Annotated in this window: 49 protein-coding genes, 3 pseudogenes and 1 riboswitch; of the genes and pseudogenes, 21 read left to right on the plus strand and 31 right to left on the minus strand. The window is 68.3% G+C overall.

Translation table 11 applies throughout. From position 1 onward, the window contains the following. Positions 1 to 996 (plus strand): uracil-xanthine permease family protein (locus VOI27_RS17815; RefSeq protein ID WP_323767001.1); only part of this gene is annotated, 996 nt, incomplete at its 5' end. Positions 997 to 1,051: 55 nt separating this feature from the next. Here VOI27_RS17815 and VOI27_RS17820 read toward each other — a convergent pair. The 6 genes from VOI27_RS17820 to bhcA all read right to left on the minus strand — a co-directional run bounded on the left by VOI27_RS17820 (position 1,052) and on the right by bhcA (position 7,967). Continuing rightward, entirely contained in the window at positions 1,052 to 2,662 is a 1,611-nt protein-coding gene (locus tag VOI27_RS17820) for a BCCT family transporter (protein WP_323767003.1), read from the minus strand. A 112-nt stretch (positions 2,663 to 2,774) separates the two neighbouring features. Then, positions 2,775 to 3,308 (minus strand): hypothetical protein, encoded by a 534-nt coding sequence (locus tag VOI27_RS17825; protein ID WP_323767006.1) that lies wholly within the window; start codon positions 3,306 to 3,308, stop codon positions 2,775 to 2,777. A gap of 105 nt (positions 3,309 to 3,413) precedes the next feature. Beyond that, positions 3,414 to 4,379 carry an iminosuccinate reductase BhcD gene (gene bhcD, locus VOI27_RS17830; protein WP_323767008.1) on the minus strand — a complete coding sequence of 322 codons (966 nt, stop codon included), beginning with the start codon at positions 4,377 to 4,379 and terminating at the stop codon, positions 3,414 to 3,416. A gap of 102 nt (positions 4,380 to 4,481) precedes the next feature. Continuing rightward, on the minus strand, positions 4,482 to 5,645 hold the full coding sequence (gene bhcC / locus VOI27_RS17835) for a 3-hydroxy-D-aspartate aldolase BhcC (RefSeq protein WP_323767010.1): 1,164 nt from the start codon (positions 5,643 to 5,645) through the stop codon (positions 4,482 to 4,484). A gap of 142 nt (positions 5,646 to 5,787) precedes the next feature. Next, a complete protein-coding gene (gene bhcB, locus VOI27_RS17840) occupies positions 5,788 to 6,756 on the minus strand; it encodes a beta-hydroxyaspartate dehydratase BhcB (protein ID WP_323767012.1) in 969 nt (322 codons plus the stop codon). A gap of 20 nt (positions 6,757 to 6,776) precedes the next feature. Continuing rightward, positions 6,777 to 7,967, minus strand: coding sequence for an L-aspartate--glyoxylate aminotransferase BhcA (bhcA, locus tag VOI27_RS17845; RefSeq protein WP_323767014.1), 1,191 nt, complete (start codon positions 7,965 to 7,967; stop codon positions 6,777 to 6,779). 169 nt (positions 7,968 to 8,136) lie between these two features. Here bhcA and bhcR point away from each other — a divergent pair, with 169 nt between their 5' ends. Further along, on the plus strand, positions 8,137 to 8,967 hold the full coding sequence (gene bhcR / locus VOI27_RS17850) for an HTH-type transcriptional regulator BhcR (RefSeq protein WP_323767016.1): 831 nt from the start codon (positions 8,137 to 8,139) through the stop codon (positions 8,965 to 8,967). Positions 8,968 to 9,306: 339 nt separating this feature from the next. Here bhcR and VOI27_RS17855 read toward each other — a convergent pair whose 3' ends face one another. Then, positions 9,307 to 10,176 (minus strand): bifunctional allantoicase/(S)-ureidoglycine aminohydrolase, encoded by an 870-nt coding sequence (locus VOI27_RS17855; protein WP_323767018.1) that lies wholly within the window; start codon positions 10,174 to 10,176, stop codon positions 9,307 to 9,309. Positions 10,177 to 10,322: 146 nt separating this feature from the next. Between VOI27_RS17855 and VOI27_RS17860 the strand changes: the two genes are divergently transcribed. From VOI27_RS17860 to VOI27_RS17870, 3 genes are all read left to right on the plus strand, one after another. Then, positions 10,323 to 11,111, plus strand: a complete 789-nt coding sequence (locus VOI27_RS17860) for a 5-formyltetrahydrofolate cyclo-ligase (protein ID WP_323767020.1) — start codon at positions 10,323 to 10,325, stop codon at positions 11,109 to 11,111. A gap of 108 nt (positions 11,112 to 11,219) precedes the next feature. Continuing rightward, a complete protein-coding gene (gene hpaR, locus VOI27_RS17865) occupies positions 11,220 to 11,657 on the plus strand; it encodes a homoprotocatechuate degradation operon regulator HpaR (protein WP_323767023.1) in 438 nt (145 codons plus the stop codon). An 80-nt stretch (positions 11,658 to 11,737) separates the two neighbouring features. Next, positions 11,738 to 13,702, plus strand: a complete 1,965-nt coding sequence (locus VOI27_RS17870) for a cache domain-containing protein (RefSeq protein ID WP_323767025.1) — start codon at positions 11,738 to 11,740, stop codon at positions 13,700 to 13,702. A gap of 4 nt (positions 13,703 to 13,706) precedes the next feature. Here the strand turns inward: VOI27_RS17870 and VOI27_RS17875 are convergent, their stop codons facing one another. The 9 genes and pseudogenes from VOI27_RS17875 to VOI27_RS17920 all read right to left on the minus strand — a co-directional run bounded on the left by VOI27_RS17875 (position 13,707) and on the right by VOI27_RS17920 (position 24,562). Beyond that, positions 13,707 to 14,672 (minus strand): HesA/MoeB/ThiF family protein, encoded by a 966-nt coding sequence (locus VOI27_RS17875; protein WP_323767027.1) that lies wholly within the window; start codon positions 14,670 to 14,672, stop codon positions 13,707 to 13,709. Further along, the gene (locus VOI27_RS17880; protein WP_323767029.1) at positions 14,669 to 15,259 is read right to left on the minus strand and encodes a thiamine phosphate synthase; all 591 of its coding nucleotides are present in this window, start codon (positions 15,257 to 15,259) and stop codon (positions 14,669 to 14,671) included. The genes VOI27_RS17875 and VOI27_RS17880 overlap by 4 nt, the downstream gene beginning before the upstream one ends. After that, positions 15,259 to 16,026 carry a thiazole synthase gene (locus VOI27_RS17885; protein ID WP_323767031.1) on the minus strand — a complete coding sequence of 256 codons (768 nt, stop codon included), beginning with the start codon at positions 16,024 to 16,026 and terminating at the stop codon, positions 15,259 to 15,261. Before VOI27_RS17885 ends, VOI27_RS17880 begins: the two co-directional genes overlap by 1 nt. A gap of 1 nt (position 16,027) precedes the next feature. Then, positions 16,028 to 16,225, minus strand: a complete 198-nt coding sequence (thiS, locus tag VOI27_RS17890; protein WP_323767032.1) for a sulfur carrier protein ThiS — start codon at positions 16,223 to 16,225, stop codon at positions 16,028 to 16,030. Beyond that, complete coding sequence (locus VOI27_RS17895; protein ID WP_323767033.1) at positions 16,194 to 17,168, minus strand: FAD-dependent oxidoreductase; 975 nt, start codon at positions 17,166 to 17,168, stop codon at positions 16,194 to 16,196. Before VOI27_RS17895 ends, thiS begins: the two co-directional genes overlap by 32 nt. Next, positions 17,165 to 18,961 (minus strand): phosphomethylpyrimidine synthase ThiC, encoded by a 1,797-nt coding sequence (gene thiC, locus VOI27_RS17900; RefSeq protein WP_323767034.1) that lies wholly within the window; start codon positions 18,959 to 18,961, stop codon positions 17,165 to 17,167. The genes VOI27_RS17895 and thiC overlap by 4 nt, the downstream gene beginning before the upstream one ends. Before the next feature lie 103 nt (positions 18,962 to 19,064). Continuing rightward, positions 19,065 to 19,186, minus strand: a riboswitch (TPP riboswitch). A gap of 157 nt (positions 19,187 to 19,343) precedes the next feature. Continuing rightward, positions 19,344 to 21,905 (minus strand): hybrid sensor histidine kinase/response regulator, encoded by a 2,562-nt coding sequence (locus VOI27_RS17905; RefSeq protein ID WP_323767035.1) that lies wholly within the window; start codon positions 21,903 to 21,905, stop codon positions 19,344 to 19,346. 27 nt (positions 21,906 to 21,932) lie between these two features. Continuing rightward, the gene (locus tag VOI27_RS17910) at positions 21,933 to 22,457 is read right to left on the minus strand and encodes a molybdopterin-dependent oxidoreductase (RefSeq protein WP_323767036.1); all 525 of its coding nucleotides are present in this window, start codon (positions 22,455 to 22,457) and stop codon (positions 21,933 to 21,935) included. A 528-nt stretch (positions 22,458 to 22,985) separates the two neighbouring features. Next, positions 22,986 to 24,562, minus strand: a pseudogene (locus VOI27_RS17920) (trimethylamine methyltransferase family protein). A gap of 157 nt (positions 24,563 to 24,719) precedes the next feature. On the opposite strand from VOI27_RS17920, the gene VOI27_RS17925 reads away from it, so the two are divergent. The 3 genes from VOI27_RS17925 to VOI27_RS17935 all read left to right on the plus strand — a co-directional run bounded on the left by VOI27_RS17925 (position 24,720) and on the right by VOI27_RS17935 (position 28,495). Further along, entirely contained in the window at positions 24,720 to 25,628 is a 909-nt protein-coding gene (locus VOI27_RS17925) for a LysR family transcriptional regulator (protein ID WP_323767038.1), read from the plus strand. Positions 25,629 to 26,066: 438 nt separating this feature from the next. Then, positions 26,067 to 27,617 (plus strand): hypothetical protein, encoded by a 1,551-nt coding sequence (locus tag VOI27_RS17930; RefSeq protein ID WP_323767039.1) that lies wholly within the window; start codon positions 26,067 to 26,069, stop codon positions 27,615 to 27,617. A gap of 134 nt (positions 27,618 to 27,751) precedes the next feature. Beyond that, positions 27,752 to 28,495, plus strand: a complete 744-nt coding sequence (locus VOI27_RS17935; RefSeq protein WP_323767040.1) for a hypothetical protein — start codon at positions 27,752 to 27,754, stop codon at positions 28,493 to 28,495. Here the strand turns inward: VOI27_RS17935 and VOI27_RS17940 are convergent. The 3 genes from VOI27_RS17940 to VOI27_RS17950 form a co-directional block, all read right to left on the minus strand. Beyond that, positions 28,479 to 29,093 carry a TetR/AcrR family transcriptional regulator gene (locus VOI27_RS17940; protein ID WP_323767041.1) on the minus strand — a complete coding sequence of 205 codons (615 nt, stop codon included), beginning with the start codon at positions 29,091 to 29,093 and terminating at the stop codon, positions 28,479 to 28,481. The two genes, VOI27_RS17935 and VOI27_RS17940, sit on opposite strands and share 17 nt — an antisense overlap. Positions 29,094 to 29,096: 3 nt before the next feature. Beyond that, a complete protein-coding gene (locus tag VOI27_RS17945) occupies positions 29,097 to 29,744 on the minus strand; it encodes a DsbA family oxidoreductase (RefSeq protein ID WP_323767042.1) in 648 nt (215 codons plus the stop codon). A gap of 107 nt (positions 29,745 to 29,851) precedes the next feature. Then, positions 29,852 to 30,415, minus strand: coding sequence for a carboxymuconolactone decarboxylase family protein (locus VOI27_RS17950; protein ID WP_323767043.1), 564 nt, complete (start codon positions 30,413 to 30,415; stop codon positions 29,852 to 29,854). Between the two features lie 225 nt (positions 30,416 to 30,640). Here VOI27_RS17950 and VOI27_RS17955 point away from each other — a divergent pair, with 225 nt between their 5' ends. The 3 genes from VOI27_RS17955 (at position 30,641) to manD (ending at position 33,668) form a co-directional block, all read left to right on the plus strand. Further along, a complete protein-coding gene (locus VOI27_RS17955; protein ID WP_323767044.1) occupies positions 30,641 to 31,780 on the plus strand; it encodes a Gfo/Idh/MocA family oxidoreductase in 1,140 nt (379 codons plus the stop codon). Between the two features lie 2 nt (positions 31,781 to 31,782). Beyond that, on the plus strand, positions 31,783 to 32,274 hold the full coding sequence (locus VOI27_RS17960; RefSeq protein ID WP_323767045.1) for a GNAT family N-acetyltransferase: 492 nt from the start codon (positions 31,783 to 31,785) through the stop codon (positions 32,272 to 32,274). 170 nt (positions 32,275 to 32,444) lie between these two features. Further along, positions 32,445 to 33,668: a D-mannonate dehydratase ManD gene (gene manD, locus VOI27_RS17965; protein ID WP_323767046.1), complete on the plus strand. Its 1,224-nt coding sequence runs from the start codon at positions 32,445 to 32,447 to the stop codon at positions 33,666 to 33,668. Between the two features lie 437 nt (positions 33,669 to 34,105). Here the strand turns inward: manD and VOI27_RS17970 are convergent, their stop codons facing one another. After that, on the minus strand, positions 34,106 to 36,169 hold the full coding sequence (locus VOI27_RS17970; protein WP_323767047.1) for a hypothetical protein: 2,064 nt from the start codon (positions 36,167 to 36,169) through the stop codon (positions 34,106 to 34,108). Positions 36,170 to 36,542: 373 nt separating this feature from the next. Here VOI27_RS17970 and VOI27_RS17975 point away from each other — a divergent pair, with 373 nt between their 5' ends. Both VOI27_RS17975 and VOI27_RS17980 read left to right on the plus strand, forming a co-directional pair. Beyond that, positions 36,543 to 37,583, plus strand: coding sequence for a hypothetical protein (locus tag VOI27_RS17975; protein ID WP_323767048.1), 1,041 nt, complete (start codon positions 36,543 to 36,545; stop codon positions 37,581 to 37,583). A 182-nt stretch (positions 37,584 to 37,765) separates the two neighbouring features. Next, complete coding sequence (locus VOI27_RS17980; RefSeq protein WP_323767049.1) at positions 37,766 to 39,016, plus strand: GNAT family N-acetyltransferase; 1,251 nt, start codon at positions 37,766 to 37,768, stop codon at positions 39,014 to 39,016. Between the two features lie 2 nt (positions 39,017 to 39,018). Here VOI27_RS17980 and VOI27_RS17985 read toward each other — a convergent pair whose 3' ends face one another. Beyond that, on the minus strand, positions 39,019 to 39,372 hold the full coding sequence (locus VOI27_RS17985) for a type II toxin-antitoxin system RelE/ParE family toxin (protein WP_323767050.1): 354 nt from the start codon (positions 39,370 to 39,372) through the stop codon (positions 39,019 to 39,021). Further along, positions 39,362 to 39,619 carry a type II toxin-antitoxin system ParD family antitoxin gene (locus tag VOI27_RS17990; protein WP_323767051.1) on the minus strand — a complete coding sequence of 86 codons (258 nt, stop codon included), beginning with the start codon at positions 39,617 to 39,619 and terminating at the stop codon, positions 39,362 to 39,364. The genes VOI27_RS17985 and VOI27_RS17990 overlap by 11 nt, the downstream gene beginning before the upstream one ends. A 164-nt stretch (positions 39,620 to 39,783) precedes the next feature. On the opposite strand from VOI27_RS17990, the gene VOI27_RS17995 reads away from it, so the two are divergent. Then, on the plus strand, positions 39,784 to 40,785 hold the full coding sequence (locus tag VOI27_RS17995) for a class 1 fructose-bisphosphatase (protein WP_323767052.1): 1,002 nt from the start codon (positions 39,784 to 39,786) through the stop codon (positions 40,783 to 40,785). A 164-nt stretch (positions 40,786 to 40,949) separates the two neighbouring features. Here VOI27_RS17995 and VOI27_RS18000 read toward each other — a convergent pair whose 3' ends face one another. From VOI27_RS18000 to VOI27_RS18015, 4 genes are read right to left on the minus strand one after another with little or no spacing between them, the layout of a single operon-like run. Beyond that, on the minus strand, positions 40,950 to 41,780 hold the full coding sequence (locus tag VOI27_RS18000) for an FAS1-like dehydratase domain-containing protein (RefSeq protein WP_323767053.1): 831 nt from the start codon (positions 41,778 to 41,780) through the stop codon (positions 40,950 to 40,952). Between the two features lie 2 nt (positions 41,781 to 41,782). Continuing rightward, positions 41,783 to 41,968, minus strand: coding sequence for a hypothetical protein (locus tag VOI27_RS18005; RefSeq protein ID WP_323767054.1), 186 nt, complete (start codon positions 41,966 to 41,968; stop codon positions 41,783 to 41,785). A 2-nt stretch (positions 41,969 to 41,970) separates the two neighbouring features. Next, on the minus strand, positions 41,971 to 43,065 hold the full coding sequence (locus VOI27_RS18010) for a CaiB/BaiF CoA-transferase family protein (protein ID WP_323767055.1): 1,095 nt from the start codon (positions 43,063 to 43,065) through the stop codon (positions 41,971 to 41,973). Continuing rightward, complete coding sequence (locus VOI27_RS18015) at positions 43,065 to 44,225, minus strand: acyl-CoA dehydrogenase family protein (protein WP_323767056.1); 1,161 nt, start codon at positions 44,223 to 44,225, stop codon at positions 43,065 to 43,067. The genes VOI27_RS18010 and VOI27_RS18015 overlap by 1 nt, the downstream gene beginning before the upstream one ends. 112 nt (positions 44,226 to 44,337) lie before the next feature. On the opposite strand from VOI27_RS18015, the gene VOI27_RS18020 reads away from it, so the two are divergent. From VOI27_RS18020 to VOI27_RS18030, 3 genes and pseudogenes are all read left to right on the plus strand, one after another. Then, positions 44,338 to 45,333 (plus strand): LysR family transcriptional regulator, encoded by a 996-nt coding sequence (locus VOI27_RS18020; protein WP_323767057.1) that lies wholly within the window; start codon positions 44,338 to 44,340, stop codon positions 45,331 to 45,333. Between the two features lie 78 nt (positions 45,334 to 45,411). Then, positions 45,412 to 45,807 (plus strand): annotated as a pseudogene (locus VOI27_RS18025) (YeeE/YedE family protein). Further along, positions 45,804 to 46,720: pseudogene (locus VOI27_RS18030) on the plus strand (MBL fold metallo-hydrolase). Before VOI27_RS18025 ends, VOI27_RS18030 begins: the two co-directional pseudogenes overlap by 4 nt. 147 nt (positions 46,721 to 46,867) lie before the next feature. Here VOI27_RS18030 and repC read toward each other — a convergent pair. From repC to VOI27_RS18050, 4 genes are all read right to left on the minus strand, one after another. After that, the gene (repC, locus tag VOI27_RS18035) at positions 46,868 to 47,917 is read right to left on the minus strand and encodes a plasmid replication protein RepC (RefSeq protein WP_323767058.1); all 1,050 of its coding nucleotides are present in this window, start codon (positions 47,915 to 47,917) and stop codon (positions 46,868 to 46,870) included. Positions 47,918 to 48,090: 173 nt separating this feature from the next. Then, entirely contained in the window at positions 48,091 to 49,068 is a 978-nt protein-coding gene (repB, locus tag VOI27_RS18040; protein ID WP_323767059.1) for a plasmid partitioning protein RepB, read from the minus strand. Further along, entirely contained in the window at positions 49,068 to 50,252 is a 1,185-nt protein-coding gene (repA, locus tag VOI27_RS18045; protein ID WP_323767060.1) for a plasmid partitioning protein RepA, read from the minus strand. The genes repB and repA overlap by 1 nt, the downstream gene beginning before the upstream one ends. Before the next feature lie 369 nt (positions 50,253 to 50,621). After that, positions 50,622 to 51,848: a urate hydroxylase PuuD gene (locus tag VOI27_RS18050; RefSeq protein ID WP_323767061.1), complete on the minus strand. Its 1,227-nt coding sequence runs from the start codon at positions 51,846 to 51,848 to the stop codon at positions 50,622 to 50,624. A 100-nt stretch (positions 51,849 to 51,948) separates the two neighbouring features. Between VOI27_RS18050 and VOI27_RS18055 the strand changes: the two genes are divergently transcribed. Next, on the plus strand, positions 51,949 to 52,866 hold the full coding sequence (locus tag VOI27_RS18055; protein ID WP_323767062.1) for a LysR family transcriptional regulator: 918 nt from the start codon (positions 51,949 to 51,951) through the stop codon (positions 52,864 to 52,866). 68 nt (positions 52,867 to 52,934) lie between these two features. Here VOI27_RS18055 and uraH read toward each other — a convergent pair whose 3' ends face one another. Next, positions 52,935 to 53,288: a hydroxyisourate hydrolase gene (uraH, locus tag VOI27_RS18060; protein WP_323767064.1), complete on the minus strand. Its 354-nt coding sequence runs from the start codon at positions 53,286 to 53,288 to the stop codon at positions 52,935 to 52,937. A 152-nt stretch (positions 53,289 to 53,440) separates the two neighbouring features. Here uraH and puuE point away from each other — a divergent pair, with 152 nt between their 5' ends. From puuE to VOI27_RS18075, 3 genes are all read left to right on the plus strand, one after another. Next, on the plus strand, positions 53,441 to 54,856 hold the full coding sequence (puuE, locus tag VOI27_RS18065; protein WP_323767066.1) for an allantoinase PuuE: 1,416 nt from the start codon (positions 53,441 to 53,443) through the stop codon (positions 54,854 to 54,856). Further along, positions 54,853 to 55,347 carry an ureidoglycolate lyase gene (locus tag VOI27_RS18070; protein ID WP_323767068.1) on the plus strand — a complete coding sequence of 165 codons (495 nt, stop codon included), beginning with the start codon at positions 54,853 to 54,855 and terminating at the stop codon, positions 55,345 to 55,347. The genes puuE and VOI27_RS18070 overlap by 4 nt, the downstream gene beginning before the upstream one ends. Positions 55,348 to 55,404: 57 nt before the next feature. Beyond that, positions 55,405 to 55,972, plus strand: a 568-nt coding sequence (locus VOI27_RS18075) for a solute carrier family 23 protein (protein ID WP_323767070.1), incomplete at its 3' end; no start/stop codon positions are given.

Genomic DNA, 55,972 nt, shown 5'->3' on the forward strand with positions numbered 1-55,972 from the left:
CCGCCGCTGGTGACCGGCCTCGTGGTGACGATGATCGGGCTGGCGCTGGTCAAGGTGGGCATCCAGTACGCCGCCGGCGGCGTCCCGGCGATCGGCACGCCGGAATACGGCAGCCTGCTGAACTGGTCGGCGGCGCTGATCGTGATCGTGGTGACCCTGGGGCTGAAGTTCTTTGCCCGTGGCATGCTGTCGATCTCGGCGGTGCTGATCGGGCTGATCGTGGGCTATGTCTATGCGCTAGCGGTCGGCATGCTGAGCGTCGAGACCATCACCTCGTCGTGGGCGAACTCGGCTGCCTTTGCCCTGCCGCAGCCGTTCAAATACGGCTTCGAATTCTCGGTGGCGGCGGTGATCGGCTTTTGCCTGATGGCCTTCATCTCGGCGATCGAGACGGTGGGCGACGTTTCGGGGATCACCAAGGGTGGCGCCGGGCGTGAGGCCACCGCCGAGGAGGTCACCGGCGCGACCTATGCCGATGGTGTCGGCACCGCGGTGGCCGGCATCTTTGGCGGCTTTCCCAACACCTCGTTCAGCCAGAACGTCGGTCTGATCGCCATGACCGGGGTGATGAGCCGCCATGTGGTGACCTGCGGCGCGGTCTTCCTGATCATCTGCGGGCTGATCCCCAAGGTCGGCGGCGTCATTCGCACGGTGCCCATCGAAGTGCTGGGCGGCGGCGTGATCGTGATGTTCGGCATGGTGGTCGCGGCCGGCATCTCGATGCTGTCCGACGTGCACTGGAACCGGCGCAACATGGTGATCTTTGCGATTGCCCTGAGCCTCGGGCTGGGGCTGCAGCTGGAACCGGGGGCGCTTCAGCATCTGCCGGAAACGGCGCGGGTGCTGTTGACCTCGGGCCTGTTGCCGGCGGCGTTTCTGGCCATCGTGCTCAACCTGATCCTGCCGGAAGAGCTGTCTGACGAGGCCACCGAAGAGGTGTCCGGCGGCATGGCCGGGCATGGCGAAGGCTCTTACGTGCGCGACAGCCGGGCCTGACACCGGCTGAGGTGACACAGGACGGCGCCGCATCCCTTGCGGCGCCGTCTGCCGTTCAAAGTTCCTTCAATGGCGGGCGTTTGCCGATCGAGACATGGTCGATGTCCTCGGTGCGGAAGCCGCGGATCAGCGACGGGATCATCGCGAAGACCAGGCAGAAGATCGGCAGGCCGACCACGGTGATCACCTCCTGCAGTGCCGAGAGGCCGAGATCGCCGGCCAGCACGATCAGCATCGCCGCCACCAGCCCCTCGGAGACCCCCCAGAACACCCTCTGGCGGACCGGACCGGGCTTGGCCGAGCCGGTGCAGAGCATGTCGACCACCAGCGAGGCCGAGTCCGACGAGGTGGCAAAGAAGATCGCCACCACCAGCACTGCCAGCCCCTGGATGAAGGGGGCGTAGGGGAAGCTTTCGAAGAAGGCGAACATCGCCAGCGGCACCGACTCGGCCACTGCGGCGCTGAGTTGGCCGGCCCGCTCGCCAAGCGCCTCGCGGGCGGCGAGGCCGATGCCGTCGATCTCCATCGCCTGCCAGCCGAAGATCGCGAACCAGACAAGGGTGAAAAGCGAGGGCGCCATCAGCACGCCGAAGACGAACTCGCGGATCGTGCGGCCGCGCGAGATGCGCGCCACGAAGAGGCCGATGAAAGGCGACCAGGTGACCGTCCAGGCCCAGTAGAACACCGTCCAGCCGCCCTGCCAGCCCCAGTCGCCATTGTCGGGGTTGGTGTCGGCCAGCATGTCGTTCCAGAACGCCAGCCGCGGCAGGTTGCCGAGGTAGAGGCCGAAGGTCTCGACGATGCCGCGCAGCAGGAACAGGGTCGAGCCGGTGACGAGAACGAAGACCATCAGACCGACCGCCAGACCGATGTTGAGGTTCGAGAGCAGCTTCACCCCCTTGTCGAGCCCGGCGACGATCGAGATCACCGCGACGGCGGTGAGCACGGCGAGGATGCCGACGGTCAGCGGCACGCTGGCCTCCCAGCCGAACAGCGCCGAGAGCCCGGCGGCGATCTGCGACGAGCCGAGCCCGAGCGAGACCGCGACGCCAAAGAGCGTGCCGAGGATGGCGGTGATGTCGATGGCCTTGCCCCAGGGGCCGTGGATGCCCTCGCGCAGGAGCGGGTAGAACACCGAGCTCACCCGCACCGGCAGGTCGTAGCGGTTGATGAAATAGGCAAAGGCCAGGCCGGGCAGGGCGAAGATCGTCCAGGTGTGCAGCGCCAGGTGATAGGTGGCAATCGAGATCGCGTCACGCGCCGCCTGTTCGGTGAAAGGCGCGACCCCGGGCAGCGGCGCGCTGGCGAAATGGCTGATCGGCTCGGCCACGCCCCAGAACATCAGCACCGTGCCGATGCCGCCGGCAAACAGCATGGTGAACCACGACAGGTTGGAATAGTCCGGCGCGCTGTCGCGCGGCCCGAGGCGGATGTGGCCGTGGCGGCTCATCGCCGCCCAGATCAGGAAGCCGAGCCAGACGTTGACGCCGAGGATGAAGAACCAGCCGAGGTGTGCCACGATCCAGGCGCGGCCGGCGGCGAAGAAATCACCGATCGGCCCCGGCGCGATCACCAGCGCCAGCACGAAGAGCGCGGTGAACCCGGCGGCGGCGAGAAAGATGACAGGGTCGGTCCTGAGCCCCAAACGTTCGACCAATCCCTGCATCCGCGCGCCCTCCGCCTGAAAATCCCTTAGGTTGTGCCCGAAGGCCTCGGGGCGCCAACGCCGTGGGGCCGGATGAGGTTCCGGAATTTCCGCCGCGAACCGGCGCGAAGGCTCAGGAAAACAATCGCTTGCGCAGCGCCGCCAGCGCCCGGACCGACCACGGCAGGAACAGGTAGCTGATCAGGCAGACGTTGACCGTGACCGTCAGCACCGTGCGCCAGGGCTGCGGAAAGGCGGGCAGCAGCAGGTCGGCCAGCCAGCCCAGCGCCAGGATCAGCACGATCAGCACCGCGACGGTGGCGGGCTTGGAGATCTTGGCGCTGTCTGGCAGCAGCGGTGAGAGCCCGTCAAAGGCGGCGCGGTCCGAGACCTCGAGGCAATGGCGGTCGACCTCGGCGATCAGCTGGCGGCGGATCGGCGCGATCTCCCAGCGCTTGAGGTTGCGGCGGCTGTCGAAGCTGAAGATGGTGACCATGTCGACATGGCGCTCGGTGGTGGGCAGGTAGCTGTCCTCGGCGCCGAGATAGCCGGGGTATTGCCGGGCGGCGGTGCGCAGCCGGGCGATGCCCGCCTGCACCGCCGGTTTCGCCTCTGGCTGCAGGCGGCGGATCACCACGGTGACCACCTGTCGTGTCGTTGCGGCCATGGTGTCCCTCGTCTGCGCCCGCGCGGAAAGGCCCCGACCGGTGCCGGGCGGGGCTGTCCTGCTTTAGCAAGCCGGAGGGGGCATGGCCAGCGCGCGCCGGCAGGCTCAGAAATCGACCTCGATGGCGAGGCCCTTCGCGACCGCCAGTTCGACCACGGCCGCCGCGACCGCGAGATCCTGCAGCCCGACGCCGGTGCCGTCGAACAGGGTGATCTCGTCGTCCGAGGTGCGGCCGGGATGGCTGGCGTTGATCACCGCGCCGATCTGGGTGATCTGGTCCTCGCGCAGGCGGCCCGCGGCAATGGCGTGCTGCGCCTCGCCGAGGGTCACCGACTGGGCGATCTCGTCGGTAAAGACGGTGGCGCCGGCGAGCAGTGCCGGGGCGACCTCCTGCTTGCCCGTGGTGTCGGTGCCCATGCAGGCGATGTGGGTGCCGGGGGCGACGTGATCCGGTGTCAGGATGGCCTCGAAGGAGGAGGTGATGGTGATGATCACGTCGGCCTCGGTCAGCCCGTCGAGGTCGACCGCCTCGAACGGCAGGCCGGCCTCGCGGGCGACCTCTTCGAGGTTGGGCAGCATCTCGGGGTGCAGGTTCCAGCCGATCACCTTGTCGAAATCGCGCTGTTCCAGCGCCGCGCGCAGCTGGAACTTGGCCTGATGGCCGGCGCCGACCATGCCGATGACCTTGGCATCCTTGCGCGCCAGATGCTTGATCGAGACCGAGGAGGCGGCGGCGGTGCGCAGCGCGGTCAGCAGGTTGCCACCGACCATGGCCCGGGCCTTGCCGGTGTCGGGGTCGAACAGGAAGACCGTCGACTGGTGGTTGATGATCTGGCGTTTCTCGAGGTTGTGGGGCCAGTAGCCGCCGGCCTTGAGCCCCAGCGTCAGCCCGGCGCGGTCGAAGCCGCCCTTGAAGCCGTAGAGCGCGTCTTCATGGCCGATCGCCTCGCGCACGACGGGAAAGTTGTAGGCCTCGCCGGAGGCCATGGCGGCAAACACCTTCTCGACCGCGTCGAAGGCGGCCTCGCGGGTCATCAGGTCGGCGATTTCGCGTTCGGGGACGATGAACATGGACGGGCTCCGTTCGGTAGTCGCGTGCCCCAGGTGTGACCCGGGGCCTCATGGGGGATGGGTGGGGCAGGAGGCCCCGGGTCACGCCCGGGGCGCGGGGTGTCAGTAGGCCTTGCCGCGCGCCGACACCGGCCAGACGGTCTCGACCTTGCCGTTCCGCACGCCGACGTACCAATCGTGCACGTTGGCGGTGGGGTCGCAGTGGCCGGGGACCAGCTTGAGCTTGTCGTTGACCTTCAGCTTGCCCTCGGGGTCCGAGATCACGCCATGCTCGTCCGAGCATTTGATGTATTCCACGTCGTCGCGGCCGTAGATGAAGGGCAACCCGCTGTCGATCGACTGCGCCTTGAGGCCGGCGTCGCAGATCGCCTTGTCGGCCTTGGCGTGGCTCATCACGCTGGTCAGGATGAAGAAGGCGTTCTCCCACTCGCCGGCGTCGATGCGCTTGCCGTCCTGGTCGAGGATGCGGCCGTAATCGGCGTCCATGAAGGCATAGGAGCCGCATTGCAGCTCGTTGTAGATGCCCGAGTTGGCCTCGAAGTAATACGAGCCGGTGCCGCCGCCCGAGACCAGCTCGGTCTCGATGCCCTCGGCTTTCAGCGCCTCGACCGCGTCTTTCACCTGCGCCACGGCGGCGTCGATCTTGGCCTTGCGGTCGGCGTAGCTGTCCATGTGCTGCATCGCGCCCTGATAGGCCTGGATGCCCTTGTAGGTGAGGTTCCGGGCATCGCGCACGGCCTTGGCGATCTCGACCACCGCCTCGGTGCTGGTGACGCCGCAGCGGCCGGCGCCACAGTCGATCTCGACAAAGACGCCGAGCTCGGTGCCGTGCTTCCGTGCCGCCGCCGACAGGTCGGCCACATTGGCCAGGTCATCGACGCAGACGATGATTTCGGAGCCGTGCTTGGGCAGCTGCGCCAGCCGGTCGATCTTGGCGGCGTCGCGGACCTGGTTGGAGACCAGCACCTCCTTGATGCCGGCGCGCACGAAGACCTCGGCCTCGGACACCTTCTGGCAGCAGACGCCCACTGCGCCGCCGAGCGCCATCTGCAGCTTCAGCACGTCGACGGATTTGTGCATCTTGCCATGCGCGCGGTGGCGCATGCCGTGGGCCTTGGCGTAGTCGCCCATCTTCTTGATGTTGCGTTCCAGCGCGTCGAGGTCGAGCACCAGCGCCGGAGTCTGGATGTCGGCGGCGTCCATGCCGGGCTTGGCGGGAATGTCGTAGCCGACGTCGAAGTGATCGAGGTTGCTCATGTCTTTCATGTCCTTGCTCCCTTGGGGCGTGTGGCTTCGGGGGGTGGGTTGCAAACCCACCCTAGAGGTGAGGGGGCGGTGGGTTGTAAACCCACCCTACGGCGGGGGGTGGGCCGGGCCCCCGCCGCTCAGGTGAGGTGTCGCAGGGGGGTCACCCTGCCATCCACGGCAGCCTGTCGAGATCGACGTTGCCGCCAGTGAGGATCACGCCGACGCGCTTGCCGGCGAACCGCTCCTTGTTCTTGAGGATGGTGGCCAGCGGCACCGCCGAGGAAGGCTCCATCACCACGCGCAGGTGTTTCCAGATCAGCTTCATCGCCGCGACGATCTCGGGGTCCGAGGCGGTGAGGATATCGCTCACGTGGTTCGAGACGAAATGCCAGGTCAGCTCCTTGAGCGGCACCAGCAGCCCGTCGGCGATGGTCTTTGGCGCGTCATCGGCGATGATGCGGCCGGCGTGAAAGCTGCGGTAGGCGTCGTCGGCCTGCTCCGGCTCGGCGGCGATGATCTGCACCTCTGGCGCCAGCGTCGAGAGCGTCAGGCAGGTGCCGGAAATCATCCCGCCGCCGCCGATCGGCGCCAGGACGATCTCGAGACCGTCGGTCTGCTCGATGAATTCCTTGGCACAGGTGCCCTGACCCGCGATCACCCGCGGGTCGTTGTAGGGGTGGACGAAATCGCCGCCGGTTTCGGCCTGCACGCGGGCAAAGGTCTCTTCGCGCGACGAGGTCGAGGGGTCGCATTCGGTGATCCGGCCGCCATAGCGGCGCACGGTGTCCTTCTTGGCCTGCGGCGCGGTGCGCGGCATGACCACGTTGCAGGGGATGCCGCGGCGCATGGCGGCATAGCTGAGGCAGGAGGCATGGTTGCCCGAGGAATGGGTCGCTACGCCGAGCCTCGCCTGCGCGTCGTCGAGACCGAAGACCGCGTTGGCGGCGCCGCGGACCTTGAAGGCCCCCGGCTCCTGGAAGTTCTCGCATTTGAAGAACAGCTCTGCCCCGGTCAGCTCGTTGAGGTGGTCCGACGTCCGCACCGGGGTCTGGCGGATATGCGGCCGGATGCGCGCATGCGCGGCGAGCATGTCGTCGTAGGTCGGGATGATCATCGCGGTATCCTTCATCTGACGGTCTCCTTCCGGCCTCAGGCGGCGGATCTCTGTTCGGCCAACCCGTGGCCGCGGTAGTAGTCCTGCGCCGCCGCCACGCCCGAGCCGAGCCGGATGTCGAGGCCGAGGTCGGCCATGCACATCTCGGCGGTGGCGAGGCCCGAGAGCGTCATCACGTCGGTGAGCGAGCCCAGGTGACCGATGCGGAACACCTTGCCCGCCACCTCGCCGAGGCCCACGCCAAAGGCGACGCCGTATTTGCTGGCGGCATGGCTGACGATCTTCGTGGCGTCGAAACCCTCCGGCGTGCGGATGGCGCTGACCGTGTCGGAATAGAGATCCGGCGTGGCGGCGCAGAGCTCCAGCCCCCAGGCATCGACCGCGGCGCGCACCCCCTCGGCAATACGGTGGTGGCGGGCGAAGACGGTCTCGAGCCCTTCGTCCAGCAGCAGGGTGCAGGCCTGGTTGAGGCCATTCAGCATGCCGACGGCAGGGGTGTAGGGGTAGGCGCTGTTGGCATAGCCCTTAACCATGTCGTGCACGTCGAAGAAGGTGCGCGGCAGGGTCGCGGTGGCAGTGGCGGCCATCGCCTTGTCGCTGAACCCGAGGATGGCGAGGCCGGCCATCAGCATGAAGCCTTTCTGGCTGCCCGCCACCGCAACATCGACGCCCCAGTCGTCGAAGCGGAAGTCCATCGAGCCGATCGAGGAGACGCCATCGACGAAGAGCAGCGCCGGGTGGCCGGCAGCGTCGAGCGCGCGGCGCACGGCGGCGATGTCGGATTTCACCCCGGTGGCGGTCTCGTTGTGGGTGGCGAGCACCGCCTTGATCGCGTGGCCCTTGTCGGCGGTGAGGATCTCTTCGTAGCGGTCGGCGGGCAGGCCCTGGCCCCAGGGGGTCTCGACGATCTCGACCTCCAGCCCGTGGCGCTGGCACATGTCGATCCAGCGGTGAGAGAACATGCCGTTGCGCGCGGCAAGCACCCGGTCGCCGGACGAGAGGCAGTTAGTCAGTGCACATTCCCAGCCACCGGTGCCGGTCGAGGGGAAGATGAAGACCTCGGCGCTGTCGCTTTTCAGCACCCGGCGGACGCCCTCGCGGGCGGGGTGCAGGATCTGGCCGAACAGCGGCGACCGGTGGTCGATCGTCGGCATGTCGCAGGCCTTGCGCAGCTGTTCCGGGATGTTCGTCGGACCCGGGATGAAGACAGGGTTTTGAAAGCTCATGGTGGGTCTCCTCGCGTTGTTGAGGCCACCCTAGATCACCGCGCCGCGCGGCGACATTATTTTGAAAACGGCTTTCGTTTTGGCCATGGAGCGGAAAATCATAGCATTGCCAAGGCGTTGCGTTTTTCATATTGTGAATTCGGCTTTCATGGCGGGCGAGAGGGTTCTTATGGATAAGCAAGACAATGCCGCCAGACGGCGCGGCCGGCCGCGCGGCTGGGACGACAAGACGGCGCAGAACACCATCAAGTCTCTGGACCGGGCGATGGAGGTCTTCGAGTATCTCAGCGAGGGTCCGGGCAAGGCGCTGACCGCGCTGGCCGGCGAGACCGGCCAGTCGCCGGCGACGGTCTATCGCATTCTGGTGACGCTCGAGGGGCGCGGGCTGGTGGAGTTCGACGCCGAAGCGCAGACCTGGCACATCGGGCCGCGGGCCTTCGTGATCGGCGCGCGCTTTCTGCGCCGCACCAGCCTGGTCGACCGGGCGCGGCCGATCCTGCGGCGGCTGATGGAGGCCACCGGCGAGACCGCCAACCTCGGGATCGAGCAGGAAGGGGCGGTGTTGTTTCTCAGCCAGGTCGAGACCCATGCCAGCATCCGGGCGTTCTTTCCGCCGGGCACGCTGTCGCCGATGCACAGCTCCGGGATCGGCAAGGCGCTGCTGGCGCAGATGGACGCGGCGCGGCTGGCGCGCTGGATGGGCTCGGTGACGCCGGAGGCCTTTACCGCGCATACGATCACCGGGCAGGCGGCGCTTGCGGCCGAGCTGGCGGAGATCCGGGCGCGTGGCTATGCGATCGACAACGAGGAACGCAACCTCGGGATGCGCTGCATCGCGGCGCCGGTGTGCGACATGAACGGCGAGGCGATTGCGGGGATCTCGGTCTCGGGGCCGACCAGCCGGGTGAGCAGCGCCGAGGTCGCGCGTCTGAGCCGCGCGGTGATCGCCGCAGCGCGGGAGCTGACACAGGCGATCGGCGGGGTGTTGCGGGAGGGGTGAGGTGCGGGGCTGTCCACTCTTAGAGGCCGGCCCGCAGTATTTTTTAGGACCACGTCACAGCTGCCATCACCCACCCGCCCGGACGCAGGCCGGGCTGCGCCGTCCCGCCCCCCTGGGGCGGCGCAGCCCTTTTCGCTTTTATCGAGAGGTTTCAGAATAAAGAGGGAATGACCGCGCCCGCCCCGGACCTGCTCCGGGGTCTCTGGGTGGCGGCGCGCAGGCCGGGACGGCGGAGGTATTTGACCTCGCGCCCCGGACTTGATCCGGGGCCTCTTGGTTGCGGCGGCGAGGTCCCGGCGCGGGGGCCGGGACGGTGGCGCTTGCTGGACCGGCTCGCGGCTATTCGGCGGCCTGGCGCAGCCGCGCGCCGCGCGACAGGGTGGCGTGGGCGGGACGCAGGGACATGTGGCGGTTGACGTCCTTGTAGAGCAGGTAGCGGAACTTGCCGGGACCGCCGGCATAGCAGGCCTGCGGGCAGAAGGCGCGCAGCCACATATAGTCGCCCGCCTCGACTTCGACCCAGTCGTTGTTCAGACGATACACCGCCTTGCCCTCGAGCACGTAGAGCCCGTGCTCCATCACGTGGGTCTCGAGAAACGGGATCACCGCCCCCGGCTCGAAGGTGACCACGGTGACATGCATGTCGTGGCGCAGGTCCGAGGGATCGACAAAACGGGTGGTGGCCCATTTGCCCTCGGTGTCGGGCATCACCGTGGGCGCGATGTCGTTCTCGTTGAGGATCAGCACGTCGGGCCGGTCCAGCCCCTCGACCGCCTCATAGGCCTTGCGGATCCAGTGAAAGCGCAGCGGGGCGTCGCCCCGGTTGTAAAGCTGCCAATCGCTCGACGGCGGCAGATAGGCATAGCCGCCGGGGGTCAGGTCGTGGGTCTCGCCCGCGACGGTCAGGCTGGCCGCGCCCTCGACCACGAAGAGCACGCCCTGCGCCTCCGGGTCGGTCTCTGGCCGGCCGGAACCGCCGCCGGGCTGCACCTCCATGATATATTGCGAGAAGGTCTCGGCAAAGCCGCTGAGCGGGCGCGAGATCACCCAGAGCCGGGTGCCCTCCCAGAACGGCAGGAAGCTGGTGGTGATGTCGCGCAGGGTGCCCTTTGGGATCACCGCATAGGCCTCGGTAAAGATCGCACGGTCGGTCAGCAGCTGGTCCTGGCCGGGGTGGCCGCCGTGGGGGGCGTAGTAGTTTGCGGTCATGAGAGCTCCTGCAACCGGCGTTGGGGTCGGCGAAACTATGCGGCCGATCGCGCCGGCCCGGAACCCGCAAAGCGGCAACAGCTCTTTCAGGGGATTTTTGAAAGTGCCGGGGGACCTTTCCGATGAACGCCAGGAGTGTCGCCGCCATGACCGATATGCCGGATCCGGAGGTGACGGCGGCCGCCGGCGGGGGCAGGGTGTCAGGGACACTTGGTGAGGAGGCCGGGATGCAGGGTGAGGACGGGACAGGCGGCGGGCGCTATGCCTCGCCGCCCTGCGCGGCGGCAGAGATCGCGCCGGGGTATTTCGATCCGCTGGCGGTCGATCCGCAGCAGGCCCGCGACGTGGCGCGCTGGCGGCGGGCCGAGCGCTGCCGGTTGCGGGCGGACCGCGCAGCGCTGTCGGTCGCGGCGCGCGCCGACGTGGGCCGGGCGCTGGCCGGGCATCTGCGGCGGTTGCTGGCGGCACGGTTCGGCGGCGCGACGGGCCGCGTGCTCTCGGGCTACTGGCCGATCAACGGCGAGCCGGACCTGCGGCCGCTGATGACCGAGTTGCACCGCGCCGGGGTGATCCTGGCGCTGCCGCTGGTCGAGACCCGCGCGGCGCCGCTGGTGTTTCGTCGCTGGACGCCCCGGACGCGGATGGTGCGGGGCTGCTGGGATATCCCGGTGCCGCCGCCGGAGGCTGAGGAGCTCCTGCCGGAAATCACCCTGGCGCCGGTTCTGGGCTGGACCGATGCGGGTTTTCGGCTGGGCTATGGCGGCGGCTATTTCGACCGCACGCTGGCGGCTTTGGCGCCGCGGCCGTTCGCCATCGGCATCGGCCTTGCCGCGGCGCAACTGGCGACGATCTATCCGCAGCCGCATGACATCCCGCTCGACGTGATCGTGACCGAGGCCGGAGAGGTGGCGCGCGCCCCGAGCCCTGAGCCCTGAGCCCTGAGCCCCACCGGGGCCGTAGCGTCAGGCGAGCACAAGCGACTGGATTCGCGTCTCAGGACCGGGCATAGCAAAGGGTACCTTTGCCCTGTTGCCGAGTTTTCCATGCCCAATTCCCTGCCCGAGACCGCTCGCTCCTTGCCGATTGCCATCGTCCGCGCCCGCGAAGGCGTGATGGCACCGGTGCGCGACATGCTGAGCGCGACGGGGCTGACCGAGCAGCAGTGGCGGGTGCTGCGGGTACTCTCGGAATGCGGGCCGATGGATTCGACCAGCCTGGCCGACCGTGCCAGCCTGCTGTTTCCCAGCCTGACCCGTATCGGCACCACCCTGAACAAGAGCGGGCTGGTGACCCAGACCCGCGACAGCACCGACCGCCGCAAACAGATCGTGGCGATCACCCCCGCCGGCCAGCAGATCATCGACCGGCATGCCGATCAGGCGGCTCTGATCATCGAGAGCTACAAGGCGCGGCTGGGCGACCGGAACTACGAGACGCTGCTCGACCTGCTGGCCCTGCTCGACCCCGGCCGGCCGGGCTGAGGCTGTTCAGGAGGCGGAAGACGCTGCGCGGTGACAGGGCCGCGCGGGCCGGCTAGTCTGGCCGGCGGGAGGTCCGTCCGATGCAATCCGTTCGCCTGCGCCTGCTGATCCTGGCGCTTGCCCCGCTGATCGTGCTGATGCCGCTCTTGCTGCTGCTCGGCCTGACCCGCTGGACCGCGGACTATGACAAGGTGCTGATCGCCAATGTCGAAAGCGACCTCAGGATCGCCGAGCAATATCTCAACCGGCTGATGGCCGGCACCGGCGACGAGCTGCAGGGGCTGGCCGGCTCGGTCGAATTTGCCGAGGCGCTGCGGCAGGGGGACCGCGAAGGCTTTTTCCGCAGCAAGCGCCGCGACATGGAGCTCGATTTCCTCTACTACCTGCCCGCCAGCGCCGCCGGCGACGCCGCCCGCCGCTGGCCGGTGATCGCCGCCGGGCTGGGCCGGACCGAGACGCGGATCGACATCTTCCCGCCCGAGGCGCTGACCGAAGACCTTGCCGCCCGCGCCAGCATTGCCCTGATCGAGACCGAGGCGGCGGTGCCCACCACGCGCGAGGTCGAGGATCGCGGCATGGTGGTGCATGCCGCCAGCCCGGTGCGGCTGCCCGGCCACCGCGGCGTGCTGGTGGGCGGCATCCTGCTCAACCGCAACCTCGATTTCATCGATGAGATCAACGCGCTGGTCTATCTCAACGCCGTCACCGGCGGCGAGCGGCAGGGCACGGCGACGCTGTTTCTCGAGGATGTGCGGATCTCGACCAACGTGCGGCTGTTCGAGGATGTGCGCGCGCTGGGCACCCGGGTCTCGGCGGCGGTGCGCGGCGCGGTGCTGGGCGAGGGCCAAACCTGGCTCGACCGCGCCTTCGTGGTCAACGACTGGTATATCTCGGCCTACATGCCGCTGACCGACAGTTTCGGCGACCGGGTGGGGATGCTCTATGTCGGCTTCCTCGAGGCGCCCTTCACCGCCGCCAAGCGGCAGGCCTTCCTGTGGATGCTGGCGGCGTTCTTTGCGGTGCTGCTGCTCTCGGCGCCGGTGTTCTTGTGGATGGCCGGCGGCATCTTTGCGCCGCTGGAGCGGATGACCCAGACCATGGCGCGGGTCGGGCGCGGCGACCTCTCGGCGCGGCTGGGGGCGATGAAGCGGCGCGACGAGATCGCCGCCGTCGCCGGTCATCTCGACGACCTGCTTGACCAGGTGCAGGACCGCGACGCGCGGCTGCGGGCCTGGGCCGACGAGCTGAACACCCGCGTCGAGGACCGCACGGCAGAGCTGCGCGCGGCCAATGCCAAGCTGGAAGAGACCTACCGGCAGCTGGTGATGAGCGAGAAGCTGGCCTCGATCGGTGAGATCACCGCCGGGGTGGCGCATGAGATCAACAACCCGGTGGCGGTGATCCAGGGCAATCTCGACGTGATGCGCGAGGTGCTGGGGCCGCGCGCTGCGCCGGTCGCGACCGAGCTCGACCTGATCGACGCGCAGGTCGGGCGGATTCAGGTGATCGTCGGCAAGCTCTTGAAATTCGCCGCCCCCGGCGAGATCGAGGAGATGGGCGGGCAGGTCGATCTGGCGCCGGTGCTGGGCGATTGTCTGGTGCTGGTGGAACATGTGATCGACCGTGCCGGGGTGACCGTCGAGACCCGGCTGGACGAGGTGCCGCCGGTGCGCATCGCGCCGGGCGAGATGCAGCAGGTGGTGGTCAACCTGATCATCAACGCGGTGCAGGCAATGGGGCAGGGCGAGGGTCAGGCAGGCGGGCGGCTGGAGCTGCTCCTGAGCGCCGAGGCCCGCGAGGGCCGCGCCGGCACCGCGCTGCGGGTGCGCGACAGCGGGCCGGGGGTGCCGGAGGCGGTGCTGGGGGCGGTCTTCGACCCGTTCTTCACCACCAAGCGCGGCGAAGGCACCGGGCTGGGGCTGTCGATTTCCCAGACCCTGATCCAGCGCGCCGGCGGGCTGATCTCGCTGCGCAACCGGCCTGAGGGCGGGGCGGAGTTCACCGTCTGGCTGCCGGCGGCAGAGGCGGAGCGGGCGGCAGGGTAGCGGCTCAGGCGCAGGCCTTGGCCGCCATCAGCGCGATGGTATCGACACCGCCGGCCTGCAGCTGCGTCGCGGCGCGCCACGCCCTGAGACCGGTGGCGCAGCAAAGCACCACCCGCTGGCCGGGGCCGGGGGCGAGGCTGCCGATCTCCTCGGGCGGCAGGCGGCGGGCTGGCGGGGCGATGGGCCGGGGGGCTTCCTCGGGGTCGCGCAGCTCGATCACCAGATCCTCTGGCCGCAGCATCTCGGGGCAGAGGAAGGGCCAGATCGCCTGCGGCTCCGGCGTGCCGAGGAAGGAGAAGCCGCCAAAGCGCAGGCTGGACAGGTCGAGGGTGACCAGCGAGCCCAGCGGGGTGCCGATGCCGAGCAGAACCTGCAGCGCCAGTTGTGCCTGCAGGCTGCCGAGAAGCCCGACCGCCGGGCCGAAGACGCCGGCGCTGGCGCAGGTGGCAGCGGTGGCGGGCAACTCGGGGAAGACCGCGCGCAGCGAGGGGGCCGGGCCGCAAAAGCCGCCGGCATAGCCCGACTGGCCCAACACGCTGGCCGAGATCAGTGGCGTGCCGGCATCGCGGCAGGCGTCCGACAGGGTGTAGCTGACCGCGAAACTGTCGGCGGCATCGATCACCACGTCGGCCGCCTGCGCCAGCGCCGGGGCGTTGCCGGGGTGCAGTGCGGCGACATGGGCGCTGACCTGCACCTCGGGGTTGAAGCGGCGCAACGCTTCGGCGGCGGCCTCCGCCTTGGGGCGGGTGATGTCGGCCATGCGGTAGAGCGGCTGGCGGTGCAGGTTGCTCTCCTCCACATGGTCGGGATCGTAGAGGGTGATCCGCCCGACGCCGGCGCCGACGAGATACTGCAGCACCGGGCAGCCGAGCCCGCCGGCGCCGATCACCGCCACATGGGCGCGGCGCAGGCGCGACTGGCCGGCCGTGCCGACCTCCGGCAGGATCTCCTGACGGGCATAGCGGCTCATCCGCAGACCCTCAGCCAGTCGCGCACCCGCGCTTCCGGATCGGCGGCCTGCTGCACGTCGGTTACCACCGCGAGGCTGTCGGCCCCGGCGGCCAGCACGCCGGGTGCGCGCGCAGGCGTCAGGCCGCCGATTGCCACCAGCGGCACGGGGCCGGCGCGGCGCTTCCACTCGGTGACGCGGTCGAGGCCCTGCGGCCCCCATTTCATCTGCTTCAGCAGCGTCGGATAGACCGGGCCGAGCGCCACATAGGCCGGATCCTGCGACAGGGCGCGCTCCAGCTCGGCCGCGTCATGGGTCGAGAGGCCGAACCGCACCCCGGCACGGCGCAGGGCGGCGAAGTCGGCGGTCTCCATGTCCTCTTGCCCGAGGTGCACGAAGGAACAGTTGAGATCGAGCGCCGCCTGCCAGTAGTCATTGACCACCAGTTGCACACCATGCACGGCGCAGACATCGCGGGCGCGGGCGATCTGTCGGCGGACCTCCGGCTCGGGCTGGTCCTTGAGGCGCAGCTGCACCAGTTTCACACCCTGCGGCACCAGCAGTTCCAGCCGGGCGACATGGCCGGTGATGAGGTAGAAGCGCTCCATCACGACAGCTCCGCCAGGCCGAGCACCGGGGTCGAGGGGACCGCGAGGTCGCGGCGCTCCATCGGGTCGGCCTCATATCCCGCGCGCCCGGCCTCGACCGCCAGCGCCATGGCGCGCGCCATGCCCGCCGGGTCGCCGGCCTGCGCCACGGCGGTGTTGAGCAGCACCGCGTCCATGCCGAGCTCCATCGCCTGCGCCGCGTCTGACGGCCGGCCGATGCCGGCGTCGACCACCAGCGGCACGCCGGGGAAATGCGCCCGCATGGCGCGCAGCGCGTCTGGATTGCGCAAGCCCTGCCCGGAGCCGATCGGCGCGCCCCAGGGCATCAACAGCTCGCAACCGGCGTCGAGCAGCCGCTCGCCGACGACCAGATCATCGGTGGTATAGGGGAAGATCCTGAACCCCTCGGACGTCAGGATGCGCGCCGCCTCGACCAGACCGAAGACATCCGGCTGCAGGGTGTCGGCATGGCCGATCACCTCGAGCTTGAGCCAGTCGGTGCCGAAGACCTCGCGCGCCATATGGGCGGTGGTGACCGCCTCCTTGACCGTGTGGCAGCCGGCGGTGTTGGGCAGGATGCGGGTGCCGGTCTCGCGCAGGGTCTGCCAGAAGCCGGCACCGCTGCCTTCGGCGGTCTCGCGGCGCAGGGACACGGTGACGATGCCGGTGCCGCTGGCGCGGATCGCGTCTTGCAGCACGGCGGGCGAGGGGTATTGCGCGGTGCCGAGCAGCAGCCGCGAGGCGAGGGTCTCTCCGTAAAGCTGCATCTCAGCCACCCTGCATCGGCGCGAGGACTTCGAGCCGATCGCCGTCGGCCAGCCGGGTCGTGGCGCGGGCGTCGCGGGGGATGAAGGTGCCGTTGACCGCGGTGGCGATGGCGGGGCTGTCAAAGCCCAGCTCGGCCAGCGCCTCGGCCAGCGACGGGGCGGCGATGTCACGCGGTTCGGCGTTGAGGGTGATCTTCATGTCGGGTCTCCGGGAGCAAGGTGTCGGCCAGCCGCCGCGCCATGGCAGGGGCGAGCAGGAAGCCGTGGCGATAGAGGCCGTTGAGGTGCCAGGTGCCGGCTTGGCGGATGAGCCGGGGCAGGTTGTCGGGAAAGGCCGGGCGCAGGCCGGCGCCGCTGCGTTCGACGGCGGCCTCGGCGAATCCGGGGTGCAGGGTGAAGGCGGCGGAAAACAGCTCGGTCAGCGCCCGCAGGGTGGCGGGGCGGTCCGACGAGCTTTCGACCATGGTGGCGCCGATCATGTAGCGTCCCTGCCCACGCGGCACGAGGTAGAGCGGAATGCGCGGATGCAGCAGGCGGATCGTGCGGCTGATCGCCACCTCGGGGCAATGCAGCACCGCCATCTCGCCGCGCACCGGGCGCAGATCGGGCAGGGCGGCGGCGGGGCCGGTACAGTCGATCTCGACCTGCGCGGGCGCCGGCTGGCCGAGGCGGATCTCGCCGCCCATGGCCTCGATGCCGCGCGCCAGATCGGTGAGCGCGCGGGCGGGGTCGAGATGCGCCTCCTGCGCGAAATGCAGGCCGCTGGTGAAGCGGCCGGCGAGGTCGGGTTCCAGCGCGGCGATGGCAGCGGCGTCCAAGGTGTCATGCGCCTCGGTGCGGCGGGCAAAGCGGGTCAGCTCGGCCCGGTCGCGCGGCGGCGCCAGCACCAGCGTGCCACGGCGGGTGACCTCCGTCACCCGCGCCCACCAGTCGGCGGCACCGCGGCCCAGCGTCACCACCTCCGGCTCGGCGGTGGCGGCCTCGCACCAAGGCGCGAGCATGCCGCCGGCGAACCGCGCCACGCTGGCGGCGCCGAGGGTCTCTGACCGCTCGTAAAGCACCACCCGCGCACCGCGCCGCGCCAGCTCATAGCCGCAGACGAGGCCCGCGAGCCCCGCCCCGGCGATGCGGACCGTGGTCATTCCGCCGGTTCCGCCTTCTTGGCCGGCACATACAACTCGCCGCCTTGGCGGAACTTTTCGGCCATCGCCTCCATGCCCTCTTTCTGCGCCTCGGCGCGGATGTCATGGCTGATTTTCATCGAGCAGAACTTCGGCCCGCACATCGAGCAGAAATGCGCCACCTTGTGCGCCTCTTTCGGCAGGGTCTGGTCGTGGAAATCCCGCGCGGTTTCCGGGTCGAGCGCGAGGTTGAACTGGTCCTCCCAGCGGAACTCGAACCGCGCCCGGCTGAGCGCGTCATCACGCCGCTGCGCCCCCGGCATCCCCTTGGCCAGATCGGCGGCATGGGCCGCGATCTTGTAGGTGATGACGCCGGTCTTGACGTCGTCGCGGTCGGGCAGGCCGAGGTGTTCCTTCGGCGTCACGTAGCAGAGCATCGCGCAGCCGAACCAACCGATCATCGCGGCGCCGATACCGGAGGTGATGTGGTCATACCCCGGCGCGATATCCGTGGTGAGCGGCCCGAGGGTGTAGAACGGCGCCTCGTGGCAGCACTCGAGCTGCTTGTCCATGTTCTCCTTGATCTTGTGCATGGCGACGTGGCCCGGCCCTTCGATCATCACCTGACAATCCTTGGCCCATGCAATCTTGGTCAGCTCACCCAGCGTCTCCAGCTCGGCAAACTGCGCCGCGTCATTGGCATCGGCGATCGAGCCGGGGCGCAGCCCGTCACCCAGCGAAAAGCTGACGTCGTACTGCCGGCAGATGTCGCAGATCTCGTCGAAATGCTCGTAAAGGAAGCTCTCCTTGTGGTGATGCAGGCACCACTTGGCCATGATCGAGCCGCCGCGCGAGACGATGCCGGTGACGCGTTCGGCGGTCATCGGCACCATGTGCAGACGCACCCCGGCGTGGATGGTGAAATAGTCCACCCCCTGCTCGGCCTGTTCGATCAGCGTGTCGCGGAACACCTCCCATGTCAGGTCCTCGGCGATGCCGTTCACCTTCTCCAGCGCCTGATAGATCGGCACGGTGCCGATCGGGACCGGGCTGTTGCGGATGATCCATTCGCGGGTGTTGTGGATGTTGCGCCCGGTCGAGAGGTCCATCACCGTGTCGGCGCCCCAGCGGATCGACCAGACCAGCTTGTCGACTTCCTCTTCCATCGACGAGGTCACCGCCGAGGTGCCCATGTTGGCGTTGATCTTGACCAGGAAATTGCGGCCGATGATCATCGGCTCGCTTTCCGGGTGGTTGATGTTGGCCGGGATGATGGCGCGGCCGGCGGCGATCTCGTCGCGCACGAACTCCGGCGTCACGTGGTCGGGCAGATTGGCGCCCCAATCCTCGCCGTCGCGTTCGCCCACGGCCGTGCGCAGCTGGTTTTCGCGGATGGCGACGAACTCCATTTCCGGCGTGACGATGCCGGCGCGGGCATAGGCCAGCTGGGTCACCGCCCCCTTGCCGCGCAGCGGGCGGGGGCGGACCGGGAACTCCGGCGTCAGCCGGTCGCCCTGAACGAAACCGTTGTCTTCGGGTTTCACGTCGCGGCCGGTGTATTCCTCGACATCGCCGCGCGCCTCGATCCAGGCGCGGCGGAGGGGGGCGAGGCCCTTGCGGATGTCGATCTCGGCCGCGGGGTCGGTGTAGGGGCCGGAGCTGTCGTACACGGGAAGCGGCGGCTCACCGGCAGTCGGGTGCACCGAGATCTCGCGCATCGGCACGCGGATCTCGGGGTGCAGCACGCCCGGCACGTGGATTTTCCGCGAGGCGGGCAGCGGGCCGGTGGTGATCTGCGGGTTGGGTATGTTCATGTTGGCGCTCCTCAAGCTCAAGTCTCAAAAAGACACCAGATGATCCGGGAGAGGAGGCGACGGACCGGGTCCGTCTTGTCAGGGTGCGCGCGGGGTCTGCCCGCAGGGATGCGCCCTCAGCTTCCTACGCCAGTGTCAACTGGGTCAGGTTCAAAGGGTCGCGTCACCGGGCCTTCGCCCTGTCTGCCTCTCAGTCCCCTCGGCGGGACTCCCCTGCGTGCCCCGAGGTATAGGCAAGGAGGTTTCGGCCCGCAAGCCATTCCTGTCGGGCGGTTGCCGGTGGCCGGCAGGCGGGCTGCGCAGCGGATCGCCCCGCGCCGGCCGGGACAGCGCCCCCGCTGGCGGCGATCAGACGGCCAAAGGCCTGCCGCCCCTCTGGCGCTCAGACCCGCGCCGGGGTGAGGGCCTGCCGGGTGGCCTGCCAGGTCCTGTCGAGCGCTGCGGCCTGCGCGAGGGCCGCCGTGCGGTCGCCGGCCTTGCTGAGCGCCTCGAGCGTCTGGAGCTCGCCGTGCAGCGCCACCGCGCCAAAGACCCCGCAAGACCCGGCAAGACGATGGGCCTGGGCCTGCAGCGCCGGCAGATCCCCCGCCGCGGCGGCGGCGTCAATCGCCGACAGGCTGGCCGTGGCGTCGCTGACGAAGGCTGCGAGCTTGTCGTGGAAGCGGGCCTCGCCCAGCAGTTCGGTGATCTCGCCGAGCGTGGCGGCATCGACCACGTCGGGCGGCTCAGGGGCGGCGGCCACCGGCCGGGGATCGCGGGCCTCGGGCGGGCGCGCGCCGGCCACCTCGGTCAGCACCTTGCGCAGCACCTCCGGGCGGATCGGCTTGAGGATGCAGCCGGCCATGCCGGCGGCGAGAAACGCCTCGACCTCCTTTGGCATGGCATGGGCGGTCACCGCATAGATCGGCGCGGTCCTCGACGGACCGTCAGAGGCGCGGATCTGCCGGGTGGCCTTGAGGCCGTTCATGTTCGGCATGCTGACATCCATCAGGATCAGGTCATAGCGCGCGCGGCGGGCCATGTTCACCCCTTCGAACCCGTCTTTGGCATGGCTGACCTTCTGACCCTCGCGCAGCAGCATGGCGCCCAGCACCTCGGCGTTGATCGGGTTGTCCTCGACCACCAGAATATCGAGCGGCGCCAGCCCGGCCGGCCGGGCCGCGGCGCCTGGCGTCTCGGGGCGGCGGACGTCGTCGGCGGCGCGGGGCAGGGTGGCGGTGACGCGAAAGGTGCTGCCCTGGCCCGGCGTGCTGTCGCAGGTGACGCGGCCGCCCATCTGATCGACCAGCCGGCGCACGATGCCAAGGCCGAGGCCGGTGCCGGCGGCGGTGCGCTCGTACGGGGAATCGATGGTGACGAAATCGTCGAAGATGCGGGCCTGATCGTGTTCGGAGATGCCGATGCCGGTGTCGGCCACCACCAGCTCGAAGGCGATCTCGTCGTCGCCGGTGTCGTGCATCCGGGTGGTGACCGTCACCTTGCCGCCGGGGGTGAACTTGACCGCGTTGTTGAGCAGGTTCATCGCCACCTGCTGCAGCGCCCGCGACGGGCCCAGCACACAGGCATCGGGGCCGCTGTGGCCGGTGGTCAGCACGGTGTTCTGTTGACCAGCGACGGGGCGCAGGCTGTCGGCCACCGCCTCGACCAGCGCGACCGGGCGAACGGCGGTCACAGTGGCGCTGTTTTCGCCGGAATCGAGCCGCTCGATCAGCAGCACGTCGTTGATGTGGCCAAGCAACACCTGGCTCGAGGATTCCGCGATGTCCACGTAGCGCTTCTGTTTCGCGGTCATCGGATCGTCGCGCATCAGGTCGAGCGCCGACATGATGCCATTGAGCGGGGTGCGCATCTCGTGGCTCATCACCGCGAAGAAATGCGATTTCTCGCGAAAGGCGGCGAGCGCCTCGTCGCGGGCCTCCTGCAACTCGGCCTTGGCGCGCTTTTCCTCGGTGATGTCGCGGATGTAGGCGACGAAATTCGGGCCGCTCTCGCCGGGGGTCTCCGAGATCGACAGCTCGATCGGGAAGTCATGGCCGGCGCTGTGACGCGCGGTGCGCTCGCGCCGGCCCTGATCGACGAGGCGCGCGGTCTCGGCGGAGCGGGCCGCGCCGGGGCCGGCGGGCAGGATGGTGTCGGTGAGCCTCCGGCCGAGGATCTGTTCGCGGGGGTAGCCGAAGATCTTTTCCGCCGAGCCGTTGAAATCGGTGATCACCCCTGCCGCGTCGCTGACCACGATGGCATCGAGCGAGGCCCTCAGGGTCGAGTCGCGCATCCGCCCGGCATGGGCGATGGCGGCGGCGCGGCGCGACAGTTCGAGCCGCTGAAAGGTCATGGTGGCAAGCGTCAGGATCAGCGCGCCAAAGACCGACAGGATGACGAAGGCCAGCCGCCGCAGCAGGTCGATGATCTCGATCCGCTGCGCATCCGAGACATTGGCCATCACCTGCACCGCCCCGAGCGCAAAGCTGCGCGGCGTGCCGTTGACCGCGTCGGCCCAGGTCTCGAGCTGCGGCAGCGCGGCCCGCAGCTCGGGGTCGGGGGCGTCGATCAGCGGCACCGCCCGCATCAGGAACCGGTCGAGATCGTCGCGATAGGCCCGCAGCGCGGGGTCTTCTTCCAGCACCAGGGTCTGGGTCGAACCGGCGAAGGTCTTGACCCGGCTGTAGAAGATGTCGAATTGCCGGCGCAGGTCGTCGAGCCCGCCCGGACCGGCGCGCGCGGCGTCGAGCGCCGTGTCGAGCTTGAGGAAATCGACCTCGAGCTGGGCGGTGTTCCACTGGATGTTGTCACTCGGCGCGGCGCGCAGCTCGCCGATCTTGTCGCCGAGCTTGACCGCGATCATCCCCGCGGCCAGCAGACCGCCCAGAACGATGACCAGCACCACCAGCGGCAGCTGGCGGAACCGCGGCGGCCGGTCCTGCGGTTTCGATGCGGCCAAGGCCATGCGGATCGCCCCTCGCGGTGGTGTCGGCTACTCGACGTGCAGCCGGTCGAGCTGCCAGATGCTGCGGGTGTAGATCGTCTCGGAGCGATAGTCGACACTCTGGTCATAGGGGTAGATCAGCCAGATCGGCCCCTTCTCGCGGCGCGACATCGGCGCGCCGTCGACCTTGTAGGCCAGGATCGGGCCCCCCTCGATGGCATCGCTGATCGGGATCTCGACCGAGTAGTCGTTGATCGCCATCGCCTCGAGCCGGGTGCCCTCGGCCGCGACTGCATCGAGAAAGGTCTCCAGCGCGACGCCGGTATAGGTATGGGTGCCCTCGGTCCAGATCGTCGAGGTGGTGAACTCGGTCACCGGCAGCGCCTCGAGCATGGCGAGGTCGAACTCGGCCTTGCCGGTCGCGTTGGTGGCCTGGACATTGCCCGAGACGGTCAGGATGACCTCGCCCTCCGGCGCCTCCAGCATTCGCGCCACGGCGCCGGTGGCAGACACCGCCAGCACCGCGAGCGTCGCCAGGGCCCGTCTGGCGCGGGACTTGTGGGCCTGTGTCATGACGCGCTCCTCTTGCGTGACCGGACGGGTTGGGCTCGAGGCTACATTAGCCTGTCGCGAAGGCATACCGCATCGGCGATTAGGGATGTCGCGTATACCCATTGGGATAGGGTTGTGGTTGCAACGTCATCGGCGCGACACATGATGGTTGATCGCCGGCGGTCACTCGCGGGTGTCCGGAGGGCTTCGGGTGTGACGCGCCGGGGTGGAGATTGGTGGGCTTGGGGGCAAACGGGCCGAGCGAGAGGTCCCGGCTCAAGGCCGGGACGGCGGAGCGAGAGGGGCGGGGCGTGCCGGCCGCCTGACACCCCGTCCCCGGACCTGCTCCGGGGTCTCTGGCGAAGCGGTGAGGCCGGCGGGCGGGGCTGCTGTCGCGACGGCTTCTGCTATCCGGGCTTCGGGGACAGCGCGGGCCGGCGGAGCGCGAGGGGCGGGGCGGATGTGCCTGCCGCCTGCTCACCCCGCCCCGGACTTGCTCCGGGGCCTCCCGCGAGACCGGGACAGCCGCCGCCGCCCAAGGCCCCGCGATCAATACCACATGTCCTCTTTCGAGGCCTTCTCGCGGGCGATGAAATCCTGCAGCGCCATGTCGGTCCCGAGATCGAGCGGCGGCGCCTCGTAGTCGCGCAGCAGCTGTTTCCAGCGGGCGTTGGCGCGGGTGGCGTAATCCTGTGCGCCCTGCTCGTCCCAGGTTTCCCAGGGCTGGTCGTCGTTCAGGCTGCTGTCCCAAAAGGCGGTCTGGTAATGGCGCAGGGTATGCGCGTGCCGAACAGGTGCTCGCCCGGCCCGCCCTCTGCCAGCGCCGCGACGCCGAGCGTGTCCTCGCTGACCTCGAGCCCGCCGAGATAGCCATGCAGCGCGCCGCACATGTCGCAATCCATGACGAACTTCTCGTAGGACATGCTGAGCAGCCCGTCGAGGAAGCCGGCGGAATGCAGGACGTAATGCGCCCCGCACTGCACCGCCGAGAGCATCGACATCATCGCCTGCTGCATCGCCTGACCGTCGGGGCGTTTCGAGGTGCTGAAATTGCCGGCGCAGCGCAGCGGCAGGTTCAGCCGGCGCGCCAGCTGCCCCAGCACCAGCGAGCCCAGCGCCGGCTCTGGCGTGCCGAAGGTCGGGCTGCCAGAGCGCAGCGACATCGACGACAGGAACCCCGCCAGCACCGTCGGCGCGCCGGGGCGCACTAGCTGGGTCAGGGCACAGCCGACCATCGACTCCGCCAGACTCTGCGCCACCGCGCCCGCCATGGTCAGCGGCGAGACCGCGCCGCCCAGCAGGAACGGCAGCACGATCGACCCCTGGCCTGCGGCGGCATAGGTGCGGATGCCGCGCGTCGTCGCCCCGTCAAGCACCAGCGGCGAGGTGGTGTTGAAATTGCCCATGATGACGCAGTGCCGCTCGACGAAATCGGCGCCGAAGAGAATGCGGCACATCTCGATCGAATCCGCCGCCCGCTCGGGCGCGGTGATCGAGCCGAGGAACGGCCGGTCGGAATAGCGGATGTGGCTGTAGACCATGTCCAGATGGCGCTTGTTCACCGCCACGTCGGTGGGCTCGCAGATGGTGCCGCCGGAATGGTGCAGCCAGGGCGATCTCTGGCCGAGCTTGATGAAGTTGCGGAAATCCTCGAGCGTGCCGTAGCGCCGGCCGCGATCAAGGTCCATCACGAAGGGCGAGCCGTAGGAAGGCGCAAAGACCACCGCATCGCCGCCGATCTCGACACTGTTGGCCGGGGTGCGGGCATGCTGGGTGAACCGCGCCGGCGCGGTCGCCAGCAGCGCGCGGATCAGCCCGGGCTCGAAACGGATGCGCCAGCGCGCCTCGCCGCGTACCTCGGCCTGGTCGCTGACCTGCCCGCCGGCCTTGCGAAACAGCGCGACGGTCTCGGGATCGCCGCGGAACTCCATGCCGATCTCGGCCAGGATCCGGTCGGCGGCCGCCTCGATGCGCGACAGGCTGTCGTCGTCCAGAATGTCATAGGTCGGCAGGCGGCGGCGGATAAAAGGCACCTGCAGATGCGCGTTCTCGCCCGGGGCGGCGCGGCGCTCTGGCCGGGCGCGGCGGCGGGCCTTGCGGGCGGGTGTCTCGCGGCGGTCGAGCATGGCGGCGTCCCTCCTGGGTCAGGCCGCCAGTCTCCGCCCGCCGCCCGGCCGCTGGCAATCGCAAAATTATTGCGCTATGGCTCAGGTGATCTGAGCCAGCGCTAGGCCATATCCCAGAAATAGCGCTTCTGTCACCCACCTTGCACAAGTCAGTCTCATGTCCAGACGCCCCTATGACCTGCCGCCCCTGACCGCGCTTGCCAGTTTCGAGGCCGCCGCGCGGCACGAGAGCTTCAAGGCCGCCGCGCAGGAGCTCAACGTCACTCCGGCGGCGATCAGCTTTCAGGTCAAGACGCTGGAGACCGAGCTGCGCCAGACCCTGTTCCGCCGGCATCATCGCGGCGTCAGCCTGACCGAGACCGGCGCCTATCTGCTGGTCGCGCTGCAACGCGGCTTCGAGGAGATGGCCGGCGCGGTCGACCAGCTGCGGGCGCGGGCCGGGCGGCCTTCGGTGACGATCCGCGCCACCACCGCGGTCAGCGCGCTCTGGCTGACGCCGCGGCTCGGCGCCTTCTGGCGGGCGCATGGCCATATCACCGTGGCGCAGAACGTCAGCGATCTCGACATTGGCAGCGCGGATGCGGACCTTGCCATTCACTACGGTGACATGGCGCGCGAGCGCGGCGATTGCCGGCTGCTGATCCATGATTGCATCAAGCCGCTGGCCAGCCCGCGCTTTGCCGCCCGCCACCGGCTGCAGCGGATCGCGGATTTCGAGCATCTGCCGCTGATCCATGTCGACGGGGCCGTGACCGGCTGGACCTCATGGCGCGACTGGTGCCGGGCGCTGGGCCATGACGGGCCGGTGGGCGGCGGTCTCAGGGTCAACAACTATGTCATTGCCCTGCAGGCGGCCGAGGATGACATGGGCGCGGTGCTGGGCTGGGAGGGCCTGACCGCCGAGCTGGAACGCGCCGGCCGGCTGGTGCCGCTGCTGGACGCCAGCCTGCCCTCGCCGCTGGATTTCTACATCAAGGTCAGCCCGCATGCCTCGCGACAGGCGCATCTGCTGTGCGACTGGCTGGTCTCGACGGCGGCAGAGCGCCGGCCGGTCAGCCCCGGCTGAAGCGCTCCGGGTGCGGCAACGGGGCCCCGGCCCACCGGAACCCGCGCGCGCGGTCCCGTCAGGCGGCAGTGCAGCGCGTCAGGACCCCGCGGCCGGCCCGGCCCGCGGCCAGATGGTGCAGGTGTTGCCGGTGTCGTTCAGTGTCATGGCGCGTCCCCTTGATTGAAACCCGGCCGCCCATGTGAGACCCTGCGGCCCTTGTCAGAAAAGGTCTCTCCTCAGCCGACCTTTTCAAGAAATGGTTGATAAACGGTGAAACCCTCACCGATGCCGGCCCGGCGAGATGCGGATTTGCGGCCTTGCTGACGGTTTTGTTAAGTAAAAGGGCGTGTTTTGTGATATCTGTTAACCAGTCCGAGGCGAGGAACCAGTGATTTGACCGAACTCGCACAAAGACCCGCGGGGCCGCGTTCTGCCACACCCGAGGCAAGGCTTCGGGTGACCCTGTTCGGCGCATTCCGGGTGACCGATGGCACCGGTCGCGACCGGACGCCCAAGGGGGCCAAGGCCAAGGCGCTGATTGCCATGGTGCTGATGGCGCCCGACGCCAGCCGGTCGCGCGCCTACCTCGCGCAGCATCTCTGGTCAGACCGCGCACAGGCGCAGGCGCTGGCCAGTCTCAGACAGGCCATCAGCGAGATCCGCGCGGTGCTGGGACCGGCCTCGTCGGTCTTCGAGACCGACCGCAAGACCGTGGGGTTCGCCCCGGGCACGGTCGAGACCGATTTCGACCAGGCCCGCGACAAGACCGCCAGCGGCCTGCTGTTTCTCGAGGATGTGCAGAGCACCGATGCCGCACTGAGCGACTGGCTCGAAGAGCTGCGCGGCCAGTTTTGCGGGCGCGAGCGGCTGTCGCGGCGGCTGCCGGTCGAGATCCTCTGGTCCGGCTCTGCCGACGAGATGCACCACCGGATGCTGTCACACGGGATCGCCAATTCCCTGGGCGACTGGTGCGCCCTGCCGATCGCCACCCTCGCGGACGCGCCCGACAGGCCGGCGCCAGTCGACCCCGAGGCGCTGGCGCAGTACCTGCTGTCGACCCGGATGGAGGCCAGCGGCGGCCGCGCGGCAGCGCATGTCTCGCTCTCCGACGGCCGGCCGGCGGCGCCGAAATGGTCGATGACCGCGACGGTGAGCGGCGACCCGGTCGCGATCGTCGAGGACACCGAGCTGCTGCGGCTGATCAACCGCACGGTCGAGCGCACCCTGCTCGATCTCGCGCCGGGGCATGCTGACGCGGCCACCAACGACTATCTCGCCACCGGCACGCTGGGGTCGGTAAGGCTGATCTTTCGCAACCGGCCCGGCGACCTCAAGCTCGCCAAGACCCAGCTGTCGCGCAATTACGAGGTCCATCGCAAGGGGCTCTACCTGGCCTGGCTGGCCTATATCACCACCATGGAACGGGCTGAGAAGGATCACCGTGACCAGCGCGCGCTGCAGGAAAACGCCGAGGCGCTCTGCCGCAAGGCGCTGGAGCTCGATCCCTGCGGCTCGATGACCCTGGCGCTGGTGTCCTATGCCGCCTCCTTCATCCTGGGCGACCGGGCGCGCGGCATCGAACTGGCGACCCGGGCGCTCGAGATCAACCGCGCCAACCCGCTGGCCTGGCTGCATCGCGGCGCCGCCTATGCGCTTGGCGGCGATGGTCTGCGCGGGGTGCGCGACAGCGAGATGTGCCAGCGCATCCAGGGCGGCAGCTTCTATTCCTATGTGGTCGATACCTTCAGCTGCGCCGCCGCCACCAGCGCCGGGATGCTCGACGACGCGGTGCGCTATGCCGAGCGGGCGACGCAGACGGCGCCGCTCTACCGCGCGCCGCTGCGCTATCTCACCGCGATCCATGCCGCGCGCGGCGACATGGACGAGCTGCGGCTGGCGATCCGCCGGCTGCGGCGGCTGGAGCCCGATTTCACCATCGATTCCCTGTCCGACAAGGATTACCCGGTGCCCGGCCTGCGCGCCGTCGGGCTGGTGCGCTCCGCCTGAGCGCGGCTTTGACGGCTTTTTGACGCTCCCCCCGATGGCCCCTGCCGCGCAGGGCTTCATACTCCGAGGCTGCGGCAGAACCAGGAGGCACAGGTGCGGTCGAGACAGGCCAGAAACGGGCGGGGCGCGGCGCGATGACGGTCACGCTCGAAGCGCCGGCGGTGACCCTCTGCCCGGTGGCGGGCTGCGCCGATCTGGCCCGCGCGCGGCAGGCGGCCACCCGCTGCTATGCGATGATCGCCACGGCGCCGCTGCATGAAATCGACGGCAGTGCCCGGCGCGCCATGGCGGCGCTTGCCGGCGGGCCGAGCCTGCGTTCGGGCACCGAAACCCGGCTGCGCACCGCCGCGGCCGCCTCTGGCGACGGCATGCGACAGCGCGCAAGAGAGACCTTTCTGGCCGGTGCCACGCTGTTTCGGGCGCTGGCCACGCAGGCGCGCGGGCCGCAGCTTCTGGCAGCGGCACGCGGGGCACAGCTGCGCGCGCCCAAGGGCCGGCTGGTGATCCAGATGCTCGGTGCCGATGACTATACCGACCGGCATGACATGGCGCTGGTCTGCCTGGCCGAGCGCTGGTCCTGCATGCTGCCGCGGGTCACCGGCCCCGGCGGGCTTTACACGCACCGCCGGCTGCTGGCGGCGCGCACGCTGGGCGAGGCGATGCTGGCGCTCGAGGGCGAGGAGTCGGTCCTGCGCGCCCGGCTCGAGGCCGCCGCCGATGCGCTGCGCGAGCTGGAGGCCGGCGAGACCGGGCTGCCAGAGAGCCTGGCGGAGTGGCGCCAGCTGATGCTCAACGAACTCGATGCCGAGATCTTTCTGATCGACCTGCTGCGGGACGAATACGCCGACACCGACTGCAAGATCAGCCGTCCCGGCTGAGCTCGCCGGCGCGCAGGGCTTCGATCTCTCCGGCGAGGCTCTCGGCCAGAACGCGCAGATCCGCCGGCGCAATCCCCTGGTGCAGCTCAAGCCGCAGCACGTTGACATAGCCCTGATAGCGCCGCGCCAACGCCGCGCAGTCGCTTGTGGGCGCGATCTCGCCCTGCTGGCTGGCGCGCTCGAACCCGGCGGCGATCTCGTCGCGCATCTCGGCCAGGTAGCCTTGCGCACGGTCGGCAATCACCGGGTCAGTGCTGCGGGTGTCGACGAAGCTCTTGACCAGCATGCAGGCCTGGCCGTTGGCATCGCCGGGCGAGAGCGCCGCGTAGGACCGCAGATGATCTGCCAGCGCCTGCAACGGCGAGGCGGCGGCGGCGATCCGGTCGCGGAACTGGTCGCGAAAGCGCTGGAAATAGCGCTCCATCGCCAACAGGTAGAGCGTTTGCTTGCTCTTGAAGGCGGCATAGATGCTGCCCGGTTTCATCGCCAGCGCCGCCTCCAGATCCTTGAGCGAGGTGGCGTGATAGCCCTTGCGCCAGAACAGCCCCATCGCCGCCTCGAGCGTGGCCTCGCGGTCGTAGGGGGCGGCGCGGGGCATGGCTCAGGCCTCTTGCGGGGCGAGTTGATCGAGAACGCTGGTGTAATTTTCGACGCCCTGCGCGCCGGTGACCAGATGCTTGCGGTCAAACACCATCGCCGGCACGCCCCGAACGCCCTGCCGCAGCCAGAACCGCTCGTGCTCGCGGGTGACCTCGGCGTAGCGGCCGTCGTTCAGCACCGCCAGCGCCTCGGCCCGGTCGAGACCGGTCTCGCCGGCGATATCGGCCAGCACCTGCGGGTCAGAGAGGTCGCGGCGATGGGTGAAATGCGCGGTGAAGAGCGCCATTTCCAGAGCGTGTGTCTGCCCCTGTTCGCCGGCCCAGTGCAGCAGCTGATGTGCCGCGAAGGTGTTGTGCATCCGCATGTCCTCGGCAAAGGCAAAGTCGAAGCCGAGGCTCTGGCCCAGCGCGGTCATCTGTTGCCGGCTCTGCGCCGATTGCTCGGGGGTGGAGCCGTATTTCTCGGCGATATGCTCGCGCATGTTCTGGCCTTCGGGCGGCATCTCGGGGTTGAGCTCGAACGGGTGCCAGTGGATCTCATGCGGGGTGCCGGTGGCCTCGAGCGCCTGCGCCAGCTGGCGATAGCCGATGATGCACCACGGGCACATCACGTCCGAGATGATGTCGATACGGAGGGTCTGCTCAGTCATGTCTGCAGCCTTTCTGGAATGTCGCCGGGCCTGGTCTTGCCTGCCATATAGGGCGCGGCCGCTGTGGCGGTAAGGGGCGGCCATGCGCCGGCCGCCCCGGTCGGGGCTCAGGCGGCCTTGTCGGCGGGCGCCCAGGCAAATTTCTCGAACACCGTGTCGACCGGGGTGTCGGCCAGGTGGTTGGTGTAGTTCGACATGATCTTCTGCGAATAGCCAAGGATCACCTCGAGAATGTTGCGCCGGGTAAAGCCGGCGTCGAGGAAGGTCTGCACCTGCGCCTCATCAAGAGTGCCGTGCTGGCGGACCAGATGCAGGGTAAAGCTGCGCAGCGCCTCGAGCCGGGCATCGGGCAGCGGCGTGCCGTCGCGCAGGGCGTCAGTGATGGCATCGTCGACCTTCATGCTCTTGGCGATGCCGGTATGGGCCGGCACGCAGTAGTGGCAGGCGTTTTCGACGTTCACGGTCTGCCAGACCACGGTCAGCTCTTCGGCGGTGAAGCTGGACTTGGCAAAGAGCGCGTGCACCCGCTGGTAGGCCTCGAGCAGTTCCGGCGACTCGGCCATGACCGCATGCAGGCCGGGGATGAAGCCGAAAGCGGACTGCGACTGCGCCAGCAGCGGCTTGGCATCCTCGGGGGCGGTGTCCTGGGTGTGAAGGGTGAAATCGGTCATCTGTCTGTCCTTTGCCAATGTAACGTTCGGACGGGCCTGTGCGGCCGCCTTGCCAGAGACATAGACGCTTTGAGCAAACACTCAATGCCCTCATTTGAGCATTCACTCAAACGTGAGCGCAGCAGATGATACCATAATCTCGCTTATACCGGCGTGAACCGAATCCGATTGCCCGCCCTGGCAAATTCGACTAGCATACTAGTCGTCATTACTGAGGAGACGATGATGAGCCGACGATTGAAAGTTCTGATTTCCGGCACCGGTTTCGCCGGTCAGGGGCATGCCGATGCCTTTCGCGGCGCCGGGGCCGAGATTGTCGGCATCGTCGGGCGCACCCCCCGCGTGGTGCAGCAGGTGGCCGAAGCGATGAACATCCCCCATGCCGGCACCGACTGGGACGCCGCGCTGGCCGAGTGCCGCCCCGACATCGTCTCGATCGCCACCCCCGGCGGCGCGCATTACGAGCCGATCAAATCCGCCATCGCCGCCGGCTGCCACGTGTTCTGCGACAAGCCGATGACCGAAAGCGCCGAGACCGCGATCGAGCTGCGCGACCTCGCCGAGGCCCGCGGCGTCAAGACCGCCTATGCCGCCAGTTTCCGCTACACCCCGTCGGTGCTGCACGCCCGGCAGCTGATCTCAGACGGCGCCATCGGCCAACCCACCGAGATCGAATGCATCTCGCATTTCAACCTCGAGCGCGAGATCCCCTTCGGCTGGTCGCACCGCAAGGAACAGGGCGGCGGCCGGCTCAACAACAACTTCACCCACACCCTGTCGATCGCCTGTGCGCTGGTGGGCGAGCGCATCCTGCGCATCGCCGGCGAAGTGCGTGACGACCTCGGCCGCGCGCCGATCGTCGAGGGCGTGCACAACTTCGCCACGCGGCGCAATTTCATCCCCAAGGATCTCGACGATCCGGCGCTGGAATGGGGCGAGAGCAACGTCGAGTGGTCCTATACCGTGATGGCCCAGCTCGAGAGCCCGATGGCCGACAAACCGGTCTCGGTGCTGTTCAAGCACGGCGGTCTGGTGCCGCGCTTCCACGAGGATCACATCGTGGTCTACGGCACCGAGGGCGCGCTCTACATCAAGGGCCATTACGGCAGCGGCCTGCTGTCGCATTACGGCGCCGACAAGGAATGGACCCCCCGCGCCCTGCCCAAGGCAATCGCCAAATCGGTGCCCGACGTCAAAGGCGAGACCGAGCTCTGCTGGCACACCCTCGCCAGCGAATTCGTGCGCGACATCGAAGGCGAGACGGTCGAGCCCTACCCGACCTTCGCCGAGGGCGCACAGTACCAGCAGATCATCGAGCTGATCCGGCGCAACCAGAACTGGACCGACGTGACCGGGCTGGCCTGAGGATGACGGCCGAGGCTCTCTCCGTCACCGAGCTGTCAGAGCTGACCGCGCCGCAGCTGGCCGCGCTGCGGGCCTTGCCGGTGACCGGGCGGCAGGCCTGTCTCGGCAAGTCCTTCCCCGAGTCGCTCGATGACTGGCAGGCGGCGGCCCCCGGCGCGGTGCTGGGCCTGTGCGTCCTTCTGGACGGCACGCCGGTGGGCCTCACCCTGTTTCGCCGCGTCCCGGCTCAGGCCGGCACCCCGGCCACCGCATCGATCCACGGGCTCAAGATCGCCCTGCCCTGGCAAGGTCGCGGCTGGGGCCATGCGGCGCTGCGGCTGGCGGTGGCGGCGCTGCACCAACGCTGGCCAGAGGTCCGCCGGCTGACCCTCGCCGTCGACGCCGACAATGCCGCCGCGCTGGCGGTCTATCGCCGCTTTGGCATGACCGACAGCGGGCCGGTCGACGGCAATCACGGCCCCGAGCACTACATGACCAAGGCGCTGGACGGATGACCCGCGCCAGCGCCGGGGCCCGTGGCCGCGGCTGATCGCCCTCGGGGAGGGGCACCAGCGCGCGCCATACGCAGACACCACAGGCCCGGCCCCAAAGCGGCCGGGTGACACACACACAGGCGCCCGGCCGGCATCCGCCTCGCCGGCCCCGCACAAGGGAGAGAGAGCACATGAAAATCACCGATGCCCAGGTCTTTGTCGGCGGACCGAAGAAGAACTACGTCACCCTCAAGATCATGACCGACGCCGGGGTCTACGGTCTCGGCGACGCCACGCTCAACAACCGCGAGACCCTGCCGGCGAAATACCTGCAGGATTACCTGATCCCGACGATCATCGGTATGGACCCGCGCAACTCCGAGGACATCTGGCAGTTTCTTTACCGCGGTGCCTATTTCCGCCGCGGCCCGATCGCCATGGCGGCCTTCGGCGCGATCGACATGGCGCTCTGGGACATCAAGGGCAAGCTCGCCAACATGCCGCTCTACCAGCTCTTCGGTGGCAAGAGCCGCGAGGGCGCGATGGTCTATGCCCATGCCACCGGCGCCGATCTCGAGGACCTGATAGACTCGATCGCGGGCTATGTCGACGAGGGTTACAAGGCGGTGCGCGTGCAATGCGGCATCCCCGGCATGCCCACGGCCAGCTATGCGGTGCCCGAGGAGAAAGGCCAAAAGAACTACATCACCGATTTCACCGGCATCAAGCCGACGGTGGAGATCTGGGACAGCGGCAAATACATGCGCTTCATGCCCGACGCGCTGATGGCGATCCGCGAGCGTTTCGGCCCCGAGCTGCACATCCTGCATGACGTCCACCACCGTCTGACCCCGCGCGAGGCGGCCGAGTTCGCCAGGGCGGTGGAGCCCGCGCGGCTGTTCTGGCTCGAGGACCCGACCCCGGCCGAGGATCAGGACGCGCTCAAGCTGCTGCGACGGCATTCGACGGTGCCGGTGGCGATCGGCGAGGTCTTCAACTCGGTCTATGACTGCAACAGGCTGATCGAACAGGAGCTGATCGACTTCATCCGCGTCGCCGTCACCTATGCCGGCGGCATCACCCCGGTGAAGCGGATCGTCGACCTTGCTGGCCTCCACAACGTGCGCACCGGCTTTCACGGCGCGCCCAGCCATTCGCCGCTCTGCATGGCGGCGCAGGCGCATCTCAACGCCTGGGCACCGAACTTCGGCATTCAGGAATACCTCGTGCTCGGCACGCCGGAATGCGACGCGCTGTTCCCTTCGGAGCACCGCATGGAGAACGGCATGGTGCATGTCTCGGACGCGCCGGGGCTGGGGGTGGACTTCGACGAAACGGAGGTCGCGCGCTACGACTATGTCGCCGGCAGCCACCCGGTGGTGCGGCTCGAGGACGGGACGATGTGGAACTACTGAGCCCCTGCGCGGTCGCCTCGGCAGGCCTGCAAATGACATGGGCGCGGCACGATCCCTCGTGCCGCGCTTTGTCGTGTCGTCGTTCCCTGGACCGGCTCAGACCGTAGGGTCGTGGCGACCGCGCCGATCCCTCAGCATGGCCTCGTCCGAGCAGACAAGCCCGATCCAGCACACGTGAAACGCTCACCAGCTCGGAGACCCGCAGATAGCAGGAGCGCGGCACGTTCCTTCGCGCTCCCCCCCGTCGTATCGTCGGTCTTGGCCTTGGCTCAAACAGTCGTCGCGACCGCCCCGAACCCTCCGCATCGCCTCGTCCGAGAGGTCAGGCCCGTTCCAGGCCAATTCAAGCTCACAATCTCGGCCCCTCTCGGATGCGATAAGGGGGCCGCACGATCGCTCGTGCCGCCCCCCATCGTGTCGTCGGTCCCAGGACCGGGTCAGACCATGATGTCGTCGCCGTCGTCCCAGTCGTTCGGCATGTCCTCGTCAGAGCTCTCCTGCTCGGTCTCGGATGTGCTCATCATCTCCATCACGTCGGCTTCCGACATGTCGGGATAATCGCTGGCATAGGGCGTGAACTCCGGAAGGCCCGCCGACTTGGCCGTATCCCCCGACCCCTTGGTCCCGCCGGTGCCGGAGCCCGAGCCACCAGAACCCGAGCCCTTGCTGCCGCCAGAGCCGGAGCCCGAGCCGCCACTGCCCGACCCCGAGCCGCCAGAGCCCGAACCCGACCCACCAGAACCGGACCCTTTGCTACCGCCAGAGCCAGATCCACCGGACCCCGAGCCACCCGAGCCGGACCCACCGGACCCAGACCCACCAGAGCCGGACCCCTTGCTGCCGCCCGAACCAGAGCCGCCGGACCCAGACCCACCAGAGCCGGAACCTTTGCTACCGCCCGAACCGGAGCCACCGGAACCAGACCCACCAGAGCCGGACCCTTTGCTGCCGCCCGAACCAGAGCCGCCGGACCCCGAGCCGCCCGAACCGGACCCGCCGGACCCAGACCCACCGGAGCCGGACCCTTTGCTGCCGCCCGAACCAGAGCCGCCGGACCCCGAACCGCCCGAACCGGACCCGCCGGTTCCCGAGCCGCCAGAGCCGGAACCCTTACTGCCACCCGAGCCAGAGCCGCCGGTTCCCGAACCGCCAGAGCCGGAGCCCTTGCTACCGCCCGAACCGGACCCGCCGGACCCAGACCCACCGGAGCCGGACCCTTTGCTACCGCCCGAACCGGACCCACCGGAGCCGGACCCTTTGCTGCCGCCTGAACCAGAGCCGCCGGACCCCGAACCGCCCGAACCGGACCCGCCGGACCCAGACCCACCGGAGCCGGACCCCTTGCTGCCGCCCGAACCAGAGCCGCCGGACCCCGAGCCGCCCGAACCGGAGCCACCGGAACCAGACCCACCAGAGCCGGACCCTTTGCTACCGCCCGAACCAGAGCCGCCGGTGCCCGAACCGGACCCGCCGGAACCAGACCCACCGGAGCCGGAGCCCTTGCTGCCGCCCGAACCAGAGCCGCCAGTGCCCGAGCCGGACCCCTTGGTCCCGCCGCCCTCATGGCTTTCGGCCGGCGACAGGTAGGCGTCGAGCGAAACCAGTGGCGGTTTGCCCTCGCCGTGGTCGCCGATGGCCTCGAATTCGTCCTCGCTGTAGTAATAGCTCTCCGGATCCTCCGGCAGGATGATCTCGGTGACATCGCCGAAGTGCCCCCAGGCCACGCCATTGCCCTCGGCATCCTGGAACTCGACGCTGCCCATCTTGGTGCCGTCCTCGGACACCGTCACATGCAGCACAAAGGCCGCGCCGGCATCGCTGAGGTCAAGCACCTGGCCCTCGGGGCCGCTGTCGGCCGTCTTGAACTCATCGGCCATGTTGGCGTCATACCACTCGGAATAGCCGTCACCCTCGACGCCACCGTTGTGATAGGATTTCGTGGTGCTGGCCTTGTCATGCCCCGAGCCGCCGGTGCCTTTGCTGCCACCCGAACCGGAGCCACCGGATCCCGAGCCGCCAGAGCCGGTGCCCTTGCTGCCACCCGAGCCGGATCCACCGGATCCCGAACCGCCAGAGCCGGAGCCTTTGCTACCGCCAGAGCCGGAGCCACCGGATCCCGAACCGCCAGAGCCGGAGCCTTTGCTGCCGCCAGAGCCGGACCCGCCGGACCCCGAACCACCCGAGCCGGAGCCCTTGCTGCCGCCAGAGCCGGACCCGCCGGACCCCGAACCACCCGAGCCGGAGCCCTTGCTGCCGCCAGAGCCGGACCCCTTCGAGCCGCCGCTGCCGGAGCCGCCCGAACCAGAGCCCCCTGAACCAGAGCCGCCCGACCCGGACCCACCCGAGCCAGAGCCCTTGCTCCCGCCCGAACCGGAGCCGCCCGAACCGGAGCCGCCAGAGCCCGATCCGCCCGTGCCAGAGCCACCCGAGCCGGAGCCCTTGGTGCCGCCGCTCGGATCCATTTCGTAGATTGTATCGCCCGGATCAATAATATCGGTCATTGCGCTGACGTTCCCTTTCAAAAATCTCTGCGTGCGGCCCCCAGGCAACCCGATCCCAATCGATCGGCCCCACCACGCCCATGTGTTCCCCAACGAGCCGAGGCTATACCCCCACCCCGATCGCCGCAAAAAAGACCAAGATTTTAACCGTTTTTTCAGTTTATTAGCCGACATCAGGAAACGACCGAGCACACCGCCCGGGATTGTCGCCGAAACGTTACGCAATCCTGCAGGCCGCACGAGGCTCGGGTTCCGAATCGCGCCGCCGGCCCGACGCAATTGCCAAGACTTTTCCCTAATCCTGCCGCGAAGCGCGTCTATGCCTGCCCTGTCACGCCCGAAAACAAGGGCCCGAACGGAGGCGGATCACACGATGAAACCCCGACACAAGCAGCGCATTGCCGGGATCGTCGACCGGGCAGAACGGTTTTTCGGCGAACCCGTGGTGCGCGCCACGGCCCCTGGCGGCGAGGGCCGCTCGAGCTATCGGCTGATCTTCAAGGACCGCACGGTGATCGCCACCCTGCGTCCGAACTTCCGCCGCACCCATCTCGAGGCCTTCGTGCTCAGGCGGCTGACCCGAGAGGGCTCTGACACCCCGGAATGCCTCGGCGTCGATGGCGAGCTGATGTTCCAGTCGGATGTCGGCGGCGAAAGGCTCAACCTCGCGATTGCCGAGGCCGCGCCGGAGCGCCGTCTCGACCTCGCACAAGAGGCCGTGGCGGCGATCTTCCGCATCCAGGAGGCCGGCCGCAGGCAAGAGCTGCACAACGCCCTGCCGCATCTCGGCCAGAACCGCGACTGGATCAACAACCTGGTACAGTCGACCGACGCGCTGGCCGAGTTCTCGCAGGGCCGCGCCGCCGGGCTCGACCATGCCGCGCTGGCCACTGCACTGGCTTGTCCAGGCCGGCAGTTCGTCAAGTGGGATTGCCGCTCTGGCAATGCCGCGATCGGTGCCGACGGCCGGCTGCGCTGGTTCGATTTCGAATATTCCGGCGCCCGCCACGGCGCCGAGGACATCGCCTGGCTGATCGGCGACGAAGCCTGGCCGCTGAGCCCGGCAGCGATGGAGCAGGTGGTGATCGACTGTTTCGATCCCGGCTGCGGCCATGACCGCGACGCCTATCTCGATTACCTCGCCTTCTACCTGACCTTTCACTGCATCCAGCGCTTCAAGCTGATCGTCAAGGAAGCCCGCAAGCGCGGCTGGATCGCCAAGGCGCGGGTGCGCAAGTATGACGATGCCGGGGTGCACCCGGAATTCGCGGTGCAGATCTGCCGCGTCGGCGCCTATTTCGCCGCCCGCCGCCCGGAGACCGCCGCCATCGGCCGCGATTTCGAAGAGACCGGCGCGGTCTTCCTCAACATCCTCAAGGACGGCCTGCGACAGGCCGAAACGGTGACCGCATGACCCTGCATCCGCCCGCTGGCCCCGACCACACGACCGCCGACGCCACCCGGCCAGACCCCACAGGCTCCGAGCGCCCGCGCCGCGAGCGGATCGGGCCCGAATCCGTCCTCCCCGATCCCGTCCTGCCTGAAGCCGCTTTGCCAGAGTCCGATTTGCCAGACTCCGGTTTGCCAGACTCCGGTTTGCCCGATCCCCTCCCGCATGACGACCCCGCGCCAGAAATCCCACGCACCGCCGCCCCGGCCGGCCTCGTCCTGCGGGTGGTCGATACCGTCGCCGCGCTCGAGGCCCTGCGCCCGGCCTGGCAGGACCTGCAGGCCCGCGACCCGGAGGCCACGATCTTCCTGACATGGGAATGGATGTCTCAGGCCTTCCGCGCCAACCCCTTCCGCTGGTCCGTCCTGGTGGTCGAGGACCCCGGCCGACCGGGCGAGGCGCTCTGCCTGCTGCCGCTGAAATACCGCACCCGCTGGAGCCGCTCGCGCCAGGAATTCCAGACCGAGCTCGAGGCCGGCGGCCGCCTGCTGTGGAGCGAATACACCGGCTTTCTCTGCCACCCGGAGCACGAGGCGGCGGCGCTGGCGGCGGTGACCGACCATCTCGCGGCAATGCCCTGGGTGCGGTTCTCCATGCGCTACGTGGCGCAGGACCGCCGCTGCCGGATGTTCACCGAGGCTTTCGCGGCGCGCGGGTTCGACGTGGCCTACAAGGACTACCTGATCAACAAGAAGACCACCGACAACCTGCTCTGCCCGCAGGTCGACCTGCCGGAGGACTTCGCCGGCTACCTCGCCAATCAGGTCAGCGCCAACCGGCGGCAGAAATACGCCAGGCTCAAGCGCGACCAGCTCGACAGCGGCGCGATGCGCATCACCCACGCCGAGGGCGCGCAGTTCGACGCCGGTCTCGACGCGATGATCGCCCTGTGGAAACTGCGCTGGCAGGAGCAGAAAGGCGCCAAGACCGCCGAGCGCGTCGCCGGCAACTACCGCGACGTGATGCAGGCCGCACATGAGATCGGCGCCGCCTTCCTGCCGATCCTGTGGAAGGACGACCGCCCCGTCGGCGCCCTCGGCCATGTGATCGACCGGCAAAGCGGCGTGGCGCATTTCATCGCCGGTGGCCGCGATCCGGCGGCCGAGGAAAAGGGCATCGGCCAGCTGCTGCATTTCCACAGCATCGACTGGGCAATCGGCGAAGGGCTGATCTGCTACGATTTCTGCCACGGCAACGAGCGCTACAAGTACAGCTACGGCGCGGTCGACACACCGGTGCTCTATTTCGAGATCAAGCGCCCCGACCACGACCCGGCGCTGGCCTTCGATTTCATCTGCGCCGGCGCGGCGCTGGAGCGGATGCAGGAGTTCCTGAAGAAGGGCAAGACCGACGAGGCGATCAAGGCCTGCGCCCAGCTTGCCCGGGTGCTGTCCTGAGCTCAGGGCCGGTCCGAGAGCAGCCGAAGCAGGATATGGCTCTGGTGATCCTGACCGCCAAAGAACACCGCCAGCACCCGCAGAAGCTGCCGGCTGTCGTCGGTGTCGAAATAGATCACCGCGCGGCCCTTGGTGACATTCCGCAGCCCGGGGCCGAGATGCGGGCGCAGCGTGCCCTGATGCGGCGCGCGGCCCAGCCCGTCCAGCGCCGTCTCGATCTCGTCCAGCCGTGCCTCGGCCAGCGCAAAGGCGCGCTCGGGGCTTTCGCCGAAGCCCTCGGCCGCCGACAGCAGAAACTCGAAGATCAGCTCGAGATCGCGCGCGACCCCCGCCGCGCGCCGCACCTCATAGACCACGCTCGGCCCGCTTGCGGGCGATCATCGCCCGGGTGCGCGCCCGACCCTCCTCGGGCGTGACAAAGCCGCCGCCCTGCCGCTCGGCCAGCAGCGCGCGCAGCGCATCGGTGGTCTCCGACTGGCTGCGCAACAGCTCGAGCCCCTGCTGCAAGACGGCGCTGAGGCTGGGATAGCGCCCCTCGGCCACCAGCGACCGGGCATAGGCCTCCTGCGCCTCGGTCAGCGAAATCGATGCTTTCACGCTCATGTCAGCCTCCCAATGCTACCCAGTAGCATATAGGCCCCCGCCCCTGCCCCGGTCAACGCCCTCGGCAGCCAAGCCGCAGTCGGCAGTTTTCTCGCCCCGCTGCCTTTGCGTCGCCCGGCCAAGCGGCTAAGCATACCATGACCGTCAGCCCCCCGAGGACCCCCATGACCCTGCCCCCGATGAAGCTCGCCAGCGACCGCGAGATCACAGCGCCGCCGCTCACGCAATTCCTGGCCGATCAGGCCGGCGAGGACCCCGAGCGTCAGGCGCTTGCCCGCGTCGTCCGCACCTTTGCCCGCGCCGCGATTCCGCTGGCCGCGCGGCTGGGCCAGGGCCGTCTGCCAGGCGACCCCACAGCCATCGTCGGCACCAACGAATCCGGCGACAAGCAAAAGGCGCTCGACATGGCGGCGCATGACTATCTGGTCGAGGCGCTGCGCGAGGTCTCGGTGGCGCGCGTGCTGTCGGAGGAATCCGAGCAGGTGATCGAGCTCGACCCCGAGGGGCTGTTCGATGTGGCGATGGACCCGATCGACGGCTCCGGCAGCATCGGCATCGGCGCACCGCTGGGCGCGCTGTTCTGCGTCTTTCCCGCCGGCGAGACCTTCCTGAGGCCCGGCCGCGAGGTGATCGCCGCCGGCTACGTCTCCTTCGGCCATTCGGTCGACATGGGCTTTTCCATGGGCCGGGGCGTCGCCATCGCCACGCTCGATCAGGCCAGCGGGCTGTTCTACGTCGACGACCAGGAGGTCGCGATCAAGGAAGAGACCTCGGTGGTGGCCTTCAACGCCTCGAACATCCGCCGCTGGACCGCGCCGCTGCAATATTACGCCGAAGACCTGCTGCGTGGCCCCGAGGGCGCGCGCGGACGCGAGTTCAACATGCGCTGGATCGCGGCGGCGGTGGGCGATGTGCACCGGGTGTTGCGCTCTGGCGGCATGTTCCTCTACCCGGCCGACCGCCGGCCGGGCTACGAGGAAGGCTACCTGCGGCTGGCCTACGAGGCCTTTCCCATTGCCTACCTGATGGAACAGGCCGGCGGCGCGGCCAGCGACGGCTTCACCCCGATCCTTGACCTGGTGCCGGGCCACCTGCACGACCGGGTGCCGCTGTTCTTCGGCAGCCGGGCCGAGGTCGCAGTGCTCGAAGGCTACCTGTCGAAATAGGCCCCGGAACGCTCCGGTCAGCAGGCCGGCGGTCGGTCTCGCCGACCGCCTTGGCCACCCGCCCGCGCGCCACGCCGCAAGGCTGCGCGGCGGGCCAAGGCCTCGTCAGGGGCTCGCCGCGATGAACCGCTCGCCCCTCAGCGCACCTCAATCCCCTGCCCCCGCTACCAACAGGCCTCGGCCTTCATTGCCACCGGCCCGCCGTCGCGCGCGGTCCAGAGCCGCAGAGCCTCCCCGTCCTCCTGCGCGTGCAGGCTGAACGCCGCGTCGTCGAACAGCGGCGACAGCGACCGAAAGGCAAACCGCGCCGGTGCCCGCCCGGCGATCTCCTCGGCCATCTGGCACAGCAGCGTCGCCTGCAGGGGCCCGTGCACCACCAGCCCGGGATAGCCCTCGGTCTTTGTGCAGAACTGCCGGTCATAATGGATGCGGTGGCCGTTGAACGTAAGCGCCGAATAGCGAAACAGCAGCGTCGGATGCGGCACCACCCGGCGGCCGTGCCCGCCCTGCTCCGCCGGAGCCCCTGCCCCGCCGGGCGGACCGCCGCGCGCCACGTCGCGATAGACGAGATCCTGTCGTTCGCTGACCACACGCCGCCCGCCGGCGCTGATCTCATGCTCCACTGTGACGAAACACAGCGCCCCCGACCGCCCCTGCTTGAGCGCCACATCGGCGATCACCGAATGGCGGCGCACCGTCTCGCCGATCCGGATCGGCGCGTGAAAGGTGAACGCCCCGCCGGCCCACATCCGCCGTGGCAGCGGCACCGGCGGCAGAAAGCCCCCCAGCGCCGGATGCCCGTCGCGCCCCAGTGCTGCCATCGGCGCCACCGGTTGTGCCAGAGAGAGATGGATCAGCAGCGGCGCCGCATCACCCTCGGCCAGTCCCGAGCTGCGGTCGAAAGTGGCATTGAACTCTGCCACTTTCCGCGCCGAAAGCCGCTCGCTGTCGCAAGCCTCACGGCCGATCCAGCTTTGCAGGTGCGCGATGTCCATATTCATCTCTCCAATGCCACCCTTGGCAGCGCCAGGCAGACACGGGCCATCAGCGCCGGGACCTCGCCGCCGGCCAATCCCGAGCTGCAGTCGAAGGGGGCATTGAACTCCGCCACCGTCCGGGCCGAAAGCTGCGCGCTGTCGCAGGCCTCGCGGCCGAGCCAGCTTTGCAGATGCGCAATGTCCATGCTCATTCCTCCAACGGCGTCAGGGCCGGCACCGGTCCATAGCGGCGCTCTTCCCCCAACTCGCGCGCCCCCGGTGCCGGCAGGCGCAGCGGCCCGTTCGGGCTCTCCACCGTGATCCGGCGCAGGTGCGGATGCGCCGCCAGCCCCGCCATGTCATTGACCGTCGCCAAGGCGATCCCGGCCCGCGCCAGCCGCGCCACCGCCGCCTCGGCGTCGTGGCGCGCGAAAGCCTCGGCCACCACCGCGTCGGTCGCCGCCCGGTTGGCCACCCGCGCCAGGTTGCTGGCAAACCGCGGATCCTCGGCCAGCGCGGCCTCGCCGATGAACTCCTTGCACAGCCGCGCCCATTCCCGATCGGACTGGATCGAGATCAGGATCGGCGCACCGCGCTTCGGCCGGAACACCCCGTAGGGCGCGATCGAGGGATGGGCGAGCCCCACGCGCTGCGGGCTCTGACCGCCCTCGTGGTTGAGCAGCGGCACGGTCAGCCAATCGGCCATCACGTCGAACATCGACACCGACAGATCGGCCCCCTGCCCGGTCACCCCGCGGCGGATCAGCGCCTCGAGCACCGCCGCATGGGCGCTGGCCCCGGTGGCGATATCCACCACCGAGATCCCCACCCGCGCCGGCTCCTGCGGGCCACCGGTGATCGAACAGAGCCCGCTCTCGGCCTGGATCAGCAGATCGTAGGCCTTGCGATCGGCCATCGGCCCGTCCTCGCCGAAACCCGAGATCGAACAGGTCACCAGTCGCGGGTAAGCGGCCCGCAGCCGCGTGCGGCCGAACCCCAGCTTCGCCAGCGCCCCCGGCTTGAGGTTCTGAATCAGCACGTCCGCCCCCGCGATCAACGCCTCCAGCCGCGCCTTGCCGCCTTGCGAGCCGAGATCGAGGGTCACGCTCTCCTTGCCGCGGTTGAGCCAGACGAAATAGCTCGACTGCCCTGCCGCCACATCGTCGTAGCCGCGGGCGAAATCGCCCTCCGGCCGCTCCACCTTGATCACCCGCGCCCCGGCATCGGCCAACCGGCACGAGGCAAAGGGTGCGGCCACCGCCTGTTCCACCGCCACCACGACCAGCCCTTCGAGCGGACGCATCAGAACGACCGCGGCAGGCCGAGCACATGCTCGGCCACGTACGACAGGATCAGGTTGGTCGAGATCGGCGCCACCTGATAGAGCCGGGTCTCGCGGAACTTGCGCTCCACGTCATACTCGTCGGCAAAGCCGAAGCCGCCGTGGAACTGGATGCAGGCATTGGCCGCCTCCCAGCTGGCCTTGGCCGCGAGCAGTTTCGCCATGTTGGCCTCTGCCCCGCAGGGCCGCCCGGCGTCATAGAGCGCGCAGGCCTTCCAGCGCATCAGGTTGGCCGCCTCGACCTCGATGAAGGCCTCGGCAATCGGGAACTGCACCCCCTGGTTCTGCCCGATCGGTCGGCCAAAGACCTCGCGTTCGCGCGCATAGGCGGTGACCTTGTCGGTGAACCAGTAGCCATCGCCAATGCATTCGGCGGCGATCAGCGTGCGCTCGGCATTCAGCCCGGTGAGGATGTACTTGAACCCCTTCCCCTCCTCGCCAATCAGGTTCTCCTCGGGGATCTCGAGATTGTCGAAGAACAGCGCGCTGGTCTCGTGGTTGACCATGTTGGCGATCGGCGTGACCTCCATGCCGCGCTCCATCGCCGCGCGGATATCGACCAGAAAGATCGACAGCCCCTCGGATTTCTTCGTCACCTCCGACAGCGGCGTCGTGCGCGCAAGAAGGATCATGTAATCCGAATGCTGCACCCGCGAGATCCAGACCTTCTGACCGTTCACCACATACCTGTCACCGCGTTTCACCGCCGTTGTCTTGATCTTCGTGGTGTCGGTGCCGGTGGTGGGCTCGGTCACCCCCATCGACTGCAGTCGCAGCGCGCCGCTGGCGATCTGCGGCAGGAACCGCCGCCTCTGCGCTTCGGAGCCGTGCCGCACCAGCGTGGTCATGTTGTACATCTGGCCATGGCAGGCCCCGGAATTGCCGCCAGCCCGGTTGATCTCCTCCATGATCACCGAGGCTTCGGCCAGCCCCAGCCCCGATCCGCCATAGTCCTCTGGGATCAGAGCCCCCATCCAGCCCTCGGCGGTGAGCGCCGCGACAAACGCCTCGGGATAGCCGCGTTCGGCATCGACCTTGCGGTGATAGGCGGCGGGAAACTGGGCACAAAGCGCCTGCACCCCGTCGCGTATCTCCCGATACCCCTCTCCCGGCATTTCCATCGCTTGTCCCTTCCCGACAGCATCCCGACACGCCTCCGGGATAGCCGCCGGGGTGACATCGAACAAATATATGTTTCTAATAGCATAGATATCGTTTTGTTATGGATAGCTCATGGACCTCCGCCAGTTGCGCTACTTCCTCGCCATTGCCGAGGCTGGCTCAATGACCCGCGCCGCGCGGCAGCTTGGCGTGGCGCAGCCGGCGCTGTCGCTGCACGTCAAGACGATGGAGGCGGCGCTCGGGACCCGCCTGTTGATCCGTGCCAAGTCCGGCGTCACCCCGACCGAGGCCGGCGCCCTGTTGATGCGCCGCGCCCGCAGCCTGCTCGACGATCTGGCCCGCACCGAGGATGACATCCGCACCCTTGCCGCAGACCCCGCCGGCGAGGTGCGCCTCGGCCTGCCGGGCACCATCGGCACGCTGATCGCCCTGCCGCTGATCGAGGCCGCGCGCGCGCGGTTTCCCCGCATCCGGCTGACGATCGCCGAGGCGATGAGCGGGTTCATTGCCGGCTGGCTGGAAGAGGGCCGCGTCGACCTCGCGGTGCTCTACACCCCCTCCACCGCTCCCGGTGTAGTCTCGACCCTGCTGCTGGAGGAGGAGCTTGCGCTGCTCTGGTCGCCCGACACCGCGCGCCCCTGCGATCTCGGCCTTGCCGCGCTGCGCGAGGTGCCGCTGGTGCTGCCCAGCGGCATGCATGGGTTGCGCCGGCTGGTCGACCGCGCCTGCGCCGACGCGGGCTTCGCTCCGACGGTGGCCATCGAGATCGATTCCTACGCCACGATCAAGCGTCTGGTGGCGGCGGGCCACGGCGCCTCGATCCTGCCGATCCACGCGGTGCAGCCGGAGGCCGCAGCCGGCACCTTGGCGATGAGCCCGCTCGCCCCGCCGGGCCTGTGGCGCGGTGTCTGGCTGGCGCATCCCTCCGGCCGCCCCGCCAGCCGTGCCGGCGAGGCGATCCTCGCGCTCACCACCGAGGTCATTAACACCCTGTTGGCCGACCGCACCTCTTGCTACTGGAACCTACAGCCAATCCAGACGTGTCATCTCCCATCACCAAGCGCCACCCGCCTGATCCCGACCCCCGCACGGATATACACATTCTAACTATTGAATATTAAACGCGCTGGCCCTCTTCTGATCCAAGGCGTGGCATGATCCGCCCAAGGACGAGGAAGCGACCCGATGGCAACCACCTTCACCCCTTGGCTGTCACTGGGCGGCGGCCTGGTGATCGGCGCCGCGGCGGTTCTGCAATGGCCGCATCGCCGGGATCAGCGGGCTGACTTCGCGGCTCTTTGCCCGCAAGACCGACGGTGAGGCGCGCGGCGTGTTGCCGCTCTTCGACAGGCGGTTCCGTCTGCCTGACAACAGCGACACCGACCCGAAACTGCTGACCGGCGCCGCCCTCTTCGGCCTCGGCTGGGGCTTGGGCGGCTTCTTCCCCGGTCCGGCGCTGACCGCCCGCCCCTCGCCGCCAGCGGCACCTTGATCTTCGTGCCCGCCATGTTGGCCGGCATGTGGCTCGCCTGCCGTGCTGGCAGCTTCCCCAATCCCTTCGCAAAAGGCGCGACCCAATAAGCAAGGCCCTCGACACGCCGGTCGTCCGCCACTCTGCCTCGACCGGCGCCGGCAGCCCCGATGTCTGGGGCATCTACGAGCCCGACACCGGGTCGATCCAGCACATCTGCGCCGACCCCGAGACCCGGAAGGCGGCGCTGATCGACGTGGTCTGGAACTTCGACCCCAAGACCTACCGCTTCTCGACCGGGAGCATGGACCAGGTGCTCGACCTCGTCCGCGACAAGGGGCTGACCGTGCAATGGGTGCTCGACACCCATCCCCCCGCCGATCACGTGATGGCCTCGGCGCAGCTCAAGGAGCGCACCGGCGCGCCCAACGCAATCGGTGCCATGGTCCCCGAGATCGCGCAGATCTGGGCCGACCTCTACAACCTGCCAGAGGCCTTCGACCCCGCCCGCGACGTCGACCACCTGTTCGAGACCGGCAAGACCTTCGCGCTCGGCGCGCTCGAGATGCGCGGGATGCTCTCGCCCGGGCACACCCTGGGCTCGATCACCTTTGTCTGCGGCGACGCGGCCTTTGTGCATGACCGCTGATGCAGGCCTATGTCGGCACCTCGCGGTCGGACTTTCCGGGCGGCAAGACCGCCGAGCTCTGGGAGACGATCCAGGAGATCCTCGCCCTGCCGGCTGACACGCGGCTGTTCGTTGGCCATGACTACGGCACCGACGACCGCGACGAACCTGAGTGGGAGGCCACCGTCGCCCGCCACAAGGCCGAGAACCCGGATGTAAAGGATGGCACCGACCGCGACGACTTCATCGAGCGGCGCCAGAAGCGCGACGCCACCCTCGCCCTGCCCGACCGGATCCTCGCGGCCCTGCAGATCAACCTGCGCGGCGGGCGCCTGCCCCCGGCCGAGGATGATGGTCATCATTACCTGAAGCTGCCGGTCAACCGGTTCGACTGACCTGCGGCGCGGGCCTCACCCTGCCCGCTTGCGGATGTTGGTCGCCGGCTTTTGCGGGCCCGACCCTTGAGCCACGCGGGGGCGGAAAAATTGTCAGCTGACAATTTCCCGAACATCACCTTCTGTCCTGCGCCCGATCCAGAATTGTCAGCTGACAATTTTCGGCCCCGAGCAGCCCAGGACCATGCCGCGCAGGTTCAGCTGGCCGGTTTCGGCGCGTTTGACGAGCGCTCTCAGGTAGCCGCCGGGGTTGCGGATCTGGTGGCTTTTCTCGAGCATGCAGAGCACGACCGTCGCGGTGCGTTCCGGTCCGAGAGTGCGCAGGGCGAGCTGATAGATCGGTGGCGCTATGCCAAGCATCTGGTGCAGACGACCGGCGATGCCGATCACCGAATGCCAGGTCGGGATGGTTTCGGGAAAGTAGCTTTTGTATTCCTTGCAATGCGCCAGCAGTTCGCCAACCGCGGGCGGTTCGGCGTTTGTCTCGGGCGGCGCACTACTTACTAGGATTTTCTTATTTGTACTCTGTATGTGCCGCTCAGTTTCGCTGTCGCTGGCGCTCATTTCGGGCGCTGAGACGGGCTCTGGCACCGGGTGCGACAGCCTTGGTTCGAGCCTGTCGAGCAGGGCGGTCAGGTCCTCGACGCTGGCCTTGCGGCGCAGGGTCAGGCGCGCGGTCTCGAGCAGCGGATCGGTCGCGTCAGCGGCGTGATCCGCGATCAGCCGGGCGCGGACCAGCGCCAGACGGTCGCGCAGGGCGGCCAGGGTCTCGCGCCGGGTCCGGGCGGTCTCGGCGGCCTGGTGCAGGGCCGTGGCGGCGCGGGCGAGGGGGCTGAGATCGAAGCCGAAGGCCAGCCCCCGGCGCCGGGCGAACCGCTTGCGGTTGGGGCTGTCCTGACGGCTGACAATGCCGCAGGCCACCAGCGTGGCCAGGTGTCGGCGCAGGGTGCTTTCGGGCATGCCGTTCAGGCGTTGCGACAGGGTGGCGTTCGAGGGAAAGACCACCGCGGCGCCGGGCGCATCGGGCAGCGCACGGTCTGGAAAGAAACTGAGCAAGGCGCGCAGCACCCCCAGCGACCGGTGGTTGAGGCCGAAATCCTCGGCCGCCTCGGTCAGCGCGCCAAGCAGCGCCCATTTGTCTGGGCTCGGCGCAGCCGGCTGGGGCTGCCCGAATGCCATTCGGGACATATGTTTCATGTCGATTTTCACGAAAGACAAAAAAATCCCGTCCGCTGACAGGCAGCAGAGTTGACAGGATCAGGCGTGCGGGATTATCTCAAGAGTGCGAGAAATGAGAAGGCTCTCCGGGACCCGTCCTGGGGGGCTTTTTCTTTGTCCTGTGTCGTGCTCCTTTGTCCTGCTCGTTGCTCTCAGTCTTCCGACCGTTCGTTGATCCAGCGGTCGTAAAGCTCTTGCATCACCGCCTCGGCCTGTTGGTCGAGCCAGCGGGGAAACTCGGGGGCATCCCCGGCGGGGATGGTCAGCACAAGGCCAGTGTCGCTTGACTTGACCTTGGCGAGGGGAAAGCCCGAAGGGCTCATCACCTTGCGCGCTGGCGGGGCAGGGCGCTTGGCGGGTTTTGGCGCGGGGGCCCCGGTGGCCCAGGCCAGCACCTGCTCGAAGCGGGCATCGGATCCGTCGATGCCGCTGAGCATCGGCAGGCGGGCCTCGACGCGGTCGGCGCTGTCGGGGGTCTTCATCGCCTCGGCCAGTTTCATCCAGCGGTCGCGGCCGATGCCCGGAGCAGAGCCGATCTGCACGAGGAAATCCACCGCGAAGGCGCGGCCGACCTTGAGCATCCGGCTGACCATCGGCAGGTCCATCGACAGCGCCGCGGCGATTGTCTGCCGGTCATAGTCGAGCGCGTCGAGCTGGGCGGCGAAACTGGCCTTTTCGATAAAGGAGAGATCCTGTCGGGCGGTGTTTTCCTGGCCCTGGGCCAGCACCAGCGCGTGGTCGTCGAGCTGCCGCACCATCGCCTTGACCGGCAGGCCAAGCTCGCGCAGGGCAAGCACCCGGCGGCGGCCATAGACGATCTCGTAGCGGCCGGGGGCGTTCGGACGCGGGCGGACCAGCACCGGCACCTGCTGGCCGTAGGTGCGCAGCGACTCCTTGAGCGCGGCGTCGGCCTGCAGATCGGTGCCCAGCCTGTCGGCGACGCCGGCGCTGTGGATCAGCTGCGGGTCGATCTCCTGCACCGCGTTCTCCTGCAGCCGGGTCAGCGAGCTTTGCAGCGCCCCGACGGCGCCGCGCGGGGCCGGGGCAGAGGACGGGGCAGGGGCCTCGGGGCTGTTGCGGCGTTGCGGGGTGTCACCGCCCAGACCGGAGAGAATGCCTTTTCTTGCCATCAGTCACGCCCCCATGCTTGCTGAACCAGAAATTCGATCTCGTCATTGACCGCGTTGAGGGATTCGACCGCGCGGTCATAGGTTGAGCGGTGAAAGGCGCTGCGCTCGACCTCGTAGATCGTCTGCTGGGTCAGGCCGGCGTCGGAAATCGCGGTGGATTTCAGCATCGGCGAGACCATCACCTCCTTGTCGAAGAGCTGGCGCAGGAAGGCCACCACCTGTTGCTGCGGCCCGTCGGAGGGCTCGTAGCGGTTGATCAGGAAGCGCAGGAAGTCGAAATCCATCCGGGCGCCGGCGTTCGACACCACGTCGAGCAGGTCGGCGCTCATCTGCAGGAACTGCGACATCGAGGCGACGTCGAGCATGTTGGGCACCACGGTGATCAGCACGCCGGTGGACGCGCAGAGCGCCGACATGGTGAGATAGCCGAGCTGCGGCGGGCAGTCGAAGATGATCACGTCATAGTCGGCCTCGACCTCCTGCAACGCGGCCGCCATGCGGGCAAAGAACGCCGGCTGCAGGTTCTGGCGCAGCGCGGTGGGGGTCTCGTGCTCGAACTCCTGCAGGATCAGCCCGCCGGGGGCGAGGTCGAGCCCGGTGAAGAAGGTTTTCTGCACGATCGAGGAAAACGGCACCGGGTTTTCATAGCGGATGGCGTCATAGATCGAGCCGGAGTGCAGGAAATCAACCTCTGGTTGATAGCCGAACAGCGTGGTGAGCGAGGCCTGCGGGTCGATGTCGACCGCCAGCACGCGGTAGCCCTTGAGCGCGAAGCGCTGGGCCGCGTGGATGGCGCTGGTGGTCTTGCCGGAGCCGCCCTTGAAGTTGAGGAACGACAGCACCTGCACCTTGTCGCCGGCGCGGCGGCCCTTGAGGTAGGTGCCGGGGGTCTTGGCATTGGCCTCGAGCGTGGCGCGGATGGCGTTGAGGTCGGCGACGGAATAGTAGCGCCGGCCGCCGGCGGTGGCGTGCACGTCGCCGATGCGGCCGTCGAAATGCAGTTTGCGCAGAAAGCTGGTCGAGATGCCGAGCAGGTCGGCGGCCTCGCCGGCGCTGTAGAGACGGAGTTCCTTGCGGGCATCGGGCGCGAAGCTCTTGAGCATGTGCTGCTCGAGCGCCGAGGCGAGACTTTGCGCATTCTCGCGAATGCGACTATTGATGTGGATCGGGTGTTGTCCCGTCATGCTGCTCCGGCCCTCGCTCGGTAACGCTGTTTTCCGCCAACGCTTTATTTATCGTTTCTTTATGCCACTGTTTCGTGATTTGGCAAGAAATTCGTGCCGACCCGGGGGCGAGGCGCGGTGCGGCGGGGCCGGATCCGCTGCGCGCTGGCCTGCATGAGGCGGCGCAAGCCCCTGAAATCCTGTGGATAAACCTGTGAGGCGTTGAAGATCGGCCGGATCCGGCCGCACCGGTCAGGGGCGCGGGACCGGGGCGCCTGCGGCGCGGTTCGGCGAATCGCTTGGGGGGTCTGGTGCCGGCTATCCCCTTGGCGCAGGCTGCAAAAAACCCGGCAGGATGCCGGGTTTCGCGAGTTCGGATCGGGGGGGCTGTCAGGAGCCGGCGCGGTACCAGGCGACAATGGCGCGGCGGGCGGCGGCGTCCATCTCGATGGCATTGGGCGGCGGCATGGCGTGGCTGACGCCGGCCTGCAGGAAGACCTGTTGCGCGTGGCGCGCGACATCGGCCTCGGTCTCGAGAAAGACCCCCTTGGGCGCCCAGTGCAGCCCTTCCCAGACCGGTTCGCGCGCATGGCACATCGAGCAATTGCCGACCACGCTGTCATAAGCCTCGGCAAAGCCCTCGGCCGAGGCGAACTTCTGCTCATAGGGGGTGAGGGCGCGGGACTGTGACTCCTCGTAGCTGTCCATCGCGGGGGCGACCGAGAGCCAGGCGATCAGCAGCATGATGATCACGGTGACGGCCCAGGTCCAGTGCGGCCCCGTGCCGGTGCGGTGCAGGGTGTTGAAATAGTGCCGGATGGTGACGCCGGTGAGGAAGATCAGGCTGGCGATGATCCAGGCATATTCGGTGGCAAAGGCCAGCGGGTAGTGGTTCGACAGCATCAGGAAGACCACCGGCAAGGTCAGGTAGTTGTTGTGGGTCGAGCGCAGCTTGGCGATCTTGCCGTATTTGGCGTCTGGCGTGCGGCCCTCCTGCAGGTCCTTCACCACGATGCGCTGGTTCGGCATGATCTGGAAGAACACGTTGGCGGTCATGATCGTGGCGGTGAAGGCGCCGAGATGCAGCAGCGCGGCGCGGCCGGTGAAGATCTGGTTGTAGCCCCAGGACATCGCCACGAGGATGACGAAGAGCAGCAGCATCAGCAGCGTCGGGGTCTCGCCCAGCCGCGATTTGCACAGGGCGTCATAGGCGATCCAGCCGAGGGTGAGCGAGCCGCCGGAGATCAGGATCGCCTGCCAGAGCGCCAGATCGGCCTTGGTGGGATCGATCAGGAACAGCTCGCCGCCGACCCAGTAGATGATCATCAAGAGCGCCGCGCCCGACAGCCAGGTCGAATAGCTCTGCCATTTGTGCCAGGTCAGATGCGCCGGCATCTCGGCCGGGGCGACCATGTACTTGACGGTGTGGTAGAACCCGCCGCCATGCACCTCCCATTCCTCGCCATGGGCGCCGTCGGGCAGGTTGGGGTTGGGCTTGAGCATCAGGTCGAGCGCGACGAAGTAGAACGAGGCCCCGATCCAGGCCATTGCGGTGATGATATGGAGCCAGCGCACCGAAAAGGCGATCCAGTCCCAGATGATAGCCAGGTCATACATGGCGGGTCTCCAGAGATTCGTGGTTTCGGCCAGACTAGCCGAGGGGTGTTTGTTCTGGTATTGCCGTGAAACACCAAGCAGTCTCAAAGAAAAACGAACAATGTCCTATTTCGACAGCATCCGCACCTTTGTCCGTGTCTACGAATTGGGCAGCATGTCGGCGGCGGGGCGGGATCTGCGCATTTCGCCGGCGGTGACCTCGGCACGGATCGCCCAGCTCGAAGAGCATCTGGGGGTGCGGCTGTTCCAGCGCACCACCCGCTCGCTCAACCCGACGGAACAGGGCGAGTCGTTCTATCGCGGCGCGATCGAGATCCTCGAGGCGGTGGAGAATGCCGAGGCGCAGATCGTCGACATGACCGAGAACCTCAAGGGCTCGCTCTTTGTGGCCGCACCCTTGGGCGTCGGGCGGCGGCTGATTGCGCCGGCGGTGCCGGATTTCCTGAGTGAGTACCCGGAGGTCAGCGTGCGGCTGCGGCTGACCGACCGCAAGGTCGACCTGACCACGGAAGGGCTTGATCTGGCGTTCTTTCTCGGCCAGCCCGAGGACAGCAACCTGCGCATCCGCAAGATCGCCGACGTCGAGCGCATCCTCTGTGCCGCGCCGGCCTATGTGGCCCGGCGGGGGATGCCGGCCAGTGGCCAGGAGATCCTGTCGCAGGGGCATGAATGTCTCAACCTGCGGTTTCCCGGCGCGGCGGAGTTCCAGTGGCGTTTGATGACCAATGGCGGGGCAGAGCGCTTTGCGGTCACCGGGCGCTACGAGTCCGATGACGGTGACGTGCTGACCGACTGGGCGCTGGCGGGAGAGGGGATCGTGATGAAGCCGATCTTCGAGGTCTCGGAGCACCTGAAATCCGGCGCGCTGGTGCCGGTGGCGGTCGAGACGCCGCCCGCGCCGGTGCAGATGGCCTGCCTGTTCACCCACCGCCGGCGGCAGGACCCCAAGACGCGGCTGTTCATGGATTTCATCATCGACCGGATCGGCGCGACGGTGAGGGATGCGGCGGAGGGCTGAGCCGGACGTGAGGGGCGAGGTCCCGGATCGGGGTCCGGGACGCGAGGGTGAGGGCGCGCGCAGGCGCCTCAGCTGCCGCGGTAGGTGCTGTAGCCGAAGGGCGAGAGCAACAGCGGCACGTGGTAATGCGCGGGTTCTGACATGCCGAAGCGCAGCGGGATCACGTCGAGGAACCGTGGCGCCTCGGGCGGGGTGCCGCAGGCATCCAGATAGGCACCGGCGTGGAACACCAGCTCGTAGCTGCCGGTCGCGAACTCTGCCTCCGGCAGGATCTGCGCGTCGGTGCGGCCATCGTCATTGGTGACCAGCGTCCGGAGATGCGTCCGGGTCTCGCCCTCGATCCGGAACAGCTCGATTTTCAGGCCTTCTGCCGGGCAACCTCGGGCAGTGTCGAGAACATGGGTGGTCAGATAGCCGGTCACGGGCGTGCCTCCTGTTTTTCACTTGCACCTGTGTAACCGCCAAGGCCTGTCTGACACAAATGGCAGGGCACAAGATGCTCCTTCCAATTTTATTTGAAAAACAACCGGGATTTTCTGCCCTATGAAGGGGCAAGACCAGAAGGAGTACCACATTGACACGTTATCCGCGCGACATGATCGGCTATGGTCCCCGCATTCCGGACGCCAGGTGGCCCGGCGGCGCCAAACTCGCGGTGCAATTCGTGCTGAACTATGAAGAGGGCGGCGAGAACTGCGTGTTGCATGGCGATGCCGCCTCCGAGGCCTTTCTGTCGGACATCCCCGGTGCCGCGATGTGGCCGGGGCAGCGCCACTGGAACATGGAATCGATCTATGAATACGGCGCGCGGGCCGGCTTTTGGCGGCTGCACCGGCTGTTCACCGAAAGGGCCATCCCGCTGACGATCTATGGCGTCGCCTCGGCGCTGGCCCGCTCGCCCGAACAGGTGGCGGCGATGAAGGAGGCCGGCTGGGAGATCGCCAGCCACGGGCTGAAATGGGTCGAGCACAAGGACATGCCCGAGGCCGAGGAGCGCGCGGCGATTGCCGAGGCGATCCGGCTGCACACCGAGGTGACGGGCGAAGCGCCGCGCGGCTGGTACACCGGGCGCTGCAGCGAGAACACGGTGCGGCTGGCGGCCGAGACCGGGCAGTTCGCCTATATCTCTGACACCTATGACGATGACCTGCCGTATTGGCGCGAATATGGCGACCGGGACCAGCTGATCATTCCCTATACGCTCGAGGCCAATGACATGCGCTTTGCCACCGCGCCGGGCTGGGTCACGGGCGAGGACTTCGGCTCCTACCTGCGCGATGCCTTTGACACGCTTTACGAAGAGGGACAGGCGGGGGCGCCCAAGATGATGTCGATCGGGCTGCACTGCCGGTTGATCGGACGACCGGGCAAGATCGCGGCACTCAAGCGGTTCATCGACCATATTCAGGGCTTTGACGATGTCTGGTGCCCGACGCGGCTGGAGATTGCCGAGCATTGGGCCGAGCATCATCCGCATCAGCGCCGGGAGCGGCCCAGCGCGATGGGCAAGGGTGATTTCGTGGCGCGCTTTGGTGGCATCTTCGAACATTCGGACTGGGTTGCCGCGGGGGCGCATGACCTCGAGCTGGGGCCGGCGCATGATACCGCGACGGGGTTGCACAATGCGCTTTGCCGGGTGTTCCGCAGCGCCGATGACGCGCGGCGGCTGGGGGTGCTGACCGCGCACCCGGATCTGGCCGGCAAGCTGGCGGCGGCGGGGCGGCTCACTGCCGAGAGCAGCGCCGAACAGGCGGGCGCGGGGCTTGATCTGCTGACCGACGAAGAGCGCGAGACCTTTAGCCGGCTCAATACCGAATATGTCGACAAGCACGGCTTTCCCTTCATCATCGCGGTGCGCGACCACGACAAGGCCTCGATCATGGCGGCCTTTGACCGCCGCATCGGCAACGACCGCGAGACCGAATTCGCCGAGGCCTGCCGGCAAGTCGAGCGGATCGCCGCGTTCCGGCTGAAGGACCTGCTGCCATGAGCGCGGTTGAGAGGATCACCGCGCAGCCGGCCGCGGCGGCCGCGATGGCGGGACTGGCCGAGCTGATTGCCTGCGACGGCGCGCCGGACAAGCTGATCAATCAGGACCGCTGCGGGCGGTTTCACGATCTGGCGGGGCTCGACATCATCGACGGCAAGCCCGGCATCAGCCTGTTCAAGTCAGAGGTTTTCGCCCTGCCGTTCCGGCTCGAGATGATGGAGCGGCATCCGCTGGGCTCGCAGGCCTTCGTGCCGATGAGCGACGAAGGCTTTCTGGTGGTGTTGGCCGAGGATGACGATGGAACGCCGGGCACGCCGCGCGCCTTTGTCACCGCGCCGGGGCAGGCGGTCAATATCGGCCGCAACGTCTGGCACGGGGTGCTGACGCCCTTGGGCGGCTCGGGGCTCTTTGCGGTGATCGACCGGATCGGCGACGGCAGCAATCTCGAGGAACACTGGTTCGATACCGCCTTCGAGGTGGTGCCGGGCTGATCACCGGGCCGCCAGGAGGAGGGCGGCCTTCACGCGACAGCTATGGGGAGAGACATAATGGCTGACACATCAATCGGGACACCGGAGCAACTCCGCGACCCGAACTATTTTCCGGGCCTTGCCAAGGGCATCCCGCTGGGCATCCAGCATGTGCTGGCGATGTTCGTCTCGAACGTGACCCCGGCGATCATCGTCGCCGGCGCGGCGGGCTTCGGCTTTGGCTCGGGGTCGGCCGATTTTCCCGAACTGCTCTACCTGATCCAGATGTCGATGCTGTTTGCCGGGCTCGCCACGCTCTTGCAGACCATCACCATCGGCCCGGTGGGCGCGGCGCTGCCGATCGTGCAGGGCACCTCGTTTGCCTTTCTGCCGATCATGATCCCGCTGGTGGCGGGCAAGGGGGTCGACGGGCTGGCGGCGCTGTTCGGTGGCGTGATCATCGGCGGCATCTTTCACGCCTTCATCGGCACTTTCGTCGGCAAGCTGCGCTTTGCCCTGCCGCCGCTGGTGACCGGCCTCGTGGTGACGATGATCGGGCTGGCGCTGGTCAAGGTGGGCATCCAGTACGCCGCCGGCGGCGTCCCGGCGATCGGCACGCCGGAATACGGCAGCCTGCTGAACTGGA

Source organism: Marinovum sp. (genome assembly GCF_034669705.1).
Classification (GTDB): domain Bacteria; phylum Pseudomonadota; class Alphaproteobacteria; order Rhodobacterales; family Rhodobacteraceae; genus Marinovum.

Coding starts and splice junctions, on each gene's coding strand:
- VOI27_RS17820 (WP_323767003.1), bottom strand. CDS start 2,662: ATGCAGGGATTGGTCGAACGTTTGGGGCTCAGGACCGACCCTGTCATC.
- VOI27_RS17825 (WP_323767006.1), bottom strand. CDS start 3,308: ATGGCCGCAACGACACGACAGGTGGTCACCGTGGTGATCCGCCGCCTG.
- bhcD (WP_323767008.1), bottom strand. CDS start 4,379: ATGTTCATCGTCCCCGAACGCGAAATCGCCGACCTGATGACCCGCGAG.
- bhcC (WP_323767010.1), bottom strand. CDS start 5,645: ATGAAAGACATGAGCAACCTCGATCACTTCGACGTCGGCTACGACATT.
- bhcB (WP_323767012.1), bottom strand. CDS start 6,756: ATGAAGGATACCGCGATGATCATCCCGACCTACGACGACATGCTCGCC.
- bhcA (WP_323767014.1), bottom strand. CDS start 7,967: ATGAGCTTTCAAAACCCTGTCTTCATCCCGGGTCCGACGAACATCCCG.
- bhcR (WP_323767016.1), top strand. CDS start 8,137: ATGGATAAGCAAGACAATGCCGCCAGACGGCGCGGCCGGCCGCGCGGC.
- VOI27_RS17855 (WP_323767018.1), bottom strand. CDS start 10,176: ATGACCGCAAACTACTACGCCCCCCACGGCGGCCACCCCGGCCAGGAC.
- VOI27_RS17860 (WP_323767020.1), top strand. CDS start 10,323: ATGACCGATATGCCGGATCCGGAGGTGACGGCGGCCGCCGGCGGGGGC.
- hpaR (WP_323767023.1), top strand. CDS start 11,220: ATGCCCAATTCCCTGCCCGAGACCGCTCGCTCCTTGCCGATTGCCATC.
- VOI27_RS17870 (WP_323767025.1), top strand. CDS start 11,738: ATGCAATCCGTTCGCCTGCGCCTGCTGATCCTGGCGCTTGCCCCGCTG.
- VOI27_RS17875 (WP_323767027.1), bottom strand. CDS start 14,672: ATGAGCCGCTATGCCCGTCAGGAGATCCTGCCGGAGGTCGGCACGGCC.
- VOI27_RS17880 (WP_323767029.1), bottom strand. CDS start 15,259: ATGGAGCGCTTCTACCTCATCACCGGCCATGTCGCCCGGCTGGAACTG.
- VOI27_RS17885 (WP_323767031.1), bottom strand. CDS start 16,026: ATGCAGCTTTACGGAGAGACCCTCGCCTCGCGGCTGCTGCTCGGCACC.
- thiS (WP_323767032.1), bottom strand. CDS start 16,225: ATGAAGATCACCCTCAACGCCGAACCGCGTGACATCGCCGCCCCGTCG.
- VOI27_RS17895 (WP_323767033.1), bottom strand. CDS start 17,168: ATGACCACGGTCCGCATCGCCGGGGCGGGGCTCGCGGGCCTCGTCTGC.
- thiC (WP_323767034.1), bottom strand. CDS start 18,961: ATGAACATACCCAACCCGCAGATCACCACCGGCCCGCTGCCCGCCTCG.
- VOI27_RS17905 (WP_323767035.1), bottom strand. CDS start 21,905: ATGGCCTTGGCCGCATCGAAACCGCAGGACCGGCCGCCGCGGTTCCGC.
- VOI27_RS17910 (WP_323767036.1), bottom strand. CDS start 22,457: ATGACACAGGCCCACAAGTCCCGCGCCAGACGGGCCCTGGCGACGCTC.
- VOI27_RS17925 (WP_323767038.1), top strand. CDS start 24,720: ATGTCCAGACGCCCCTATGACCTGCCGCCCCTGACCGCGCTTGCCAGT.
- VOI27_RS17935 (WP_323767040.1), top strand. CDS start 27,752: ATGACGGTCACGCTCGAAGCGCCGGCGGTGACCCTCTGCCCGGTGGCG.
- VOI27_RS17940 (WP_323767041.1), bottom strand. CDS start 29,093: ATGCCCCGCGCCGCCCCCTACGACCGCGAGGCCACGCTCGAGGCGGCG.
- VOI27_RS17945 (WP_323767042.1), bottom strand. CDS start 29,744: ATGACTGAGCAGACCCTCCGTATCGACATCATCTCGGACGTGATGTGC.
- VOI27_RS17950 (WP_323767043.1), bottom strand. CDS start 30,415: ATGACCGATTTCACCCTTCACACCCAGGACACCGCCCCCGAGGATGCC.
- VOI27_RS17955 (WP_323767044.1), top strand. CDS start 30,641: ATGAGCCGACGATTGAAAGTTCTGATTTCCGGCACCGGTTTCGCCGGT.
- VOI27_RS17960 (WP_323767045.1), top strand. CDS start 31,783: ATGACGGCCGAGGCTCTCTCCGTCACCGAGCTGTCAGAGCTGACCGCG.
- manD (WP_323767046.1), top strand. CDS start 32,445: ATGAAAATCACCGATGCCCAGGTCTTTGTCGGCGGACCGAAGAAGAAC.
- VOI27_RS17970 (WP_323767047.1), bottom strand. CDS start 36,169: ATGACCGATATTATTGATCCGGGCGATACAATCTACGAAATGGATCCG.
- VOI27_RS17975 (WP_323767048.1), top strand. CDS start 36,543: ATGAAACCCCGACACAAGCAGCGCATTGCCGGGATCGTCGACCGGGCA.
- VOI27_RS17990 (WP_323767051.1), bottom strand. CDS start 39,619: ATGAGCGTGAAAGCATCGATTTCGCTGACCGAGGCGCAGGAGGCCTAT.
- VOI27_RS17995 (WP_323767052.1), top strand. CDS start 39,784: ATGACCCTGCCCCCGATGAAGCTCGCCAGCGACCGCGAGATCACAGCG.
- VOI27_RS18000 (WP_323767053.1), bottom strand. CDS start 41,780: ATGGACATCGCGCACCTGCAAAGCTGGATCGGCCGTGAGGCTTGCGAC.
- VOI27_RS18005 (WP_323767054.1), bottom strand. CDS start 41,968: ATGGACATTGCGCATCTGCAAAGCTGGCTCGGCCGCGAGGCCTGCGAC.
- VOI27_RS18010 (WP_323767055.1), bottom strand. CDS start 43,065: ATGCGTCCGCTCGAAGGGCTGGTCGTGGTGGCGGTGGAACAGGCGGTG.
- VOI27_RS18015 (WP_323767056.1), bottom strand. CDS start 44,225: ATGGAAATGCCGGGAGAGGGGTATCGGGAGATACGCGACGGGGTGCAG.
- VOI27_RS18020 (WP_323767057.1), top strand. CDS start 44,338: ATGGACCTCCGCCAGTTGCGCTACTTCCTCGCCATTGCCGAGGCTGGC.
- repC (WP_323767058.1), bottom strand. CDS start 47,917: ATGAAACATATGTCCCGAATGGCATTCGGGCAGCCCCAGCCGGCTGCG.
- repB (WP_323767059.1), bottom strand. CDS start 49,068: ATGGCAAGAAAAGGCATTCTCTCCGGTCTGGGCGGTGACACCCCGCAA.
- repA (WP_323767060.1), bottom strand. CDS start 50,252: ATGACGGGACAACACCCGATCCACATCAATAGTCGCATTCGCGAGAAT.
- VOI27_RS18050 (WP_323767061.1), bottom strand. CDS start 51,848: ATGTATGACCTGGCTATCATCTGGGACTGGATCGCCTTTTCGGTGCGC.
- VOI27_RS18055 (WP_323767062.1), top strand. CDS start 51,949: ATGTCCTATTTCGACAGCATCCGCACCTTTGTCCGTGTCTACGAATTG.
- VOI27_RS18070 (WP_323767068.1), top strand. CDS start 54,853: ATGAGCGCGGTTGAGAGGATCACCGCGCAGCCGGCCGCGGCGGCCGCG.